This window comes from Flagellimonas sediminis (assembly GCF_010500845.1).
Classification (GTDB): domain Bacteria; phylum Bacteroidota; class Bacteroidia; order Flavobacteriales; family Flavobacteriaceae; genus Flagellimonas; species Flagellimonas sediminis.
On record NZ_JAAAMI010000006.1, the window covers coordinates 1 to 57,671 of the forward strand.

Below are 57,671 nucleotides of genomic sequence, written 5' to 3' on the forward strand. Positions count from 1 at the left end.
GGTCTCAGGGGTGCAAGCACCCCCTACCCCTCGACTTGCATGTGTTAGGCCTGCCGCTAGCGTTCATCCTGAGCCAGGATCAAACTCTTCATTGTATTTCCTTGAATGTCTGTCCGACACCCGGAAATCCCGAGTCCCCGCATCAAAATGGTTCTTGTTCTCTTTACGCTGTCGTTACAATATGTATATGAACTTCTTCTTGTTTTTCCCGAAAAAAAATCGGCCCTATCGACCAATCCCCCTTCCGAAAACGCCCTGCCTCATCAGCTAAGCGGGTGCAAATATAAGAACGTTATTCCGACTCCACAAAATGTTTGAGGATATTTTTTTTGAAAAAAAAACGTCAAATTCTTAACCGCTTGTTTTTCAATATCCATCCTAAAATATTCCTCTAAAAAATTATGAGAAAAAATTCCAAACGAGTCCAAACCTGATCACAAAATCGCGATAAGGATAGTTTGGTGCCGAGTAATAATTAGGTTCAGAAAAGAGAGAATTTAGATGTTCTGCCTTAAAATAAATTCGTGTCTGGCGAATTTTGGCGTTGATGAAAACATCCAGTAATGGATATCCGCCCAATTCTTCATTGTTCTGAATATAGAATTCGCCCAACAATGGATTATAGGCGTTCATATTATAGGAGGTAAAATATTTAAAAGTTACCCCTGTTTGCAAAAACATGGCCTTCTTGAACACATCACTGGAAAAGTAAAATGTATTGCGTGTGACCAATTCCGGTAAATTGAGCACTTGGCTATCCTGTGTAACATCTTGGTACATGACCGTGTTCATCAGGGCCCATTTACGCCATTTCAACTCCTTGGTGTATTTCACCTTTAGATGATTGATGGTTGAAGTCTCCTGAAAGGGTTTTACAAAGGCTGTTTCCTGAGCGTTGTCAATCTGTTCTTGGGTGGCCGTGGAAGCGAAATAGGTATAATTGTCAATGGCACTATATTCTGCCTCGAACAGTCCCAACCATTTGGAATCGAATCCGAATCTGATGTTTTGAATGCTAACATTGTCAAAAACAGCATCATTCTGCCAGTTAAAGTTTCGATAATCACTTTGATAAAGCAAATAATTGAAATCAGGCATGCGGGATGATGCATGAATGGCACCTATGACCGAGTTGTTCTTGTTCAATTGATATTTGGCCATGGCATCAAAATTATTCCCGGTAAGATCCCCTACCACCGTATAATTGATATTTCCACTGAGCGACAATGGTCCTATTTTATTGGAATAGGTACCGCCCACGGATATTTCTTCCCCTTGTAACTTGTTTTGGATGGTACCTTCGTCCGTAATCAGAATGCTATTAAAGTAGTAGTTGTAGTTGAAAAGGCTGATGTTTCCTGCCAGCTTACCCAATGTTCTATTGGAAAACTGAATGGTCCCCTTGTTGAACATGGTCTTCAACCTTGCTTTATCTTCTATAGGCACTAAAAAGGGATTTTCTCCCAAGGCATCGTTTTGCGCGGTTTGTCTAAATTCGTACATCTTGGTTTCGTAGCCGAATTCATGACCAATTGCCAATGAGGTGGGATCAGTATCCGTAGAATCCTTTTTGTGATTGACCAATTTATAGCGTTGTTCCAAAACATATCGCTTGCCCAATATTCGGTTACGTGCATTGGTGTAGAGCAGGTCTATTTTGGCCCTGTCCTGAAAATCACCCTTTTCATCGTCCTCAAACTGAGTTCTATCTTTCAATCCACCACTTTCCTGATCTTCCAATTCCTGGGCGGCAATATGACCCCTTAAATCATAGCGACCATTTTCGGTTACATAATTAAAGGTAACCCTGAACTTACCGTCCTGAGCCTGTTCATATCTATATTTACCCAAGGACCTAAATCCTGTGTAGGCAACGGAAGCATTGAATCTTTTGGACATATTAAAGGTGAGCAGTGCATCCAAGAACTGTCCCTGTTCCATAGTGGTCTTGAACATGAGCTCGGTCATTGGAGTGGGTACGTTATAATATTGAATGTCTTCCTTTTCAGCATAGCCATAATTCTTAGCTGTTGCCCCGATGCGCGGATAATAGGGCACTACGGAAAAATCCTTTCCCAACTCATTGTACTGTTGGCCCATATTGGCAAAGGGCATCAACTCAAAATCATCGGTCCGCAAATAATTGTATTTGTATTCTTTCCTTATGGTAAGCGTGGTATCCAAATAGGTGGTGTCCCTTAGGTAGGAAATAATCTTGTAATCTTTGATCTTAATGGAATCATTTTTCTTCACCCCTCTTAATGAAGAGCCCCTGTTCAATGTATCATTAGCAAATGAATTATCTCTTTCCAGTACTCCGGAATGACCGGTCTTTTTGGATGGCGGGACCGAATCCTGTTGTGCAAAAATGGCCTGGGCCACAAAAAAGAATAGGGCAACAAATAAAAATCTCATTCCTTTATATTGGTCTGACAAAGGTAAAAAGTTTTGTTTCTAAAGAAATGTGAAAACTCCACGAATAAAAAAACCCCTGCTTTGCAGGGGTTTTCTGTTTTGGCTAATTGATAACCTATTCAAATGGAACAACAAAATCAGAGCTTTTGTTTGCCACCAAAATGGTGTTCAAATCAATGGCCGTGGTTGCAACTCCGGATCCAGGCACATAAGTGATGGCGTCCAAATCAGCAACAACGGCAGCAATAAATGGAGGGATTACCGGAACTGTACCCAAATCGCCTTCATTGATATTTTCATTTAGCAATATCTCGTTCTCATCGATAACCAGTTTCACACCCATATCCACAAAACGAAGACCTTCGGCGATGAACACTTCTTGCCTGGTTCTATATAATAAAGCTAAACCGGCATCATCATCAAGCATTGCGTTGATATCGTCTACAGTTAGGGAAGTCCCAGAAACAGAAGGCACATCAACCAAACCAGATTGTCTGTCCAAAACAAGTCCAGATCTGCCATTAACCACAATATCAGCGCTATCAGGTCTAGATCCTTCATCAACTTGGGTCCTTTGCTCAATGGAATCGTCAATGGTTCTCACCTCACGTGTTGAGATCAAATCCAATAATGATGTCAAATTGGTTCTTGCCGCAACGATATTGTTATCCGCAAGATCTGCTTCGGCCAAAATCAACAATGCCTCTTCTGCTTTTAGGTAGTGCACAGGTGCATCTTGAGAAGTACTTAAGAATGAATACTTTGGATCTAGAAAATCCAAGGTTGGCAATGGTTGCAAATCATCAAAAGTTGCTCTTTGGTACAATGCATTATCAAAGGTGTTGGAAGGGCCATTAGCCTCATCGAACAAAACTATCCTATCAAAATCCCCACTTAGAGACAATGCCTGTGTGGCAGCAGAAACTGCCTCAGTTTTATTACCCAAATAGTAATTTGCCCTTGCTTTAGCCAAATAGTATTCTGGCTTGGCATTAATACCAATGGCCGCATCAAAGGCAGCAATAGCATTTTGATAATGTTGTTCCGAAGTCACAGGAACACCAACTGGTTCTTGTGGCAATGCAGAAAAGTACATTGCAGAGAACAAATAGGACAATCCTTCAAAAAAGTTAAACTCCGCCTCAGTTTCAGCGTCATAATTAGGATCGCCAGGACCAACTTCATTCAGTCCAAATACTGCCAATTCACGTAGACGTTGAATTTGACGTTGTGTGTCCCTCATATCAGGGTCGGTAATCTGAATTTCCAAACCGTCCATGAACTGGTTGAAGAAGGTCTGTGTATTCACATAATTATCAGAACCCAATTCGGCCAATACCAAGGTCTCATTAAAGACCAATGCCAATTGTCTTTCCAAACCGGTCAACCAAATGGATGCCGAGTTGGGTTGACCAACAACCGAATCTTCAGAAAGATTAGGGTTCTCCACATCTTTAAAGTCTACCACGTCACCAAAGTCACCGGTACAACCCAATGCTAGGAGGGTCAAAGTATATACTATAATTTTTTTCATCACTATTTTTTTTTAAAATTCAAACCTTAATGAGGCTACGTAAGTTCTTGGTGCTGATTCTGTACCATAAGCAAAACCACCACTTGCAAATCCGTTTTGTGCGGAAATACCAGAACCAGTGGTCTCAGGATCAAAGTTACCAGCAGTCCAGTTGAATGGGTTCGTTACTGTTACGCCCAATCTGATGTTACTAAACAATGGTTTGGCAATATCACCAAAGTTGTAGGACGCTCCAATGTTTCTAACTTTTAGGAAATCGTTGTCAAAAACAAAGAAGTTCACATAGTTGAAAGGAGATGTAGTCCCGATCAGTTCTTCAGGAATTCCTGTATCATCGGTTCCTCTAAGGTGACGCAACAAGAAGCTAAGATCTGTGATCTTTCCTCCAAACTGATAGTCTGCTGTTGCGAAAAAGTTGAAATCGCCCCAAGTATAGTTCAATCCCATAGAACCAAAATTAGGCGCAAAGGTATCTCCCAAGGCCGTATTTGGCTCAAAGGAATAGGTACCATCTGGTTGCAGAATGGCTGCAGTTCCTCTCAAATAACCCAAGCTTTGGCCTTCCTCAACAACAGAGCCCAATACGGTAAATCCACCAACTACAAAGGCAGGAGCTCCACCGGCATCAGTAACCAAGTTATCATTGGTGTTATAGGAAAGGTTTACACTCAAACTATGTTTTTCTGTTTGGATCGGAGTAGCCCTCAATTCAAATTCAAAACCTTTGTTCTCCACTTCTCCAATGTTCTGGATTTGGTTCAATTGACCTGATGAAGGTGCAGATTGTGGTGTGAACAATGCATCTTTGGTAACACCAACATATCGAGTTCCACTTAAGAACAATCTGTTACGGAAGAATCCTAGTTCCAAACCAAATTCAGTGGTTTTCACTCTTTCAGAAACCAATTCATCGTTACCTGGGTTGTTAAAGGTAAACGAAGGACCTCCCAAGAATGGGTTTTGTGCAAAAGTCCTGTCTTGAGAAAAAGGCTGGGCAAAGTTAGTTGCCTCACCATAGTTGGCCCTTACCCTAATAGTGGATAGGATATTGCTGATTGCAGCATCCCTATAAAAATCATGGTCACTAATGTTATAAGTAATACCGATTTTAGGAAGCAACAATGGATCGGTATTGGAACCTGAAGCCGTGTTTCTGTCCAATCTACCACCAAATTCCAAGAACGCTACGTTATAAATACCAATGTTTTCCAAGAAGTAAAGACCATAGTTGGCGTTTTCCAAAACAAAATCTGAAAATGCCTGTTCCGAGAAATTGTTCAAGGAACGAGTTCCATCAACACCTCCAGAACCATCAAGCCTATTCTGTCTGTCAGAAGTTCTAAAGAACTGTCCACCTAAAATACTAACGAAAGAAAAATTCTCTGTATTGGCCCTGTGAGTAATGTTTACATCAGTGGTCAATGTAAATGCGGACCTCAATACTCTACTAAGATTTCCTTGATCTGTAGTTCCAGGGGCAATTGATCCCAATTCCACCAACAAGGCATTGCTTTGCAACTCTTCCTGAACCGTATTCCTGTTATCGATACCAATGGTTGCATTCACCTGAAGGTTATCCATGATGTCATAGATAAACTTATTGGACGCTGTAATACGATTGGTTGTGCTGGTAATGTCAACCAATTGGCCTATTCTTCTGTAACGAGCAAGTTCATCCTGCCATTCAGCGTCAGTAAATCCATCCGTATCTCCCCTAGCTGAACCTTCAATGTTAGAGAACCTGGAATAACTGGTATTTGCGTTATAATCCAAGTTAGACTCAAAATTCACGAAAGAGAAAGATCCTTGGTACTGCAACTTTTCTGTTACCTTGGCAGTTAAACCAAATGTGAATGATCTTTTAATTTGCTTATTGATGTCATTGTAACTATCATCAGTATACAGACTACCTCCAAAGTTGTAGGAGAATTTATCAGAACCACCGTTAAGACCAACTTTGTACTCTTGTGACAATCCTGGCTCAAATAGCGCCTCGGCAGTACGATCGTATTTCAAATAATCCTTGGTGGCCTTGATTACACCCAGACTACTTTCAAAGTAAGCAGAACTTTTTCCGTCCTTACCTTTTTTGGTGATGATCTGAATAACACCATTAGCAGCATCGGCTCCGTACAAAGTAGTTGCTGCACCACCCTTAATGTATTCAATCTTTTCAATGGATTCCACTGGAATATCAGCCAGAGCAGAAACGTTTGCACCACCTGTACCAATACCTAATTGAGGGTTGGAGTTTAGGTTGTCCACACGAATACCATCCACAATGATAACCGGAGTTGCAGATGACGCTGCAGATATTGGGCCCCTTGTTCTAATGATAGCTGCTGTACCAGGTTGACCAGAGCTCAATCTAACTTGTGCACTTGGCGTAGTTGATTGCAACAATTGGTCAATTTGATTGGCCGGAAGCTTATCAATATCCTCGGCATCCAAAACATCTACCGTAGTAGAAAGTTTTCTTCTGGCAATACCAGAACCTTGACCAGTTACAATAACTTCCTCCAAAGCTTGGGCATCTTCCTCCATCTGGATATTAATGGTATTGGACGCTCCAATAGTTCTCTCGACCGTTTTTTGGCCAATATAACTGAAACGTAATACCGCTCCAGTGGAAGCAGTGATGGAATAGTTTCCATCAAAATCGGTTTGTGTTCCACTTGTGGTTCCCACAACCACTACTGAAACACCAGGCAATGGCAGTCCGGTCGCATCGGTTACATTACCTGAAATGGTTTTCTCTTGTCCAAAAGAGAAGGACATACACAATACCAAAAATGGCATGAGCATGTACAGAAATCTAGTTCTCATGTACTATATTTTTTGAATTAGCAAGGCTAAAAATCTTCATAAAAAGTTGAGAAACAAAAAAATTAACAGGCGATGAACCCACCTCGTTAACACCTCAATATGATAAGTTTTGTTAACTTTAACACTTACGCAAAATACAATCTTCTGATTTCATGTATTGTAGGAAAATAATTCACATTTATTTAACTTAAAATACGGTTTTTAAAGCCCCTATGTTAAATTTTTCGCCCCCATGTTAAAGTCTTGTTATAAGGATATTTTTGAAGCCGGAACGGACGAAGCGGGCCGTGGGTGTCTTGCCGGACCGGTCACCGCCGCAGCCATTATACTACCAAAAGGCTTTAAAAATCCTATCTTGAACGACTCCAAGCAGTTATCCGAAATCAAACGGGAATTTTTAAGGCCCATCCTTGAAAAGGCATCCGTAACCTTTGGCGTATGCCATGTTTTTGAGGATGAAATTGACGAGATAAACATCTTGAACGCCTCCATATTGGCCATGCACAGGGCCCTGAAAATGATGACACAACCTCCATCCTTCATACTTGTAGACGGTAATCGGTTCAAGCCTTATGAAAACATAGGCCATGAATGCATTGTGAAGGGTGATTCCAAGTTCATGAGCATTGCCGCAGCATCCGTTTTGGCCAAAACCCACCGAGACGCGTACATGGAAAAGATCCATGAGGAATTTCCCATGTACAATTGGAAACAGAACAAAGGTTATCCCACAAAGGAGCACAGGGAGGCCATCAAATTGCATGGCTTGACCAAGTACCACCGAAAAAGCTTTAGACAACTCCCTGAACAATTGACACTGGATATTTAAAAATCCTAACTTTGTTTTAAACTTCAACCATGAGACAAAAGCTGCTGTTCTGTTTGCTCACTCTTTTTATACTCGTATCGTGCACCTATGAGGTTAAGACCAAAGCCACATTACTGGACCAACTGCCTCCTAATCCATCGATCATCCTGAAAATTAACAACCTTACCAATTTTAAAAGCGAGTTGAAGAACAATGCTTTTTTGGAAAAATTGAAAGGTTTGGCCAACCTAAAGGACATCCTTGACAAGTTAAAAGGAATGGAATCCCTGTCCAGCGAGTCTACCTGCCTTTTGGCCCTTTATGAGATTGGCAAGGACACCTACGATTATATTTTGATCACCAATACATCGTCAGAACTCTTTCATATTGAGGATGTGGCCAACAAAAAAGTGGAAACCCTTTCTTACCAAGGCTCCCAAATGACCAAGTATAGTCTGGATGACTTGGAGGTTTACAGTCTATCCCGCGATAAGCAAATGGTTTTCAGTTCTTCCAATCTGCTTGTTGAAAATATGATCCGTACCAAAGAGGCTAATCCAATTGACCCTACTTTGAGGAAAATATACGAGGCAGTACCAACCAACAAATCGGCTACCTTGTTCCTGAATTTGACTACTTCTCCATCCATTTTATCTTTTGCCAAATCTGTGGATGAAAAAGCAAGTCCTTTGGCGGAATGGGTTTCCCTTGATTTTACGGCCAACTCCGATCAGGTCAATCTTACCGGTATTGCCATGGCACCCGATTCCACCAAAAATTTCATCAACCTGTTCAGGGGCACAAATCCCTTGACCAACAAGACCCCTCAATTTGCCCCGCTCAACGCCCAAGCCATTGTATCCTTCACTTTTGACGACTACCAGATTTTCGCCAAAAACCAGAATACGTATTTGGATAGGACCAAACCGGTGGACACCTTGTTCAACACCATAGAAGAGATAGGGGTTATCTACCTAAACAACCAAAAAGCGGTTCTTTTGAATTCATATGGTACCGAAAGCCTGTACAATTATATGGACACGCATAAAACCGGTTCCGAAACCTATCAAGGCAGCGAAATTATGGAACTGCCGGATAAAAAGTTCATTGTTACGAGATTCAACCCCTTGGTAAAAGATTTTGAATCTAATTATTGCACCATCCTGGAGAACAGCTTTATCTACTCACAGGATAAGGAAACACTACAGATCATTATCAGCAATTACAAAAGCACTTCTTCTTTTATCAATTCGCCCATTTACATGACCGCGAAGAGGCCTTTAGCCAATGAATCCAGTGTGCTTTTTATTTCTGATGGTTCGGGAATCCAATATTTCGCGGAAAAAGATCTAGAGCCGGAAGTGTTCCGATCCATCCAAAAAAATGATTTGGATGAGCAGGCCTTCGCCTCACAATTGGTTGCGGACAATGACTTTGCCCACTTCAACATTTTAGTTTCCAAGATTGGAAAAGCCCAAGAAAATAATTCGGTTTCCCCTTTGTTCACCATGGAATTGGACACCGACTTGGCCATTGACCCCCAATTTGTGACCAATCACAGGACCAAGGAACAAGAGATCGTGGTACAGGACCAAAACAATATGCTCTACCTTATCTCCTCCGATGGGAAGATTTTATGGACCAAACAATTGGAAGGTAGGATACAACCGCCCATACAGCAGGTGGACATTTACAAAAATGGAAGGCTACAACTCGCTTTTTGCACTAATGACCAGTTTCTGATCGTGGACCGCAATGGGGACGATGTGTCGCCTTTCAAAATCGATTTTGATGGAGGGAACCTAAATCCACTGGCTGTTTTTGACTATGAAGGCAAAAAGGATTACCGTTTTGTGATCACCCAAGGACGCAAAGTGTTCATGTACAACAACCAAGCAAAGATCGTGAGTGGCTTTAAATTTACCGAAGCACCTAGCAACATTGTAGGGACACCCCAACATTTTAGGGTAAGCAACAAGGATTATCTGGTCTTCAAACTGGAGGACAACACCCTTAAAATTTTACACAGGACCGGTAGTGACCGAATTAAAGTGACCGAAAAAATAGATTTTTCGAACAATGATGTGTTCCTATATAAAAACAAATTTTCCTTGACAAACAAAACAGGGGTACTCCATCAAATCGATACCAACGGAAAATTAACCGCAACCAATTTCAATATGAACAAAGACCACGGTATGTTCGCCACCAGTAATACCTTGGTTTTCATGGACGATAACGTGTTGACCATAAAAGGAAGAAAGGTGGAACTAGATCTTGGCGTGTACACCAAACCTAAGATTTTCTACATCAATGATAAGATCTATGTGAGTGTCACCGACATCCAGAACCAGCAGATCTACTTATACGACAGTCAGGCAAAGCCCATTCCAAATTTTCCGGTATTCGGTAGTTCGTTAATAGACCTGACGGATATGGACAACGACAAAAATCTGGAATTGGTGGCCAAGGACCAAGACAACTCCATAATCGTTTACAAACTGAACCAACCCTAGGTTACGACCTATACAATTCTAGATACAGGACATACATTTTCACCTAGTGCCAGTACATGGTTTTGTTAGTTTCGATTGCATTGCTTTTTCGAAACGAACCAAAAAACACACTAAAATGAAAATCTCCAACAGACTACTCTATTGTTTAACTCTTTTACTGCTCTTTAGCTCGGTTACCCAGGCCCAATTCCTGAAAAAACTGGCCAAAAAAGCCGAAGATGCAGCACAACGGACGGTGGAGCGTAGGGTAGAAAATGAAACCTCCAAAAAAACGGACCAAGCCCTAGACAGCATCTTGGAACCGGGAACCGGCGAGAAAAAAACACCCACAACTTCAGGCAGCGGAGGCCCAAAGGACAATCCGGAAAACCCTGCGGAAACAAATAAAACACCCGTCACCTCTGGCTCCAAATCCATAACAGTGTACAGCAAATTCGATTATGTCCCTGGGGATAAAACCATTTTCTATGATGACTATGCCCATGATTTTATTGGCGACTTCCCCTCTAAATGGAACACCAACGGATCGGGCGAAGTGGTCACGGTCAACGATTCCCCACAACGATGGTTGGAATTGATCCCCGGCTATGGCATCTATTTTATCCCCAATGTACCAGACCTACCGGAAGAGTACACCATAGAGTTTGACATGCTGACCTACGGCCTGGACTATAATACCTCTTCCACGGCCATCTTGAAAATCATGTTGAGTGAAGACAAAAATTTTAATGAGGGAGACCATTATGTTGAGGCCAACATCCCCGTTGGGCAATATGCCCCGTTCGGCATAAGAATGCGCAATTACCTCCGTGCCGAAGGATCCCCCATCAACAGTGACGTACATGCCGACATAAGACAAGCGGTACTCAACCAACCCCATATCTCCATTGCAGTGAACAAATCGCGGTTTAGGTTATGGGTCAACGAGGAGAAATATGTGGACATCCCAAAAATGGTTCCCGAAAACAAGATCACTACCCTTAAGTTCAACGTGTACGGCCTACAAGATGGAAAGGAGAAAATCTTTATTTCCAATCTCAAAGTGGCTGAAGGAGGCGTGGACCTCAGGAGAAAATTGCTGGCCGAGGGAAAAGTGTCCACCAATGGCATTCTTTTCACCTCAGGATCGGCCAACATCCAACCCCAATCCATGGGAATCATCCGTCAGATTTCACAAGTGCTTCAGCAAGATGCCTCCATCAAACTAAAAATTGTGGGCCATACGGATTCCGATGGGTCAGAGGCGAACAACCTGAGACTTTCCAAGGATCGGGCCGAAGCCGTAAAAAACAGTTTGGTTACCGTTTACGGAGTGGCCGCGGACCGATTGGTTTCCGAAGGAAAAGGGGAAAGCGAGCCTGTGGGTGCCAACGATACCGCTGAGGGAAAATCACAAAACCGCCGCGTGGAATTCATAAAACTATAAACCAAGACACTATATCATGAAATCGAAATTTTTAATTACCCTGACCGCCTTTTTTGCCCTTAACCTATCCTTTGGTCAAACCTCCTGCAGCCAATACTACCCTATGGTAGAAGGCGCCACTTTTGAATATACCAGTTATGACAAAAAAGGCGGCGAGGAAGGGAGGATCAATTACAAGGTTACCAACGTAACGGGTTCCGGGGACAATATCTCGGCGACCATGGTGATGGACATAGCCGACAAAAAGGGCAATACCTATTCCTCGGAATACAATATTACCTGTGATGGCGATGTAGTAAAAGTTGATTTTAAATCGTTGATGAACGAGCAGATGTTGAGCCAGTTCGGTGAAATGGAGATGGACATTACCGGAACGGACATTGAATGGCCCAATAGTTTGAATGTGGGGCAATCGCTCCCCGATGGCAACTTGAACGTAAAAATGAAAATGAGCGGGGCCATCAACATGAACATGAACGTGGAGACCATTAACCGCAAGGTGGAAAAAAAGGAAAGCGTAACCACACCTGCCGGCACGTTTGACTGCTACGTGGTCTACAGCGAAACCAAAACCAAAATGATGGTGGGCAACCAAGTTTCACCATCCCGCGTTTGGTTGGCCGAAGGGGTAGGTATGGTAAAACAGGAATCCTACAATAAAAGTGGCAAACTGATGGCCAGCTCCCTATTGACGCAGTTTAGTAAATAGTCTTACTATTCTTTAAAACATAAAACCCCGAGGCTTTGCCTCGGGGTTTTATGTTTGGTTTGGAAGAATTAAGAAGCTTTTTCAACTTGCACTTATTGGTTTTATATATGAAAAGTAGCGGATTATTGGCACAATCCCTGTAACAAAGCCTGATGCTTGATTCAATACAATAACGGTCCCGATAAAAACCTAAACCGTTACTTTTTATATACTTTGTTATCAGCAGTTTTTTGTAGTGGTTTACACAGTGGGCAAAGCTCCACCGTCAATAGCATAATTAGTACCAGTGATGTATTTTGCCTCTGCGGAAACAAGAAATGCAACAAGATTGGCAATCTCTTCAGGTTCAGCCATTCTTCCCATTGGCACGTCAACTTTGTCCATTACCACTTTAAATGCTTCTTCTATTGTACTATTTGAAGACTTTGATATGTTTTCAATAAATTCCAACATCAACGTAGTCTTTACCACGCCAGGTGAAACTACGTTTACACGCACTCCCTTTGAGCCAACTTCACTGGCCAATGCTTTGCTGTAAACATTCAGTGCTGCTTTTGCCGATGAATAAGACATTGTCATTTCCCAAATAGGTTGTCTGGCGGCACCCGAAGAAATATTGATGATTATACCGCTTTCTTGTTTGATCATAGAAGGTAATAACGCTTTGTTGATACGAACTACTGACATGAAATTCATTTGCCAATCGGCATTCCAATGTTCGTCAGAAATTGTGCTGAATCCACCCCCAGGACTTAAATTGGCACCTGCGTTATTTACGATAATATCTATTCGTCCGTATTTTTCCAGAATTTCCGTGGCAATGGTTTCTGCGCTTTCAGGTTTTGCATGGTCTGCTGCTATGAAATAATGTCCGTTTGCATTATCTGTTGGTGCAGTTCGAGCAGTTACCACCACTTTAACACCTGCATTGCTTAATTTATCGGCAATGGCTTTTCCAATACCTTTTGTTCCGCCTGTTACCAATGCAACTTGATCTTTCAATGAATTTTGCATACTATATTTTTTATATGAGTTGCAAAGTAAACAACAATACTTTACTTTTGAAAGTAGTAACACCTTTGTATAGTAATAACAAAAAGTAAAGTATTGAGTATAATCAACAGCTATGGGGGATAAAAAAAATAAAAAAAGTGGTGAACGGTGTGCGCTTCAAGAAATTTTAGGTGTAATAGGGGGTAAATGGTCTATGTCAATCATTTATGCCTTGTTTGATGGGAAAAAGCGTTTTAGCGAGCTGGAAAGACTTGTGCCAAACATTAATACTCGAATGTTGGTCAAGGAATTGAAGAACATGGAAGCTAATGGGATAGTTGTTAGAAAAGTTTTTGCAACCGTTCCGCCTACGGTAGAATACACCTTAACCACAAAAGGTAAGAAGTTAGAGCCCATTATTAATGAACTATATAAATGGGGTGTTGAATACGTTGGGTGATTTTAAATTAAAGTCTCTTCAATGGATAGGCGTTCGCTTGAATGGCTGGCAACGCTAAAGATATGATCAGTTTTAAGAAATTACATCGATTGATACTGAATCAAGTTCAGCACAAATAAGCAAAGTTAACTTTTTAAAGGAATTCAGGCCTCCGCTTTCTCCTGTACCAATTCGGCCTCAAACAAAGTAGCAAAATGTTTTAGCAGTTTGGTCTTTACTTCCTCCACATCCACTTCCTTTTTACCAAGTTCCACATGTAAAGAAGTTACTGCCTTGCCTTTGATACCACAGGGGATCATCATATCAAAATAGCCCAGATCGGCATTTACGTTCAGGGCAAAACCGTGCATGGTCACCCAACGGCTGGCCCGTATGCCCATGGCGCAAATCTTTCGGGCAAAGGGAGTGCCCACATCCAACCAAACGCCGGTCTCACCTTCGGACCGTTCCGCCTTAATGCCGTATTCGGCCAGGGTCAGGATGACCATTTCCTCTAAAAAACGAAGGTATTTGTGGATGTCCGTAAAGAAATTGTCCAGATCCAAGATAGGATAGCCCACAATCTGTCCGGGGCCGTGATAGGTAATGTCCCCGCCGCGATTGATTTTGTAAAAAGTAGCACCTTTAGCTGCTAGCACCTTTTCATCTACCAATAAATTGTCGATATCGCCACTTTTGCCCAAGGTATACACATGGGGGTGTTCCACATACAAAAAATGGTTGGGGGTTTCTACATGCGTACCTTCCCTTCGGTTCTTCACCTTGACGTCCACAACATCATTAAAAAGAGCCTCTTGGTAATCCCACGTCTCCTTATAATCCTTGTGGCCCAAATCCTGTACGGCAACTATCTTGTTCATGACACAAAGGTACAAAGACTAGGATTGAGAACCTATTTTTCCAGCTCCACTTCAAGGTCCAGCAATGCCGGATTTTTCATGAGGTCCAAAAAGTCCACTTGGTAGATCATGGTCTTGCCATCTGCACTAAAAGTGGCACCTTCGGCTGTGGTGGATTTTACTTTTTTGGGAAAGTGGTACTTCAGGGTATATGAAGATCCCGAAAGGAACATTTCAGCGCCTTGCATACTGTCCAATTGCTTTTGAAAAAGTGCTTCATCCACAATTTTGGCTGTTCGGGTAAACTTGTTTTTGGCGAAGGAATAATAAACTTCCGTGGCCTGCTCCGAAGCCGGCATGGGTGCGGGCGCCTGTTGACTGCTAGGTCCCAACAAACTGGCCTCTTGAAAGGTATTGAAAGCGTTGTTCACCTCACTGATATCCTTAAAATCGCTAAACAGGTCGAACAACATCTCCTTCTTTTCCGGATCCATGACCATCCGAAGGTTAAAGGGTTCCAATCTTTTCAATTTAGCCTGATCCTCCGGGGGCAATTGGGCAATACTATCCTTATGCTCTTCCAAAAATTCCTTAAAGGAAACAATACTGTCCACGGCCTTCTCATTTGTTTTGGCCAGTTCCTCACCTCCCATCTCCATCATATCGGAGCCATCAAACTTTATGGAAAGCTTTCCGGAACCGTCTTCCTGCAAATGGATTTCTTCGGTAAAATTGCACGAACTAACTAGGACAATGGCCAAAAGACCAACAAACATCTGGATTTTTCTGATCATGGTTTTGTGTTTAATGGCCTATCCATTCTTTGGACACACCAACTTTTGGGCTAAAAATAGCACAATAGCCTTTCTTCCACAATAATGGAACCCAAGTTATGGTGCAGAACGGTACCTTTTCGACAAATTACATAAAGGATGCTTAGTTGGGGTTGTTCAAAATAATCAACGCCGCGATAACTCCGGGCACCCAGCCACAAAACGTTAACAATAGCACGATAAGGAACGACCCACAGCCTTTACCGATCACTGAAAGGGGAGGGAAAAGTATGGCCAACAAAACTCTCCAGAAACTCATATTTTTGATTTTGATTGATGATACTTATAGGTAACCAAATACCTCGTTTTGTTACATAAAACTACTATTTTTAACAACCATCCCACGTAGTATGAGGTTTTGTGTTCTTGTATTCCTTTTCCAAATATCGTTCCTGTCGGCGCAGTATCGCTTTTCGGGGGAAGTTTCGCGTGAAAATGTGGGTAATGCCATCTATTTGTCTTTGGTGGAGGACTACCGAAAATCTTCGCGAGTCTACTTGGACCAAATCGTGAACAAAGTAGCTGTGGATTCTTTGGGAAGGTTTCTTTTTGAAGGGGACAACCTGAATTCCGAAAATCGCATGTACCGCATCCATTTGGATGGTTGTTCGGACGAATCCTCCGGGGTCCACTTTTTAGGGCAGTGCAATAACAGCAAGAGTGTACTTTTCATTGCGAACAATAAAGATACGGTGCAGTTCCCAACTTCATTTGAGGAGCAATCGCTCTGCACCATAAACTCCACCAATCTGAAATCTTCCCTATTGTTGGAATGGGAAATTTTGAAGGAGCAGATGGCCTACGATTTTGTGGACTATCCCAGTGAGGCCAGCAAAAAACTGAACATGAAAAAATGGTTCTCCGACCTGCAGCGTTTTGGAGAAAAAGCCAACGAACCCTTGGTAGAACTCCTGATCTACGATTTTTTATCGGACAAAAGGAACGAAACTTATTCGCATTATCTGCAGGATGTAGGTTCTAATCCGTATTATGAAGAACTGTCCAACCGCTTAGAACAAACCTATCCCGATGCCGGTTTTACCCAAGAATATGAGGCCGAAATTAGCACGGACAAGGATTTGGCCAGTTTCAACAAACCCAAAATAGCCACTTGGGTATGGGTGGCACTTTTGGTATTGGTCCTTTCCCTTTTGGGAAACCTGTACTTTTTGATCAACCGAAAGAAAAGGCTCAAATCCCACAGTGATGACCTGTTGCAGAAACTAACGCCCCAAGAGCAAAAAATTGTACACTACATCCTCTTGGACAAGAGCAACAAAGAGATTGCCAGTGCCCTTTTTGTAAGCCTGAGCACCGTGAAGACCCACATCAACAACCTCTACAAAAAACTCGATATTTCATCCAGGGAAGAAATCGTACTGCTCTTCCAAAAATAAAAATCGACCCAGGGTCTAGTCCCCATTTCCATCTGCCAAAATGGGCATAACCTCTTCATTTTGATGAATTTTCCAGTCAAATCATAAATCTGGAACATCATGAAACACACATGCACCCTTTTGTTGATGCTAACTTCGTTGTTTAGTTTTTCACAGGAATTCAACAAAGAAATCAAAATGGAAAACGGCCAAACCTTTATGGTCGGCAAAATCAATTTGGATGGCCTATCCACCGCGCCTTATGCCCAATGGTTCCAAAAAGGTATGGAAGACTACGCCGTGGACCAATCCTTGGTCGATCTTTTCAAAAAGGACCTCAAAGCGTATCACATCCAACTTTTTTTGGGCACTTGGTGTGGTGACAGTCGGAGAGAGACTCCACGGATCATCAAAATTCTGGAAGCGGCCGAATTTCCCATGGATCAATTGGAAATCGTGGCATTGGATCGCAGAAAGGAGCAATACAAGAAAAGTCCGACTGACGAAGAGAAAGGTCTCAACATCATCAAGGTGCCAACCCTAATCTTCTTCAGGGACGGAAAAGAAGTCAACCGAATCGTAGAAAGCCCGTTGGAATCGCTCGAGGAAGACATGGCCCAAATCATCCTAAACAAACCTTACACGCCCCATTATGCATATTAAAGGATGCCGAGGCAAGGAATTAAAGCGCAAAAGTGTAATTTTGCGCTTTAATTTTTTATAGACTATGCAACTATCGGAACAAGAAATCGTTCGAAGGGAAAAATTGACCAAACTCAGGGAAATGGGCATCAACCCATACCCCGCAGCATTGTATCCTGTTGATGCCACTTCCAAGAGCATCAAGAATGATTTTGAGGAAGGCAAGAAGGTGGTGATTTCTGGTAGGTTGATGTCTCGCAGGATCCAGGGTAAGGCATCCTTTGCGGAACTTCAGGATAGCGAAGGCCGCATTCAGGTATATTTTAACCGTGATGAAATTTGTCCAAGTGACAACAAGGACCTGTACAACGAAGTGTATAAAAAACTGTTGGACATTGGTGATATCATCGGTGTGGAAGGCGAACTGTTCACTACCCAAGTGGGTGAAAAAACGGTGATGGTGAAAAATTTCACCCTGCTCAGCAAATCCTTGCGCCCCCTTCCCCTACCAAAGGTAGATGATGAAGGTAAAGTGTACGATGCCTTTAACGATGCCGAGTTGCGTTACCGTCAACGTTATGTGGATTTGATCGTGAATCCCCACGTGAAGGACACCTTCATTAAAAGGACCAAAATCACCAATAGTATACGGGAATTCTACAACCAAAAAGGATATTTGGAGGTGGAGACGCCTATTTTGCAACCCATTCCCGGTGGTGCTGCGGCACGGCCGTTCTTAACGCACCACAACGCGTTGAACATTCCTTTGTACCTACGGATTGCCAATGAACTCTATCTGAAAAGATTGATCGTTGGTGGCTTTGATGGCGTGTATGAGTTTGCCAAGGATTTCCGTAACGAAGGGATGGACCGTACCCACAATCCGGAGTTTACCGTAATGGAACTTTATGTAGCTTATAAGGACTACAACTGGATGATGGATACTACCGAAAAACTGTTGGAAAAAGTCGCCATTGATGCCACAGGCAGTACCAAAGTAACGGTTGGTGAGCACGAAATTGAGTTTAAGGCGCCGTATCCAAGGGTTCCTATTTTAGAGGCCATCAAAATCCACACAGGTTATGATGTGGCCGACATGGATGAGGACCAACTTCGTGAAGTGGCCCAAAAATTGGGCATCGAAGTGAACGAAACCATGGGTGTCGGCAAATTGATCGACGAGATTTTTGGTGAAAAATGTGAGCACCATTACGTTCAGCCCACCTTCATCATCGATTATCCAAAAGAGATGAGCCCGTTGACCAAGGAACATAGGGAAAATCCAAGGTTGACCGAACGTTTTGAATTGATGGTGAACGGGAAGGAATTGGCCAATGCCTATTCCGAGCTCAACGACCCCATTGATCAAAGGGAACGTTTTGAGGACCAGTTGAAACTTTCCGAAAAAGGGGACGATGAGGCCATGTTCATTGACCAGGATTTCCTTAGGGCCTTGGAATACGGAATGCCCCCAACCTCCGGAATCGGTATTGGTATAGACCGTTTGGTGATGCTGATGACCAACAATTCATCCATTCAGGAAGTGTTGTTCTTCCCCCAAATGCGACCTGAAAAGAAAAAGGTTGAACTCTCCGAAGAGGAAAAAATCATCATGGACCTATTGAAACCTGTTGGCCAAATGCCATTAGGTGATTTGAAGGACAAAAGTGGTTTGAGCGGCAAAAAATGGGACAAGAGCACCAAGAATTTGGCAAAGCTTGGCATTTTTGAGGTTTCCAAAACGGAAGATGGGCTTTTTGCAATCGCCAAATAACCTTTCACTCTTATTTTCAAAATTTAACAAAAAAGCATAGCTTAGAATCCCATATGGAACTAAGCAAGAAAATAGGGCTGATTCTTGGGCCCATCGCCTTTTTTATTTTAACCAATTTGCCCTTTGAGTTGGTCTCCGCCAAAGGGGATCCTGTAATTGCCGTTGCTACTTGGATGTTGATCTGGTGGATCACCGAAGCGGTTTCCATATCGGTAACGGCCCTATTGCCACTCTTGCTACTGCCCATTTTAAAGATTTTGCCCATTGCAGAGGTAGGCGCCAATTATGGCAGCCCCATCGTGTTCCTGTTCTTCGGCGGCTTTGTGATGGCATTGGCCTTGGAAAAGGTGAACCTGCACAGACGCATTGCCCTCAATATTATTCGACTCACAGGGACCACGCCTAACAAAGTGGTGCTAGGTTTTATGATTGCCACAGGATCTTTGAGTATGTGGATCAGCAACACGGCCAGTACGGTGGTGATGCTGCCCATCGCCCTTTCCGTGATCAATCTTTTGGTGGATGATGCCGATGGTTTTACCAAGAATGACCAAAATTTTGCCCTCAGCGTGATGCTCGGCATTGCATTTTCGGCCAATTCAGGAGGAATCGCTACAGTCATCGGCACACCTCCCAATTCCGTTCTCATCGGACTTTTGGAGAATGAATACAATACCGAAATCTCCTTTCTAAAATGGATGACGATCGGCTTTCCCTTTGCCGTGATCATGATTGGCATTTGTTATTTGGTATTGGTAAAATGGATGTTCCCCAACAGGGATCTCAAGTTCAATGCTTCCAAGGATGTGATCCATGCCGAGCTAGAAAAATTAGGCCCTACCTCGGGCAAGGAAAAAATGGTTTTGGTCATTTTTGGGATAACAGTCTTCCTCTGGATCTTTAGAACCTTGATCAATACCATTTTCCCAAAATTGGGATTGACGGATACCATGATCAGTATTTTTGCCGCAATTGCACTTTTTGGCATTCCCTACAATATTAAAAAAGGGGATTTCATCATCGAATGGAAAGATACCTCCCGCCTGGCCTGGGGTATCTTGATCCTATTTGGTGGTGGATTGGCCCTAGCGGAAGGAATGTCCTCTAGTGGAATTGTGGATATGGTGGCCAACGCCATTGCCGAGAGTCAGATCAGTGTGTTACTGACTGCAGGGTTACTTATTTTCTTGATGCTTTTTATGACGGAACTGATGAGCAATGTGGCGTTGGTGGCCGTTCTGGCTCCTGTTGTTGCCGGGATTGCTATTGGTCTGGACATTCCAATTTTGTATTTATTGATTCCGGTGACCATAGCCAGTAGCTGCGCCTTTATGTTACCGATGGCCACACCACCCAATGCCATTGTATTTGCCAGTGGGTATGTGAAAATCCCTCAAATGGCACGGGTGGGTTTTATATTGAATCTGATTGCAGTGGTATTGCTGATATTGGTCTTCAAGTTTGTGATTCCGCTATTGTTTTAAATAATAAATGGCCCTTCCGGGCGGAAGGGCCATTCACAAACTAACTAACTCAAAAAAATGTAAGAAACTAACTCAACCTTACTCTACTCAATTTTATATCAAGTGGGCATCTGCCCTTGAATTCATTGATACAAATGTATGACTGAATAAAGTGAAGATTTTTACAATTAGCCTTTTGTTAACGATTGATACTTAACACCATAAAAAATATTTTTCAGTGTTTTGGGGTTTATTCTGAAAAACTTGCAGCCACTTCTACAAAAGATTGATTTTTTTATCGGGAACTCGTTCTTTTAATGCTTTTACGTACAATATCCTCAGTGGTGTTATTTTTTTGTTAACCCATGTTTATAGGGATTTCATTAACATAGCCACCAAACAAAAAGCCCTCTTGTGAGGGCTTTTCATAGCTAACTAACTCAAAAATTTTGTAAAATGAAAACTAAAACATCTTACCAGATTGCCCCGGCATAGGGGTCAAAACTTTCTGGGAGATACACTGAGGTATCAAAACCCAAATCAATTTTTTCATCCTCTTCCATGTAGTTGATGGATCCGATCGCCACTACGTTGGTGTAGGGATCAAAGTTGGCAGGTAGCATATATTCGCTATCGATACCCAATTCCAATTCCACTTCATCATCCTCTATATAGGTAAAGGATTCAAGATCTACATAAACCTCGTAAGGAGAGAAACCTTCAGGCAGATAATCCCTTGTATTGAATCCAAGATCCATATCCTCATCCTCAATATAGTTGATCGAGCTCACGCTCACTACATCGGTATAGGCGTCAAAATCCGCAGGTAAATACTTTTGGGTGTCAAAACCTAGGCTGGGTTCTACTTCGTTTTCAAGGTATATGATAGAATTCAGATCAAAATAGTTTTTATAGGGGTTGAAACCTTCCGGTAAATAATCAGAGGTATCAAAACCAAGATCGACTTCCATATCGTCCTCTATATATACTATTTCATTCAAATCCAACTCATACGACCAATCTGATATGTTACTCAGATCTAAAGTTGATCCACTACCCTCTGCATTGATGTTCAATGCAGTATAACTGTTTTCCAATGTGCCCTGACTATCAGTTTTGGACTGATGCGTAACGGCGTTCTGCTGTTCGTTTGCTATGGCGGCACTACTTATAAGAACACATCCATAGACCATTAATAACTTGTTCATTTTTTGATTGAATTTTTTGATTGATGTTATGCTTATAAGACTATACGGATTTTAAATTGTTACACCAATTATGATTTTTTTACGAAAATCCGATGTCGCTTAAGCCCAGTAATACAGGGCGTTTCAGCCGAAACTATCAGTAAAACGCAGGACTCCGAAAGATTCGTATATCAGGTGAAAAAAATGTGCGTTAATATTTATTTAACAGTAACTTTTAATGATTTTTAGGTTCTTTGGTAGCTTTAGTTATCCAAACTGACTTATAATGATCAAAAAAAATCTACCTAAACTAATCGTATTGTTCCTATTATTGGGTTTCTACCAACCAGCGGAGGCCCAACTTTTCAAAAAGAAGAAAAAAGCAACCGAGGAAAAAAAGGAGTCGAAGCCCAAACCTGGTGAGGTCCAACCTTATGATAAGGTCATCACCAAGGACGCCAAAACCGATGCCGGACTTTTTAGCGTGCACACGGTTGACGACAAGTATTACTATGAAATTCCTGATTCCCTTTTCAACAGGGAAATGTTGATGGTAAGCCGAATCTCCAAAACCGCTACGGGTATTGGTTTTGGTGGTGGCAAGATCAACACCCAAGTGCTCCGCTGGGAGAAAAAACCTAAACAGGTATTGCTTCGGGTAGCCTCCTATGAAAATGTGGCCGCCGATTCGCTTCCCATCCATGAGGCAGTGGTCAACTCCAACTTTGAACCCGTGCTGTATGCTTTCGAAATCAAGGCCTTCAACAAAAAGGACAGTCTTAACCCTGCTACCGTAATCGAGGTGGACCCCATGTTCACCAAAGATGTGAATGCCCTTGGCCTGCCCGAAGACATTCGCAAAAGATATAAGGTTACCCGCTTGGACGGCGACCGTAGTTATATCGAATCCGTAAAAAGTTATCCGCTCAACATTGAGGCGCGTCACGTAAAGACCTATATCTCCAACGATCCTCCCAGCAATGAAAGTTTGGGTTCCATTTCATTGGAAATCAACAATTCCATGATCTTGCTGCCCAAAGAACCTATGAAGCGCCGTTATTTTGACGAACGCGTAGGATGGTTTGCCAGAGGTCAAGTAGATTATGGTCTGGATGCCCAAGAAAGTAAAACAGTAACGTATTTGGACCGATGGAGATTGGAAGTAAAGGACGAGGACATTGAAAAATTCAAGGCCGGCGAACTGGTGGAACCTAAAAAACCCATCATATATTATGTAGACCGTGCCACTCCAAAAGAGTGGGTACCTTTTATTAAACAAGGTATTGAAGATTGGCAAGTTGCCTTTGAGGCAGCTGGTTTTAAAAATGCCATTTTGGCAAAAGACCCTCCATCCCCTGAAGAAGACCCAGAATGGTCTCCTGAAGATGTGCGTTATTCCGTAGTACGTTATTTGGCTTCTCCCATTCCAAATGCCAACGGCCCTCACGTGAGCGATCCGCGTAGTGGTGAAATTTTGGAATCAGACATCAACTGGTACCACAACGTAATGAGCTTGCTACGTGGATGGTATTTTGTACAGACTGCAGCCATTAATCCCGAAGCCCAAAAAACCCAGTTCAAAGAAGAAATCATGGGTCGTTTGATTCGTTTTGTGTCTTCCCACGAAGTGGGCCACACTTTGGGTTTGCCCCACAACATGGGAAGTAGCCCGGCCTATCCAGTGGATTCGTTGCGTTCCGCAAGTTTCACTCAAAAATATGGTACAGCGCCTTCCATCATGGATTATGCCCGTTTCAACTATGTGGCCCAACCAGTGGACGAGGGTGTTGCCTTGATGCCGAACATCGGTGTGTATGACAAGTATGCCATCAATTGGGGATACCGTCCTATTTTGGATAAGACCGCCAAAGAAGAAAAGCCCATTTTGAACAGTTGGATCACAGAACATGCCGATGACCCTATGTACCGATTCGGACACCAACAAGTGGGCGACATCCACGATCCAAGCTCGCAAACCGAAGATTTAGGGGATGACGCAGTAAAAGCAAGTTTATATGGTATTGCAAACCTAAAACGTATTGTTCCCAAATTAATGGATTGGACCACCGAACCTGGTCAAAACTATGACGATTTGGAAACCATGTACGGACATGTTGTTTCCCAATTTGCAAGATACATGGGCCACGTGGCCAACAACATAGGCGGTGTTTACGAATACCATAAAACTGCAGATCAAGAAGGTGCCGTGTACACCCATGTCAGCAAGGAACACCAAAAAGACTGTATGGACTTCTTGCAGGAACAGTTATTTTCCACTCCCGAATGGTTGATTGACCAGAACATCTTCAACAAAATTCAATACTCTGGTTCTGTAGAACGCATTCGTGCGTTGCAAGAGCGTTACCTGAACACCATGTTACAAATGGGCAAATTGGCCAGGGTCATTGAAAACGAAACCATCAATGGCAACCAAGCTTATGGTTTGTTGGAAATGATGCGAGACCTTCGTAGAGGAATTTGGTCCGAAACCCGCAGTGGCAAATCCATCGACACCTACAGAAGAAATCTTCAAAAAGCACATATTGACCGTTTGGGTTATTTGATGACCGCCGAAGATGAAGCAAAACTTTCGGATTTTGGTGGATACCGCAAGTCCACCCCTGTAAATGGCAGCCAGTCCGATATCCGCTCGGTGGCAAGGGCGGAACTCAATAATTTGAAAGGGGATATCCGATCTGGACTGTCCCGAATTTCCGATCCGATGAGCCGTTACCACCTTCAGGATGCACTGGAGCGCATCGACCTAATCTTGGATCCCAAATAGGAATATTTTTATAGGAATTTATACCTGCAAGGTGTAGCCAAAGTATCATAGGCTACACCTTGTTTTTTTGCCCTTTCACATCTTAATAGGGTCATTTCGCAACATATCATGGCGATTGAAATATGGTTTGATTATCTTAGTTATCCCAAATCTCAACATCATGACCTACAAAATCAAGAGTCTACTCTATTTCTCCTGTTTTATGCTGGCATCCTTGGCCTATTATTTGGTAGACCAGCACGATGAATTCCAAGAACAAATGGCAAACAAATCCTATGTGGAAGCCGACTTTCACGATGCCGATACCCTGGATGAACCCAAAGAGGACCAAGAGGAACTACAACCGTAAACCCTCCCAAAAACCTTTACTGTTAAAAGCTTCACAATTGTAGCTTGAATGATTAAACCAATGGGCAAAGCCTATGTCAAAGGTTCATATCATTTAAAATTTAAGCATATGAAACGATTGGCAGTAGTATTGGTTATGCTCACCACTCTTGGTGTTATGGCCCAAAAAAATGATGGTCTAAGAATGCCGAAAGACCTCAGAATGGATATGACGGCCGAAGAAATGGCCACATTGAAGACCAAACACATGGCATTAGCCCTTGATTTGACCAAAGCGCAGCAAGACAAGGTAATGAGGTTGAATTTGGAGGAAGCCAAACTTAGAAAGGCCAAGTGGGATGAAATGCAGGCATTGAGAGAAAGTGGTGAATGGAAAAAACCCACACCAGAGGAAAAATTTGAAAGGGAAAATGACAGATTGGACCAACAAATTGCTTTCCAAGCCAAAATGAAGGAAGTATTGAACGAAGATCAATACCAATCTTGGAAAGACATGAGAAAACACAAAGCCAGGCATGGCGGCAAAAAAATGCAGGAGAGAGGGAGAAGAGGATAGTGTTTTTTGTTGATTTTAAGGAGCCGCGCCTGCCATGGACGCGGCTTCTTTAATTTTATCGTATTTGCTATTTGTAGTTCTTCACCCGATCATCATTGATTACACCTCCCCAGTTGAGTCCAAACGCAAAATCGTAGGCATTGCTCTCAGCGTCGATATAAGGTTCCATATCCCGTGGTACATCTTCAAACTGAAGTTCAACGGTTTTCATATCCGCAGGCATTTGAAATGGCAACAAAGCCGAAGGTTCAACCTTGCCAGATACCAAATCCATCAACGCTTGGTCCTGAACGCCCATTTGCACCAAAATAGCAGAAGCATAAGGTTCGATTTCGGCAAAAACCATAGGTTTGGAAACCCTGACCAAAACCACAACGGGTTTATCGCCCATTATCTTTTTGGTATCCTTTACCAAATCCAGATCGGTGGTATTGGAGGCTAAAAAAGATTTTTCTTTATAGGTTCGGTTGGTAAAATCTTCCATTGGACTACCACCGGCCAAACTGCTGTCCCTGGCATAGGTTGCAGTGTACGGACCATATTGTAAACTAATGGGAACATAGCCATTTCCTCCTTTTTCATTATCGGAAACTTCATAACCAACTCCCCCATTCGGGTTTTCAATTCCAACTAGGGCAAAATCCGCTGCGGAAGGATCCTCCACAACATCATAATATTTGATGATCACATCCATATTGAAAGGAACTTCATTACGCTCCGGAGTCGCTATCCCGAACCAATTTTTACTGGAGGCAACAAAGCGTTGTGGCACGTAAACCTTTTTCTTTTCTTTCATAGGCAATACATTGCCTTGGTTTTTCAACATGACCACGGAACGCAATTGTGCTTGGTATCCCGCAGCCATAAATTCAGGTTTGCCAACGGTTGCTTCGGTGGCCGCTACATCCAAATACGGATTTTCAAAAAGGTTGGTCCTGAAGATATTTTTAAGCAATCGCACTGCGGACACTTCAAAGCGTTTGCGCATATATTCCTCACCATGTTCCTTCACTCCCATTTGGTAGGCCTCGATCACAGGATCCATATCATTGTTTCCTCCAAATTGGTCGCATCCAGCTTCAATAATCTTGTAATGTCTTTCAGCGACACTTAAATGCTCCACACCCCATGGTTTTCCTTCAAATACATAAACGGAGCTTACATCTCGGGTAATGCCCCAATCGGTGCACACCACTCCATCATACCCATACTTGTCACGTAATAAATTGGTGATCAAATATTTGTTATAAGAATTTCCAACATTTTCACCATTAACAGTATCCCTGTTGGTTGAAATGGTATAATACGGCATCACCGCGGAAGCCATTCCCGTAGCACCTTTCAGTTTAAAGGCACCTTCAGTGAAGGGTTTAAGATGGTCCTTCAAATTATTTCCCGGATAAACGGCGTAGGCTCCATAGCCAAAATGGGCATCTCGTCCACCTTCCTCAGGACCGCCCCCTGGCCAGTGCTTTACCATGGCATTCACACTTTGATAGCCCCAACCTCCATCATCGGAAGATTGAAATCCATCCACATAGGCCCTTGCCATATCGGTGGCCAATTTGGGGTCTTCGCCCATAGTGCCATCAAAACGGGACCAACGGGGTTCCGTGGCCAGATCAATTTGGGGTGAAAGTGCCGTGGCAATACCCAGAGCACGATATTCTTTGGATGCTATCTCCCCAAACTGTTGCATAAGGGCTGGATCAAAACTAGCAGCTATACCCAAACTGCTTGGCCACATGGAAATACGCCCTCCCGCTCCAGCATTGAATTCGGCATAAGAATCGCTGCCATGCCTAGGGTCGGAACTGGTATTCACGGGTATTCCCATCCCGATACCTTCCACAAAAGCTTGGGCATTGTTGTTCCATTGGGCGGCAACACCTGGGGTCTGTACACTGGTAATCAGCACATGTCTAAGGTTGTCATCCTTTAAAAATATCTTTTGGGCATCGGAAAGGTCACTGGCTTTGGCCCCGCTTTCTTCAAAAGGTTTACCGTTATAGGTCACTGGACCAAAAAAACGGTTACCACCACCAGGAATGGATTGGTGGGCACTGTACAGCATAAGTCCTGCAATCTGCTCCACGCTCATTTTGGAAGCTAGGTCGGCTGCCCTTTCCTCTACGGAAAGCCTCCAATCCTCATAGGGATCCAAAGTGCCATTTTTGTTTAGGTCCTTAAAGGCCAATCGGTCCACGGTCAAAATTTGGATTCCCGATTCAGGGGCATAACCAAGAGTTGCGCCATCTGTATTTTCAACCAATTTATAGCCCTCTTTTTCGGCTTCCTTCCATTTAGGCCCACAGGCTACCACTAAAAATGGCAAGACAGTGACCAAGAGGTGCTTTTTTACATTTTTCATGCTAAAGTTTGTTAGTTATTCGTAGTTGAGAATTTAATCCATTGAATTTACGGAATGATGGCCGAGTATGGAAATCCTTTTTACCAATTTGTGGCGTATATAACATAACCATCCTGAGAACTGCCTTTATCATAATCCTTTAAATCCAAATAAGATGAAAGCACGTTTCTTGATTACCGTTATAGCCACCATTTTTGTACTGACCACTAATTTCGCACAGGAAAAAATGCATTGCCCGCCATCGAAATGTGAATTTCAACCAGGCGATCAGGTGTATGCCTTTGGACATAAGATCAAACTGAGGAGCGAACCCAATACCACCTCACCAGCCTTGGAGGAACTAAAAATTGGGGAATGGGTCAAAATCCTTGAAAAAACACCGTTCTCATGGCCTTATAAAGGTTTCGACTCCCCGTTTTACAAAGTAAAATACAATGGCATGACGGGCTATATCCTTGGAGGATTGCTCTCCGTGGAGCGAAAGACTGTGGCTGGACAAAATTATTTTTTTACTTATTCACGTGAAGGAGAGTCCACTTTTTTGAACATCAGGACCGTGGTACATGGTTCGTATATGGAAAAGAAAGTACCTCTCCGAAACCCTCATTTTTCCATCAACACTTTGGGAAATAAGGGTGTTCCCAATCTGGATGGTATCCTATATGTGGATTACCATGCAAATGCATCCAACCTTGATGATGGGGGCATCTATTTGTTCCTCAACCATTTCAATCTATGTGATGCCGTTGCCATTTCCCAGATTGTGGACCAAGGTTCGTCCAACTATCTTTCAGAGCGATTGATCTTTCCCGATGATGCGGACGGAATCCCCAATAAAGTGCTGTACAAAATGGAAAAAGGCCAAAACCTGGACTTGGTTACCGAATGGCGGCAAACCTCCATGGAATCGCGTATCCTGACCTGGGTAGATGGAACCCTTTCCCCAAATATTAGGGAAAAAGGATGGCAACCATAGGATTTGGTCAATAATTCCTTTATTTTATCGTTTATATATCCGATATTTTTATTTATCGCTTTTTTTAACGATATTTGAACTATTCGTCTAATTAAACGATATTAATATGAAAGCCATCCTCACGGGAGACATCATACATTCCAAGGATCATAAAGCCGGCAAATGGTTGCCCGTTCTAAAAAAGGCTTTGGGCCGTTATGGCTCGGAGCCTCTTGAGTGGGAGATTTATCGAGGCGATAGTTTTCAATTGGAGACCACTCCTGAACAAGCACTGGAAGCGGCCATTTACATCAAGGCTTGCCTAAAACAGATACGACATTTGGATGCTCGAATCGCCATTGGGCTGGGCGAAAAAGACCATGCGGCCGAAAAGATCACCGAATCCAACGGAACAGCATTTTATCATTCCGGTGAGTGTTTTGAAAACCTCAAAAAACAGACCCTGGCAATCAATTCAGGTGATGAGACCTTTGATACCACTATAAACGTCATGCTACAATTGGCTTCCTTAACCATGGACAACTGGCTTCCGGCCGCCGCAAAAATAGTTTGCACTGTTTTGGAACACCCAGAGGCCAATCAAAAGGAAATTGCCGCCCTTCTGGAAAAATCGCAAAGTACCATCAGTGAGGCATTGATCAGGGCAGGATTTGACGAAGTGCAAAAAATGATCCATTTTTACAAAACCCAACTCGCCCGACTATGACACTATTAGCGTTACAACTGTTACTGGCCCATTTTGTGGGCGACTTTGTGCTACAACCCGCCAAATGGGTGGAAGACAAGCTCCAGAAAAAGGCAAGATCCAAATACCTGTATTTTCATATTGGAGTGCATCTATTGCTTCTTTTGCTCCTGTTGCAGTTTCAACATTTGGGGGCTATAGCCCTTATTGTGGTGTTGCACTATTTGATCGATCTTGGAAAACTCACCTTCACCAACTCCAAAAACTATCGCTGGCTTTTTGTTGTGGACCAAGTACTGCATCTTTTGGTGCTGGCTACCATTCTGTATTGGATCGAGCCCTATCAGATTCCCTTCTCAGATTTGTTGCAGGAAAAAAACTTGCTGCTAATCACCTTTTTAGTATTTGTCACCTATGTTTCCGGCATCATCATGCGGATGCTGTTGGCCCCTTATATAGATGAGGTCGCCAAGGACGATGAGCCAGGCGAAGGGGGTTCCTTAAAAAATGCCGGCACTTATATCGGTATGCTGGAGCGGCTCTTTGTATTCGGGTTCATTTTGATGCAACAATGGGCGGCCATAGGGTTGTTGATCGCCGCGAAGTCCGTGTTCCGGTTCGGGGACCTTAACAAGGGCAAAAACCGAAAACTCACCGAATATGTGCTGATAGGCACCCTGCTCAGTTTTGGACTTGCCATCCTTTCCGGGATGTTTTATATGTATCTGGCCAACTAGGGTACAAAAAAACCGTCCCATGGGGACGGCTCTCTCAATGAACAAATTAAAATAATGGGCACTACTTAATCATAAGATGTGCTGATCATTCAGCACCTTCATACTTTCCAATATGTTGCTCACGGCCAAGGTCATGGACTTTGCCGAAATGGTGGCACCGGAAATACCATCAATGTCCTCTCCGTAAACAAGGGTTTCCCCTGATTTTTTCCCAATGAACTGCTTCAACCAACGTTGGCTTCCCACCTGTCGCCCATGATCTTCACGATAGATCAGGATCTTTGATTTTTTAACGGCCAGTTCTGGGGTGAACAATACCACATAGTCAAAAACATTTTTCAAACTAGGGGCCTCGCCCAAGTACACATAACCCACAGTCGATTCCCCTGTTTTGATCCTGAAGAGATTTTCGCCCCCCAATTCTGAAGGCGTTTTTTGGTTCAGCGGAGCGTCTACAACAATCAGTTCCAAGGAAAAATCCTCCAACCCAAAAGTTGTCTGCACGGCATTATCCACTTTTTCCTGAAGCTTGGGGGAAATCTTGGGCATTTGGAAAGCTACAAGAAAAAAGGCCGTGCATAACACGGCCCCGCCAAGGGCCTTAAACCTATTTTCCCTCAGCATTTTTAGCTTGTTTTTTATCCGTGATAAACTTGTTGATGGTTTCCAGAACCTGAGCCTTATTGGCACCTTGTTCTTCCAACTGGTAAAAGTGCATAAAAAGAGGTTGGCCATCCACTTGTTTCAGAAGTGTTAGGTCACCTTCACGGTTGTAGACCCCATCCCATGCATCGCGTGCTACGGCCCAAAAATCTTTATGGGTGGCCCACCAATCTGCAGCTACCTTACAATCTGAATCTGCTACTTTTTTGTAGATATTATAACCTTTTTCTTGGGCCAACAACACATCGGTTTCACCATCTTTTCGGACAATCTTGTCATTATCCTGCTCGTGTACCCACCCGGTCGAAGTAATCTCTTGTCGATTACCGCGGCTCATGACATTATAATCACTACGCTTGGAGTATTCCCTTCGGGGAAGTGGCGAATCGCTACGGTTCTCCCAATAATGTTTGCCATCAAAATGTACCCAGGTAGAAGACCCAGAATATCGAGGACTATCATCCACCTGATATACCTTTTGGGTCCACTGTCCCTTCACCTCACTAGCAGGTAATTGGGCAAAGGTCCAGCTATTGTCTTTGTTGTAATGGTATACTTTCTGGTTTTCGAACAACCAATCCTGTCGCCAGTGTTTGATCACGGTGCTATCATTGATCACCAATAAATGTTGAAGGGAAATTTTGTCGTCTTCATCAATAATGGGCAAAGCCAATTCCAAGGCTTTGGAGGTATAATCCAGTTTTTTTTCGTAGTCAATTTCTGGAGCAAAGGTCTCCGTGTACTTAAAGGTCACTTCGTAGCATCCGCACATATCCAGAATGGCTTGGCGGTCCAAATCTTTCTTTTTTTGAGAGAAGCCAATGGTTGTACCTAGCACCATGAGCATCAGGAAGATGATTGATTTTTTCATAATGGTATCAGTTAGATCTTATCAAATTGTTCTGGACAAAAATATTAAACTTATTTAGATTGAATAAAAATAAAATATATATTTGTCGCAAAATAAATTAGAATGAATCTAAATAAGTGTCGATTAAGCCTGTTTTTGTCCCTTATAGCCTGTTTGCATGTCATAGGCCAGGAAAACAGTCCTTCCCAAAAAGATTCCATTCTGACCGAAAATCTGGATGAAGTAGTGGTCACGGCCACTCGAACCATCAGACAATTGTCTTCCTTGCCCCTGCCCGTTACCCTGATTGCAAAAAAGCAGTTGCAACAAACCGGATTTACCCGCCTGAACGAGATCCTGAACGAACAAACCGGCATCATCATGACCCCGGATGCCACCATTGGCGGTGGAGAGGGAGTCCAAATTCAAGGGATTGCCTCGGACTACGTTCTGGTACTCATTGATGGGGTTCCCGTTGTAGGTCGCAGTTCGGGTAATCTGGATCTTAGCCGCTTTGCCATTGGCAGTATCAAACAAGTGGAAGTGGTGAAAGGGCCTGCTTCCAGCCTTTTTGGTTCCGAAGCCTTGGGCGGCGTCATCAATATCATCACGGAAAAACCATCCTCAGAAAAAATCAGTGGGCAGGTTTCACACCGAATGGCCAGTTTCAACAACCAGAACACCAACCTCACCATCAACCAGAAAGGAAAAAAACTGGGATATTCCCTATTTGCCGATCGCTTGAGTACCGACGGCTACGACCTTGCCCCTACCCAAGAGGGCCAAACCATCAATCCCTTTTACAATTACACCCTTAACGGACGCTTGTATGTGGACGCTTCCCAAAAATGGGACGTATTTGCCTCGGGCAGGTATTTTTATCAAGAATTTGATGTGGCCCCCAGTACCAGTGAAGAGCAAGATTTGAACCTTCACCTTAAGGTGAACCATAAACCTTCCATAAAAAGCCAGTTGCACTATGAACTGTACTACACCAATTATATTACGGATGAAAAGAGCATTGACCCCATTGACAACGAACTGTTGGTCGCCAATGATTTTGACCAAAGGCTGTTCCGACCGGAAATCCGTTTCAACCATACCTTTTCAACCCAAAATATCCTGACCATTGGTGCCGGTTACAACTTTGAACATTTGGAGCGATCGCTTTTTGCCGGTGATGTAACCTTTGAATCCCAATACCTCTATTCGCAATTCGATTTTAAGCCACTTGACGACCTTAACATCATTGTTGGTGCACGCTTCGATAACCACAGCGAGTACCATTCGCAATTAAGTCCTAAAATTTCCGGTCGCTACGATTTGTCTCCAAACTTTGCCATTAAAGGTTCCGTGGGCAGTGGTTTCAAGTCCCCGGATTTTAGACAATTGTATCTGGACTTTACCAACGCTGCCGGTGGTGGATACTCCGTTTTTGGAAAGGAAGTGGAACAGGCCGGGATCGAGCGCCTTCAAGAAAACGATGAAATTGCCACCCTTCAAGTGGATCCGTCCGAATTGGGTGACCCCTTGGATGCGGAAAGTTCCATCGGGTACAATCTAGGTTTCGTAATAAAAAAAGGGAAACTATCCACAGAGCTCAACTTTTTCAGAAACGACTTTAAAAACCTTATCGATACCCGAATCTTGGCGTCCAAGACCAATGGGCAGAATGTTTTTGGGTATATCAACCGTGACCGTGGCTATACCCAAGGCCTCGAAATGGACGTTCAATACAAACCTTGGAAAAACCTCAACCTCTCTGCTGGGTATCAATTGCTCTATGCCTATGACAAGGACAAAAGGGAAGCCGTGAAAAATGGGGAGGTCTTTGCCCGAGACCCGGAAACCCTACAAACCGTCCGGCTGTCCACTTCCGACTATTTTGGATTGGAAAACCGCTCACGACACACCTTGAACGCTAAAATCTTTTACGAAATCCCCGAATGGGATGCCAACGCCAATATCCGGGTCACCTATCGCAGTCAATTTGGGTTGACCGACCAGAACGGAAACGACCTTTTGGATGTGTATGATGGCACCTTTTCCAAGGGGTACGCCTTGGTAAACCTAACGTTTGGCAAGACCTTTTTTAAACATTATCAGCTTCAATTGGGAGCCAACAATCTGTTGGATTTCAAGGGGAACAATCCCTTGGCTACCCAAGACAACGAAGTGCTCTTAAACCCAGGAATTCAATTATTTACCAAAATCAATATTCAATTTTAAAAAGTAATACTATGATCAAAAAAACAGCAAACTTTTTCACCTACCTATTTATATTCACGGCATTTGTTGCCTGTAGCGACGATGACGACAATGGTCCAGACCCAATTGCCGTGGAGAGTAGTACCGCCACCAATATTCCCGCCCCACAGACCGGAGGCCAAGGTGAGCCCGTGGGCGGACCTTTTACCAAATTCAGCTTTGCAACAGGTGCCGTAACCACCAGTGAAACGGATTGGGACATTGCCTTTAGAGGTACCAGTATAGCCGTAAACGGGGGAGCCGTTACCGGAACCGACGACGAACCCGAGAGAAACGGGGATGCCGGGGTTTCCATTGAGAGTGGCACTTTTGCCGATATTACCACCGTAGAGGGACTTACTTTTGCACAGGATGCGGATGGAGCCTTTGCCATTGCCAGTGGAAGTGATAATGGCTGGTACAACTACAATCCGGCTACTTTCACTATTACTCCCATTCCCGGAAAAATATTGGTGTTCCGTACCCATGACGGAAAATATGCCAAAGTGGAAATCCTAAGCTATTACAAGGATGCCCCGGCAGAAATTGATGCCATGTCGGATGAGGCACGATACTACACCTTCAATTATGTGTACAATCCCAATGAAGGGGAAACCTCTTTGACCATCAACTGATCAAAATAGGATAAGAATCATTTATTCAGGAAGCTCAAGGAATAACCGCACCATTCCCTTTGTTATCAAATCCATTCTCGCGGTTATGTTGAGTTAGTTTGTGTGAGAAGCGGGGCCTTGGTCCCGCTTTTTTCTGCTTTTACGATACGAAAAAAACGGATAGCGTTAAATGTACTTTCCAAAAATGGGGAACTTGCTACAAAAGCATTTTAAATGGAGAACGATATGGGAGTCATCGCAACGAACAACCGGGAATTGAATTTGTACTATAATGCCGACAGCAGTATCGGTATGCAAACCTTGGCCTTTGTACAGGCCTCCAAGAAAAAGGTATTGGCCGTGGATTTGTCCAAGACCAAGGTCACGGGGACCCAGTGGGCCGAACTGGCCAATCTTTTGGGCATCCAAATCAAAGACCTGATCAATACGGAACACCCCGATTTCATCAAACTATATGGCAAGGACAACGATCTGGAAGGTGATGACGATTGGATCAAAGTGCTGCAAAAAAACCCAAGTGTGGTTACCCAACCCATACTGGTCAATGGCAGCAAGGCCATGCAAGTGAACACCCCATCCGATGTCATGGTTTTTCTGGACAAAGAAAGCTGAACCCCAAACCTGTCTCGTAGATACACTACGGATCAACACCGAAAAATATGTCGCAACCCAAAAAAGTAAAAATAGCGCTATGGATGCTAGTGGCCTTATTAGCCATTGGGGTCACGGCCCAGCTCTGGTTTACCCAAAGGGTAAAGGCCCTATTGTCCGAAGAACTGCCTTCCCACATCCATCTTTCTTATGAAGGATTGTCTACCAATGTACTTTTGGGGAAAATCGGCCTACAAAAAGTTGCGTTTCAGGATAACACCACATCTTTGGACCTAAAAGCAGAAGCGGTTACGCTCTCCGGGTTGGAATATCTTCCCCTGCTTCAAAAAGGAGAAATAGCCATTTCGGACCTGACCGTGGAAGCACCCCAAGTCACTTATCAAAAGAAAAACCTGGAAAACGATTCTATTGCCACTAAGAGGAATCAAGGGGAACCAAAAAATATCAGCATCCAAAACTTTCGCATCCACAACGGACAATTGAAAGTGCTTCAGCACGATTCCGATAGCACCTTGGTACAACTTGGAGGAGTGGATGTACGGGTCACCGACATCACCCACAACAAAGAAACCGCTTCCCTACCCTTGCCCTTCACCTTTGGTGCATATCAAATCCAAACACAAAAAGGGTACTACGATTTGGGCCCTTTGGAAGACTTGCAATGGCAATCCGCAAAACTTGACACTTCGGAAGGAAGCATTCAAAAATTGGAATTGCGTACCAAGTACAGTCGGGAGGAAATCTCCAAAAAACTTACCGTGGAGTACGATCATTACGATTTGGTCATCGACTCCGTCCTGTTAAAAAAACCCGATTTTGGCTTGACGGACCACCTGCCCAAATTCCATCTGGAAGCTCTGGAACTCCACCACCCCATTTTTGAGGTGTATCGGGACAAGTTGCTGCCCGATGATACCACCCATAAAAAATTGTACAACCAAGCGTTGCGCGACCTCGATTTCGATTTGCTCGTGAACACTATCCACATTTCCGAAGGAATGGTCGCCTACGAAGAACGGTTGGAGGCCGACGTAGAACCTGAAAGTCTTCGGTTTACGGATATTTCGGCCACCATCCGCAATCTGCATAGCGAAGGCAGTGGCATGGTATCAGTGGCCGCCCAATCCCAATTGATGGGTGACGGACAACTGACCTTGGATTGGTCCTTCGACCCGCAGAGCCAGAGCAACGATTTTTTGGCCTCTGGTTCTTTGAAACAGTTCCAAACGGAAAATATCAGTCCCTTTTTACGGACCAACCTCAATGCCGAAGTCAAGGGTACCATCAACCAAATGTATTTTACCATCAGCGGCAACGAAGTGGAATCGCAGGGCGATATGAAAATGGCCTATGTCCAATTTGAGTTCGTGGTGCTGAAAAAGGACAAATTGGGCGTGAACAAACTGCTCACCGCCATCGTGAACATCTTTGCCAAGGAAAGTTCCAAGGCCGATGGCGACGGGTTCCGGCATGGGGACTTCAAAGTAAAACGCCAACCCGACAAATCGTTCTTCAACTACCTCTGGCTGAACGTAAAGAACGGGTTAGTGGATACCATGACAGGCAAGGGCAAAAAACGTAAAAAATAACCATGGCGAAGCAAAGAAAAAAAATATACAAGCGCAAACGGTATGTACTGCCCACGATCCTGATCGTGTTGCTCCTCGCGTTCCGCTTGGTACTGCCCTACATCGTAAAAAACTACGTGAACAAGGTTTTGGCTGACATTCCCGGCTATTATGGCCATGTGGAGGACATTGATTTGTCGCTCATCACTGGGTCGTACACCATAGACCGTCTGTACCTGAACAAGGTGAACGCTGGTTCCCAATTCCCTTTCTCGATTTTGAAAAAACGGACATTTCCGTGGAGTGGAGTTCCCTGTTGAAGGGCAAGGTGGTGAGCGAGATCAACATGACCCGACCCACAGTGATCTATGTGTTCGAGGACCAACAAAAGGAAGGCGAAGAAGATGCCGATATAGACGATTGGACCAAGGCGTTGACCGATCTGGTGCCCATCGACATCAACAAATTGGAGATACATGGCGGCAAAATGGCCTTTGTGCAGCTTTCGGCCGACCCCAATATTGACCTACATCTCGAAAAAATTGAACTGTATGCCACCAACCTCCGCAATGTGGTGCGCAAAGAGGCCCGTCTGCCCAGCAACCTATCTGCCGATGCAATCAGTATTGGTGGGGGCAACCTGCATTTGGAAGGCCAGATGGACCTCGTAAAGCAAATTCCCGATATGGACCTTGCCCTGTCCTTGGAAAATGCGAACGCCACTGCCCTCAACGACTTTACCGACCACTATGCGGGACTCGATTTTGACAAGGGCTCCTTTAACCTATACAGCGAACTCGCCATTGCCGATGGCTACCTGAAAGGCTACCTAAAACCCATTTTAAAGGACACCAAGCTCATTGGCAAGGAAGATGCCTTTTTGGAAACGCTCTGGGAAGGGTTTGTGGGCTTTTTTAAGTTTGTGTTGAAGAACCATAAGGAAAACACCCTCGCTACCAAAGTGCCTATTGAGGGCAATCTGAACGATGTGAAGACCAAGACCTGGCCCACGGTGACCAACATCTTTAAAAATGCCTGGATCAAGGCGTTCAAAGGGATTGTGGACAACGACATCGAGTATGAAAAGGTGCAGGAAACCGCTAAGAAAAAAAGCTCAGAGGACAAAAAGGGTTAAGGTTTCTGACTTCTGACTTCTGATATCCGACCTCGGACTTCCGACATCTGACTTCTGACTTCTGATATCTGACTTCCGACTTCTGCTTATTGTTTATTGGTCATTGTAAATTGATTATTGTAGAAAATCCCTAGTTTTTTTACGGTTTTCCGTAAGGCCAAATGTTTGGGAATTAGTATTTTGGCTACTCCCCTTAGAACTTACTGGAACAGGATTATACTTTGGAAATAAGTAATCAAAAAACATTGATAACACACCTTTTTGGGTGTATCTAGATATTTCTTTAATTATGTCTATGCAAGTTACTTTCAATAGTAAGAAAAAAACTAGCAACATTCAGGTTATATTTTATTGAAGTCGAGCTGCAATTGAATGATTATATATAAAATGAAAATTACATTATGGATTATAAATACCAATTGATATTGCTAGGCTCTGAAGTTGAGGCTAAACCCAAAATACTTTCTATATTATTCCAAAAAATTAATGATTTGGGATTGCCAGAAAACATTCTAAAAATTATTGAGGCTGACAAAATTAATTCAGATTACCTAGGAAATCAGCCAGCTTTTGGCCTTTACTTTGGGGATGTTGAGGGCAAGCATAAGCATATAGATATCACCGATATGTTATTGAAGGATGGAACAATGATTCTTCCTGTCTACTTTGGAAATCCTGATGGGGCATTCTCAAAAGAAATTCCAAATAATCTAACCAATCAAAACGGAATTCGATTTTCTGAAAATGAGCTAGATAGAATTGCTAATATTATCCTAGAGTCATTCGAGCTACTTAGAAGCACAAGAAAAATATTTATAAGTTACAAAAGGAACGAATCAACTTCTGTAGCTATTCAATTATATGAAGCGCTTGAATCCTACAACTATGACGTATTTTTAGATACCCACACAATTGGAAAAGCTGAACCATTTCAAGATGAATTATGGCACAGAATGACCGATTGTGATGTAATAGTCTTGCTTAACACACCTAAATTTTTAGAAAGCCACTGGTGTAAAGAGGAATTTGCAGAAGCAGGAACAAAAAAAATTGGATTAGTTCAACTTGTATGGCCACATCATGACATCAAAAAAATAGATTCTGGATCTCACTTGAGCTATCCATTAATCTTAAAAGAATCAGATTTTGTTGCTAGTATTTATGACGATAAAGACAAATCGAAACTGGTTGATATTATGGTTAAGGAGATAATTCAAAAGGTTGAATCAGTTAGGGCTAGAAATCTAGCTTCACGACAGGATAATTTAATAACGGAGTTTAGAAATATAGCTGTCGAATGTGGTAGAACTGTGAACGTTCAGCCCGAAAAATTTCTTACTGAAAATCTTCCTTCTGGCAAAAGAATTATATATATTCCTACAATTGGTATTCCTCAATCTACTAGTTGTCAATCCGCAGAAATCAGGCATGAAATAGAAATAAACAAAGACACTTCCGTAAGGCTGATTTATGATGATCTAAGGATAAGAGACAAGTGGATAAAGCATCTTGATTGGTTAAATGATAACTTCAAAAAAGATATTCTAACATTAAAAAAGCAAGAATTTAAATCATGGCTACAGACGACAAAATAAAAACTATTTTTCTTTCAGCCAGTATTCCTCTTCCAGAACGAGACACCCGATATATTGAAACAGCTGATATAATTGCAATTAGAGACGCTGTTGTTGCATTCGCTACAACTGTACTTCCACATCATCGTATTGTTTGGGGGGGTCATCCCTCCATAACTCCACTAATATATTATGTTTTGGAAAAATTGAATTTAAATATTCATAATCATGTCATCCTTTATCAATCCAAATTATTTGCAAAGAATTTTCCTGAAGATAATAATAAGTTCAGTAATGTGATATTAACTGATATTGTTGAGAACGACCGTGACAAATCCTTGTTACATATGCGAGAAAGAATGCTATCAGAATTTGAATTTTCTGCTGCGGTGTTTATTGGAGGTATGGAGGGAATTGAAATTGAATATAAAATGTTCAAGGAAAAATACCCTCAGGCCTTGCTACTTCCGATTGCTAGTAGCGGTGCGGCTACTAGAATTATATACGAAAACTTTCTGCCAGAAGAAATGAAAAATGAAAGATTTCTTAAGGATTATGGATACATGTCATTATTTCAAAAATATTTAATGGATAAAATTTAAAAAATGGGAAGGAAAGTTTTTGTAACCTATAAATATGGCGATACACATGTCCAAGACTTAAACGTCTACGAAGAATCATGGTTCGGAATACAAAAAGTACCAACCAAAGCTCGCCATTACGTCAATGAGTTAACAAGTATTTTAGATAAGGGAGATAATATTTACAAAGGGGAGAATGATGGTGAAAGTCTAGCTAACTTTTCTGATGAGTATATTGCATCAACTCTAAGAGATAAAATTTACGATAGTAGTATCACCATTGTGCTTGTTTCAAAAGGGATGAAAGACATTTTTATAAATGAAAAAGATCAATGGATGCCATGGGAAATCTCATATTCTTTAAAAGAATCCACAAGAAACGGACGTACCAGTTTGTCGAATGGAGTTGTGGTGGTAGTTCTCCCAGATGAATATGGTAGTTACGGTTATTATTTAAATTTTGATGGCATTTGTAATTGCATTAATTACAACACGGATTTCCTATTTCAAATTTTGAGAGACAATATGTTTAATATTAAAATTCCGGATACTTATTTATGTTCAAATGGTTCAACTATATTCAGAGGTGACTTTTCTTATATTCCTTCAATAAAATGGGAGGATTTTAAGATTAACCCAAATATGTATTTAGACAAAGCCATCAAATTAAGAGATCAAAAAGAACAGTACAATATTACCAAAACTGTAAAATAGCATGAGTTTTATTACTGAATCACAACTAGCAAGCTACAGGTCTAGAACGAAAATGTTTTCAAAAAGTGATATTGTAGTCTTAAATGAGAGCTCGTCCCACGACAAAACTAAACCGATGGTTTTTCTCTCCCATAAACACGGTGAAATAGAAATCTTGCAAGATGTCATAGCATTTTTGAATGAAGAAGGTGTTGAAATTTATGTTGATTGGATGGATGAAGAAATGCCAGCTTACACAAATGCAAAAACAGCGCTGAGATTAAAGGAAAAAATAAAGATATCAAACAAGTTTATACTCCTTGCAACTCCTAATGCGATAAGTTCCAAATGGTGCAATTGGGAATTGGGTATTGGTGATGTAGAAAAATATATTGAAAACATAGCCTTATTTCCAATAAATAGAACTTACCAATCTTTTAGCGGTGCTGAATATTTAAAAATCTATCCTTACATAGATTACGAAAATGGCAATGGAAGATACATAAACAACACCTATATTTCTAAGGGTTATTATGTAAAAATACCTCTAGAAAACGGAAACACAAGGCTAATAACTCTTAAGGAATGGTTCAGAAGATAAACGATAAGATTCACTGAAGATAAAATTGAGCTTTACTTACCACTATTTTGGGGCAAATAATCAATCTTGAATATATTAAATTGAAGCCGTAGCAAAGATTACCCCCACTATTACGGCCGTTAATACTTTAGCTTTGGAATAAAATTAATGCTATCTATCGCAAATCTGAAAACTATCAAAACACCCTCCCCACTGCCTCAATCGTCCTGTCCATCCGCGATGTCATTTCGAACCGACCGAGGGGAGCGTGAGAAATCTCAAAACCAATAAGATTTCTCAATCGTCACTGCGTTCCTTATTTCGAAATGACAGGGAACCGACTTGTCATTTCGACCGAAGGGAGAAATCTAAACCTCTTGATTGTTCAAAAATTCCCAATCAGGATTAAAGGAAAAAATCAAGCTATCCTTCTTTTCCCGTCGCCACTTTTTCAGTTCCTTTTCTCTAGCAATTGCCAGTTCAATGGAATCAAATCGCTCATAATAAACCAAATAAAAACAATTGTATCTTCCAGCGAATGATTTCTTTGCGTGTTGACTATCAAACTGATGCTGGGAAAGTCTGTCCTGGATATTGTTGGTTACTCCAATGTACAATACGGTCCTTTTTTCATTAGTAGTGATGTAAATGAAATAAGGTGATAGCATATTTAAATTTATATAGATTTCTCAGTCGTTTCACTTCTTCGAAATGACAAACCTAACGTCATTTCGACCGAACGGGAGAAATCTCAACCTTAAAATAGATTTCTCAATCGTCACTACGTTCCTCATTTCGAAATGACATGTAGTGATTAAAATACTTTTTTTACCGCCTCAATAGTCCTGTCCAAATCCGCATAGCTGAGGGCATCGTTTAAAAAGTAGCTTTCAAAGGCAGAGGGCGGTAAGTACACCCCGTTGTCCAGCATCCCGTGGAAGTATGTTTTAAAGGTGTCGTTGTTGCCCTTGGCCGCACTGGCAAAATCCACCACCGGTTCGTCCGTAAAGTGTACGGAGATCATACTGCCAAAACGGTTGATCTGATGGGCTACCCCTTTTTCGGTCAAGGTTTCGGCAATGCCCTTGTGCAGATAGGCTGTTTTGTCCGCCAAACTGGTAAACACTTCGGGGTGGTTGTTCAGTTCGGTGAGCATGGCGAGTCCGGCACTCATGGCCAAGGGGTTCCCGCTCAAGGTCCCTGCTTGGTACACGGGTCCGTCAGGTGCCAAGTGCGACATGATCTCGGCACGGGCCGCAAACGCCCCTACGGGCAGTCCGCCCCCGATCACCTTTCCGAACATCACGATATCGGCATCAATGCCCAAGGCTTCCTGTGCCCCTCCTTTTCCCAATCGAAAACCGGTCATCACCTCATCAAACAACAACAAAATGCCTTCTTGGGTGCATAGCGCCCTTAAGTTGGCCATAAACCCTTCTTGGGGAATAATGCACCCCATATTGCCCGGAACGGGTTCCAAAATGATGGCCGCAATCTCACCCTTATTGGCTTCCACCAAAGCCTTTACACTCTCCAGATCATTAAAATTGGCCAGCAAAGTGTCCTTGGCCGTGCCCTGCGTTACCCCAGGGCTGTTGGGACTACCAAAGGTAACGGCCCCACTTCCCGCTTGAATCAAAAACGAGTCGGAGTGACCGTGATAGCACCCTGCAAATTTGATGATCTTGTCCTTGCCCGTGTACCCGCGCGCGAGGCGTACGGCACTCATACAGGCCTCGGTACCACTGTTCACAAAACGGATCTTGTCAATGTTCGGCACCATGGAAACGGCTAGTTGGGCCAGCTCGGTCTCAATTTCGGTGGGCATGCCAAAAGAAGTGCCTTTTTTGGCCTTTTCGATGACCGCATTGATCACAGGCTCGTATGCATGACCCAAGATCAGTGGACCCCACGAGGCAATGTAGTCGATGAGTTGGTTGCCGTCCACATCATAGAGGTAGGCCCCTTTGGCCTCCTTTACAAAAATGGGGTCGCCCCCTACCGCTTTAAACGCCCGAACGGGTGAATTAACGCCTCCTGGAATGTATTTTTTGGCCTCTGCGAACAAGGCACTGCTTCGTTGGTAGATCATATCGTATTCTGTCATTCCTGTGAAAACAGGAATCTATTTTAATGCATTTTCAATGTGTCATTCCTGCGAAAGCAGGAATCCATTTTCAAGGTTTGGATTCCGCATCTAGTGCGGAATGACAAATCGAAGACAAAGGTACATATCCTGTCTATTTCATGGAAACGGATTTTGACTACAATGTATCGTCATGTTGAACTCGGTTCAGCATTCCATCATAAACTGTAAAAAGATGCTAGTGAGAACCTGAAACCAGTTCAGGTTGACGTTGTAAATGTAAGTCAGGTGTTTCCTGAGTGGAGCCGAAGGAGCATGGAGAATGCTACCTGTCAATCCTGCCAACGCAGGAATCCATATCTTACCTGTGGATTCCGCATCGTGCTTCGACTTCGCTCAGCATCCGTGCGGAATGACAATAGCAATGCAAAGTGAATGCGAATCATGCTTCGACTTCACACAGTTTCCCATAGTTTCACATAGAACCACAGTGAGATCCTTCGCTCCGCTCAGGATGACAATTTTGAGATTACTGAGCCCTTCGGATGTTGAGCACCTGCCCGATGGAGATGATGTTATCGTTCAGGTTATTGAGACGTTTGATCTCGTCCACCGAAATGTCATACTTTCTGGAAATGCCATACAGGGTTTCCCCTTTTTCCACCGTATGGGTCACCACTTCTTGAACCTGGGGAACTTCATCCGTTGAAGGTTGACGCACGGTTTCCATGGGGGTTTCCACCACCGCCTCGTCATATTGGTGCAAATTGTACCGTTCGATCAAGGCGATCAACTTTTGGGGATATTGCTTATCCGTGGCATAGCCCGCCTGTCGGAGTCCATGGGCCCATTTTTTATAATCGTCCCGTCGGTAATCGAACAAAAATGCATAACGGGAACGTGAGGTCAAGAAAAGACTGTGATCCCGGAACGAAAACATGGGGTGGTTGTATTTTCTAAAACATTCCCCCTTGGCATCATCATCATGAAAATCGAACTCCCCTTCCCAACCCGTATGGCATTTGATCCCAAAGTGGTTGTTGGTTTTCAAGGTGAGTTCCCCACGACCGGAACCGCTTTCCAAAATCCCTTGCGCCAAAGTAATACTGGCAGGAATGCCAAAGGCACGCATTTCGTATTGGGCGATTTCGGCAAAGGTCTTGATGTATTCTTCAGTACTGGAAATCGGGAATTTTTCAAACCTACCTGGGTCCTCGGGCATGGGATACAATTCCGAACCTTCGGCACTACCATTTGAGATCGCCGTGGGTTGTTTGGTCTCCGTCCTGCTCACTACGGGAGCGCCATTTCGGTGGGTAGACCTTCTTTTTTTGGCCCCGCAACTTGAGAGCAGCAATACTACCAAAAGTGCATATCCGATTCGCTTTATCATACGTCCAATAAGGGTAAATTCTTCTTTTTCAATACCAGGTTCATGCCCTGTATGCCTTGTAATCCACCGGTATGAATGGCCAAGATTTGGGTATTTCGGGGGAAAACTTCCTGGTTTACAAGGTCAAAAATACCAAAAAGCATCTTTCCTGTGTAAATTGGATCTAAAGGAATTCCAGTTTTGTGTTTAAAGTCGTTGATGAAATGGATAAGTTCCTCGGTCACTTTTGCATAGCCCCCAAAATGGTAATCTGTCACCAATTGCCAACCATCATTGCATGCGAAGCGGCTAACGGACTCGTTCAAAAAATCTCCTTTCAAGGCAGGAAAACCCAGTACCTTCTGATGTTTTTGGCTTGCGTTGATGAGTCCGGCCACAGTGCCACCCGTTCCCACAGCGCAGCAGACCACATCAAAAGTTGCATCGGATTCCGTTAAGATTTCGGTACAGCCCTTCACGGCCAAATCGTTGGTTCCACCTTCGGGCAGAAGGTAAAAATCCCCGAATTTATTTTTTAAATATTGGAGGAAAGTTTGTTCTTCCTTTTGACGATGCTGCTCTCTCGACACAAAATGAAACTGCATGCCTTGTTCATGGGCCAGGGCCAAGGTGGGATTATGCTGCCATTGATCTTGTAATTCTTCCCCCCGTATGACCCCGATGGCTTGAAAACCGTGTTCCATGCCTGCACAGGCCACGGCTGCAATGTGGTTGGAAAAGGCCCCACCAAAGGTGAGCAAGGTAGCATGTCCCTGATTTTTGGCTTCAACCAGATTGTATTTGAGTTTGCGGTATTTGTTCCCGGAAATCAAGGGATGGATAGTATCTTCCCGTTTGATGTACAGGGTCACGCCCTTTTCTTTTAAAAGGGGATGGTCTATATGCTGGTTGGGGATGTTCAATCCAAAGAATTAACGCGTCAAGTACTGCAAAAAACCAAAGGTTTTCCGTTTGGAAAGATACTGCATATCCTTTTCATGGGCATAGGCCTCACGCTCAAAGCTAATGTTCTGATACGCTCGGTAACTGTCCAGATACAGCAACGTACGCAGTAACCATTCTGTAATATAAAGAATGTAAAAAGGTAAGATCAACAGTTCGCGCTGTTGACGCAGATGGATACGCTCGTGATTGATGAGCACCTCATCCGTCTTCAGGGAATCCTCCTTCAAGATGATGAACGGCCAAAGGGAAAGGCCCACATAATTTTTATAGAAGACATGTTTAAAAACGAGTATCACCTGAAATGTATCAAAGCTTTCCTACAAATATAACGGCATAGCATGCAGAAAATAAGGCCATCCCGATAATAATAGTAACAATTTCGGTGAATAACCCTGTTTTCGAAATCTTAAAACCTTGGTTGCTTTGATCGGAAAGCCGTAACTTTAAGTAATGATAGGGTAATTTCATACATGAAAGAACACATTCCCTTGGAAGAGGGCGATTTTTACTTTTCGGAAAAGGGATATAGGGTTTTTACGGAGCAGTACCTTTTAAAACGGGGCTATTGTTGCGAAAGCGGTTGCAGGCACTGCCCGTATGGGTATAATCCTAAAACCAATTCGAGGTCGTAAATGCCTCATTCGGCATAATATTTGTGCATGTTTTACCAATCTCAAGAATTTAAAAAAAGTACTATGAAAAGTTTAAAACGTATTGCACTGGTCGCCTTCACCCTGGGTCTGTTCGTTTCCTGTAGCACCGTTCAGGTAGTTTCCGATTACGACAAACAGGCCGATTTTAACACGTATCGAAGCTATGCTTTCTACAAAACAGGTATTGACAAGGCCCAAATTTCCGATCTGGACAAAAAACGCATCTTGCGTGCCATTGAAACCGAACTGGCTTCTCGCGGATTTGTAAAATCGGACAATCCTGATGTTTTGATCAGCATCTTCACCAAAGAACGTGAGCGTGTTGATGTCTACAACAACTACGGTTGGGGTTGGGGCGGATTCTACAATCCCTATGTTTGGGGTCCCGGTTGGGGCTGGGGTTGGGGCAACAATGTGAGCACCCGCACCGAAGGGTCATTGTACATTGATGTGATCGACGCCAATAAAAAAGAATTGGTATGGCAAGGACGTGGAGTGGGCACCTTGAGCAATACCAAGAGCATTGAAAAGAAAGAGGAGCGTATCCGTGAATTTGTTTCCCAGATTCTGAAGGAATATCCTCCCCAAACGGCAGTAGCCGTTAACTAAAAAATACGAACCGCCCAAAGGGCGGTTTTTTATTGCTCTTCATTTAGATTTTCGAGATTCCGACATCGATTTCGTATCTTTAAGTCCAATAAAAATGCACAAATGAGTTACGAATCCAATCCCATACTGGACAAACTTCCCAAGCACCTCAAACAGTTCATCAAACCGCAGAACTATGAAGATTACACAGCCATTGACCAAGCCGTTTGGCGTTATGTGATGCGAAAAAATGTGGATTATTTGAGCCAAGTGGCGCACAGTTCGTATGTGGATGGATTGAAGAAAACCGGCATTTCCATCGACCAGATCCCGAACATGTACGGTATGAACCGTATCCTGAAGGAAATCGGTTGGGCGGCCGTGGCAGTGGACGGATTTATTCCCCCTTCGGCCTTTATGGAATTTCAGGCGTACAATGTGTTGGTGATCGCTTCGGATATCCGTCAACTCGAAAACATTGAATACACCCCCGCACCGGATATCATCCACGAAGGGGCCGGACATGCACCCATTATTGCCAATCCGGAATATGCCGAATATTTAAGGCGCTTTGGGGAGATTGGCTGCAAGGCGATTTCCAGTGCCAAGGATTATGAACTGTACGATGCGGTGCGCCATCTTTCTATCATCAAAGAGGCCCACGGCACACCCCAAGAAGAGATTGAAAAAGCTGAAAAACATATCGAATACCTGCAAGAGAACATGGGGGAACCCAGTGAGATGGCCCTCATCCGTAACCTGCACTGGTGGACCGTGGAATACGGCTTGATAGGCACTGTGGAACATCCCAAGATCTATGGGGCGGGACTGCTTTCCTCCATTGGGGAAAGTGCTTGGTGCATGACGGACCAAGTGAAAAAGATTCCCTACTCCATTGAAGCGGCACGAACCGAGTTTGACATTACCAAACCACAACCCCAGTTGTTCGTTACCCCGGATTTCGCTTTTTTGAGCCAGGTGCTGGAAGATTTTGCCAATACCATGGCCGTACGTAAAGGTGGGCTTTTGGGTATCAAAAAATTGATCACTTCCCAAGCGTTGGGTACCATTGAGCTGAGCACGGGACTCCAAATTTCAGGGGAATTCCATAATGTGATTGAGCATGATGGCAAACCTATCTATATCCAGACCAAAGGCCCGACAGCCTTGGCGTATCGGGAAAAAGAACTCGTGGGACATAGCACCGCCTATCACGAGGAAGGTTTTGGGTCGCCCATTGGGAAATTGAAGGGTATCAACATCGCCATTGAAGATATGGGACCGCGAGATTTGAAGGCTTATAAAATTTACGAAGGGGAGCAAATTTCCTTGGAATTTGAAGGAGGCATCAAGGTTGAAGGAACCATCATAACCGGTACTCGAAACCTGATGGGCAAGATCATCCTCATCACCTTTAAGGATTGTACTGTGACCCATGAAGGCAAGATACTGTTTCAACCGGAATGGGGGTTGTACGACATGGCCGTTGGCCAAAGTGTGGTTTCCGCCTACAACGGTCCGGCCGACCTCAATAGTTTTGACCTCATCACCCATCAGTTGACCGAGACCACTATCAAGCCAAAGAAAAGTGCCAAAAGGTTGCAATTGGAGCAATATTACCAGCAAGTGCGGGACTTTAGGGAAGGTACAAACACCACCATTTCCCGAAACAAGGTTTTCCAGGTCATCAAAAGTGAATTCCCTGAGGATTGGCTATTGCCCGTGGAATTGTATGAATTGGCCAAACAGGGCGACGACCACCATTTTCAAAAAGAAATATTGGACCATTTGGAAAACATCAAACGCAACAATCCGAAAGTGGGCCATTTGATCGACGACGGTATCAAATTGGCAGATGCTAGCTTGGTAAGTTAAAAGCCAAGTTTTTCGATATTGGATTCGGTTTCCTTCAGTTGGGGCACCATGGCCTTTTTGATGGGATAGAAAGCAAATTTAAAGGTCTTACCATCTCGCTTTACCCCGAGTTCCACTTCGTGGTCAATACTACCTTGCCAAATGCTGCGGGAAAATACCTCATCCCCTTCACGTAACCCTGCATTCCAGGCTGCACTGCCTTCCACTACACTTTGGATTCCTTTTCGGTCTTCGGTAAATTCAAAACCCAACTCGTAGATATCGTTCATGGGATCATATTCCAATCCCAGTTCGTCGAACAATCCATAAAGGTCCACCTTGGCCCCTTCCTCAATATGTTGTTGAAAAAAGGCCTCAAAATCATCACCTAAAAATTCCTTCATCACTTTAATGAAATAGGCATGGGTCAATTTTTGGTCTTTGGCCTTGACATCCTTATAAATTTGATGCATCACATTATCCAAACTTTGTTTTCCTTTGGATGTTTCACGGATTTTTTGGTCCAAATAGAAGGCAAACACAGCCCCTCTCCAATACGGCAGTTTGGAATAATCCCGATTGCCCCAAAAGTTATCGTAGTTGATATCGGTATTGGGAGCTTCCACCACTGGGGACGCATACAAATCACGGATGGTGCGGTTCATCTCGCGGATATAAAAGGCTCCAGTTAGACCATTGATCTTGTTGGCTGCAATATTTTTGAAGGTATAATATTCGGTAAAGCCCTCACTGAACCAATATTGTTCCTCCTCGTTGGAATTTTTGATGGTATGCCCGATCCAGTTGTGCATCAACTCATGATTGAACAGGTACACCAACTGTTCAATATCCGTAAAATCGTTGTTGGAAATGGAGGTGGCAAAAGAATTGGTGAGCCCCGTCCCTTGAAAACTGCTTCCGGTTTCCTGCGGAAAAGGCTGCATGGTCACTGTGAAGTATTCTTGTGAATGGTCGTTCCAGAAATTGCGCTGACAGGTCAAAGTCCGTTCCAGCACTTGGAACACCTTCTCCTCTTGGAACGGAATCCATTCCCCTCGGGTGGCCAAACTGATCTGGTTGCCTTGGATCTCCCCGGAAAGCACCCTAAAGTCCCCTCCCACAAAAATGGCATTTCCAAAAAGTGCCATATCCATATCCTTCAACTCTTGCAACTTTTTTTGGCTTCCAAAACTGTTGTGGATGGTATAATCCTCTGGAAACGCAGACCAATCCAATACAATGTCCTGATTGCTCTCTGCCTGTTCGGGCACCATGAACATATTGTGGGAAAACGCATGGAAATAAGCATCGCTGATGATAGGTCGATAGATTCTGCCTGTAGACAAGTCACCATCAAAGTCCTGCTTGAGGAAATACTCAAACTCCAATTGTTCGGTATCCTTGGGATGCATCAACACGATGCGACTGCTATCCATATCCTTTTCCACCACCCCTTCCACATTCAGCAAACGCATCTCACCCAAGGTGTTGAACAGTTTTTCCTGACCCCACGCCTCATTGGGAAACGACAGGGTGGTCACCCCACTGGTATCCGCGGGAATACTCATGCGGATTTTCAGTTGTGTCACGCTATCCACCTTAACCGGGGTTATGGTGTAGCAGATGTCGGCTTTGGGTTTTTGATTGCAGGCAAAGAAAAAAGTGGCTAAAAGGCCGGTTAGTAGAGCTCTTTTAAACATGGATTACATTGATTGATGAACTATAAAGACGCAAAAAAACGGGAAATGTGACAGATTAATCCAGAATTTTATCCAATTCCTCCATATTCTGTACCGGGACATCCTCAAAAACCAAGGTCCAACCCATGGAATGGGTGAGCACTAAAATACGGGAAAGTTCACTGACCAAGCGGTTTTCGGCATTGGATCGTAATGTGGAAGCATCGATTTTTTTCATCAATGAAGCGTTTACATTGCGTTTGATCAAATTGTAATCTTCCGCCTTGAAAGGATTAAGGTAATCAGCGGTGACATCGTAGTATTCAAAATCGGGATTGATCTTGATTTCCGGATCCGGAATGTTCGTAATCTTAACGGTCTTGTTCTCCTCATCCAAATCATAGGTAACTTGGGAAAGGTCATACACCACCATCACCTCGGCATTTACGACTACCAACGCTTTTTTCTGGGCGGTGACCAAGGGGCCAAAAAGTTCCCGCGAATCTTTATAATTGTATACTTCCGCAAAATGCCCTTCCGTCACGATCAATTTGGAAACGTTTTTAAGTTCCTGCTGGATCAGCATGGAATTCTCTTCCAAGATGGTCTTTTTTTCCCTATCGTCGGTACAAGACCTGTAGATCAAAACCGAAGCCAGGGCAATCACGGCGCCAATGAGTATTTTCTTCATTTATTCGAATTTCATGAAAGGATACCTTTCTTGAAGATACGTAATTTTTGCCCGGAGCGATGTCCTAAACTTCTCGTGCGCCTCTGATCCTGGGTTAAAAGGACGGTGTTGCAGCCCCTTTCGAACGCTTTCCACTTCGTCCATAATGGGGTAGGCTTCGGAAGAAATCCAGACGGTTTTGAATTTTTCCCAAATGTAATCCACGGCCAACGCATTGGGATGCACCATATCCTCGGCATAAAAACGATAATCACGCAGTTCATCCATCATGATCTCGTAAGCTGGAAAGTAGGACACACTGCGTCCATTTATTATATGATGTAGTGCTGTAATTAGATGCGACTTGCCCTGTTGGTTTTCCATAAAACCATCTTTCAGGTGCCGAACCGGCGAAATCGTAAATATGAGTTTTGCCTTGGGATTTGCGCTGCCAATCAAACTCACCAGATTTTCCAAACTGGATTGGATGGTATCAACAGAAAGTAGATTTTTAGTGAATTCCCTTTGGGGAACTTTATGGCAATTGGCCACTATTTTTTGGGAAGCTATATGTTCGTACACCCAAGCCGTTCCCAAAGTTATGATGATGTGGGAAGCACTTTCCACCCATTGCCTTGTGAGTCGCAACCTTTGGTTGAACAGTTCCACCAAGGTTTTTTGGTCATCGGAACGCACCTCGGAATGCGCATCAAAACAACGCCAAATACCCTCTTGGCAGAATACCTCATCTTGTTGGTAAAAAGAACTTTCCAGTGCGCGCTTGACCAAGTTTTCCAAAGCCAGGGGCTGGAACAACACCCCGAAGGGATTTTGGTATTGGGGAAATTGAAAGTAATTCAGCTTGTACCCCATGTTTTCCACAAAACAAGAACCCAACAACAGCACTTTTCCCTGATAATCGATGGGATGATCTGCGGGCTGTAAGGGTACTTTGGTCTGTAGCTCCATCAAGAAAGATATGCCTTCACTTTATCTAAAGCTTCTGGGATTCCAGCAGGGTTTTTACCCCCTGCGGTTGCAAAGAAAGGTTGGCCTCCACCACCGCCTTGAATGTATTTGCCCAATTCACGGACAATGGTTCCTGCATTCAGGTTCTTTGCAGCTACCAATTCCTTAGAAATATAACAACTCAACAAGGCCTTCCCTTCACTCTCGGAGGCAAGTAATAAGAAGAGGTTGTCCTCTTGTCCGCCAATTTCAAAAGCCAAATCCTTGATGCCCGCAGCATCCAAATCCACTTTTTTGGAGAGGAATTGGATTCCGTTGATTTCTTTCAACTCGGCGATCAGGTCATTTTTTAAACCTTTGGCCTTGTCCTTCAACAATTGCTCCACTTGCTTTTTGAGCGCGGTATTTTCATCCTGCAAACTTGCCACGGCCTTTACGGGGTCTGGGGTATTGTGCAAAAGATCTTTGATCTCGAACAACATGCGGTTGTTCGTAAAGTAAAATTCTTTCACTGCATCGGAAGTGATGGCCTCGATCCTTCGGATACCTGCTGCCACGGCACCTTCTGACACAATCTTGAAATGCCAGATATCCCCTGTGTTCTTCACATGGGTACCGCCACAAAGTTCAATGGATTGTCCAAAACGGATGGTGCGAACGGTATCTCCATATTTTTCGCCAAAAAGGGCCATGGCCCCATCTTCCATGGCTTGTTTGATGGGTACATTACGATGTTCCTCCAAAGCCAAATGTCCATCGATACGAGCATTGACGAAGTTTTCCACTTTTCGCAATTCCTCAACGGATAGTTTGGCAAAGTGCGAAAAGTCGAAACGCAGGTATTTGGAGTGTACCGCAGAGCCTTTTTGCTCCACATGGGTTCCCAGAACTTCACGAAGTGCTTGGTGCAACAAATGCGTAGCGGTATGGTTGCAAGCTGTCCTCCAACGTTGCTTATGGTCCACTACTGCCTTGAAAGTCTCGTTTACGTTATCGGGCAACGATTCTGCAAAATGTACGATCTCGTTGTTTTCCCTTTTGGTGTCCACAATATAGGTGACATCGCCGTTCGGTGATTCCAGATAACCTTTGTCCCCCACTTGGCCTCCGCCTTCGGCATAAAAGGGAGTTAGGTTGAACACCAATTGGTATTGGTCCCCCTCCTTTTTACTACTGATCTTTCGGTACTTCACCAACTTCACATTAGCTTCAAGACTATCATAACCGATGAATTCCTGTTCTGAATCTGTCATCAAAACGGTCCAGTCATCTTTGGAAACCTCGGAGGCAGCACGGGAACGGTCTTTTTGGGCTTTTAGTGCCTTGTTGAAGCCTTCAACATCGAGTTGATATCCTTTTTCCTCCAAAATCAAGGAAGTCAAATCGATAGGAAAACCGAAAGTATCATATAATTCGAAAGCTTTTTCGCCATCAATGGTCTTTTCCTTGGCCGATTTGATGACCGAATCCAAAAGTACAAGACCTTGCTCTAAAGTGCTCAAAAAAGAACTCTCTTCTTCCTTGATCACATTCTCTATCAGTTGTTTTTGTTCCTTCAACTCTGGGAAAGCGGTTCCCATTTGTTCGCCCAGCACCTTCACCAATCGATGGATAAAAGGTTGGTTGGTATCCAAAAAGGTAAAACCATATCGGATCGCACGTCGCAAAATCCTTCGGATGACGTAACCCGCTCCTGTGTTGCTCGGCAATTGCCCATCGGCAATGGAAAAGGAAACCGCACGCACGTGATCGGCAATCACCCGAATGGCAATATCCGTTTTCTCATCCTTGCCATATTTGTGTCCCGTGATGACCTCAATTTCACGGATCAATGGGGTGAACACATCGGTATCGTAATTGGATTGAACGCCTTGCAATACCATGCAAAGTCGTTCAAAGCCCATTCCGGTGTCAATATGCTTTTCTGGCAGGGGCTCCAAACTTCCGTTGGCCTTGCGGTTGAACTGCATAAATACCAAGTTCCAGATTTCCACCACCTGCGGATGGTCTTGGTTCACCAAGGATGCCCCCGGAATTTTTGTTTTTTCAGCCTTGGAACGAATGTCCACGTGGATTTCGGAACAGGGCCCGCAAGGTCCCTGATCGCCCATTTCCCAAAAATTGTCTTTTTTGTTTCCTTTGATGATGCGGTCTTCGGGCACAATGGCCTTCCAAAGATTGTAGGCTTCTTGGTCCAATGGCAGGCCATCGTCCTCGCTGCCCTCAAAAACAGAAACATATAGGCTGTCCTTATCTATTTTGTATACTTCGGTGAGCAATTCCCATGCCCACTGAATGGCTTCTTTTTTAAAATAGTCCCCAATACTCCAGTTGCCCAACATCTCGAACATGGTGTGGTGGTAGGTATCCTTCCCCACTTCTTCCAAATCGTTGTGCTTTCCGCTTACACGCAGACACTTTTGGGTATCGGCCAAACGCTTGTGCTTGGCTACGGAATTCCCCAAGAAATATTCCTTGAACTGGTTCATACCTGCATTGGTGAACATCAAGGTGGGATCGTCTTTCATGACCATTGGGGCCGATGGAACGATCTTGTGGCTCTTCTCTTTGAAAAAGTTTAAAAACTGGGCTCTAACTTCTTGGGATGTCATTGAATTCCTAGGGTTTTCTTAAATTTAACACTTAAAGCAAAACAATTTTTATATTTGTCTGTTTTGATAAAAGAGTGAGCAAAAATAGGATAAAATCCATACATGTCTAAAGTTAAGTACTATTACGACCCGGACACCCTTTCCTATCGAAAGATCGAACCGAAGAAATCCAAAAGATACAGGAATGTCCTGTTATTTGTATTGGGTTCCGCCTTGTTCGGACTTCTCGGTCTTGTCATCCTTTTGAACACCCGTTGGGTGAACACACCAAAGGAACTTTCTTTGGAACGCGAGGTTAGGAACTACGAGTTACAGTTCGATATTTTGAGCAAGAAGATGCAACAGATGGAGCAAGTTTTGGCCAATATCGAAGATCGCGACAACAATATTTACCGATTGTATTTTGAAGCCAATCCCATTCCCGAAGAACAACGCAAGGCCGGATTCGGGGGAATCAACCGTTACAAATCGTTGGAGGGTTTTAACAATTCAGAAATTATCATCGATGCCACCAAGCGGTTGGACATCATACAAAAGCAGATGGTGATCCAATCCAAATCATTGGACGAAATCGCCAAATTGGCCGAGGAGAAGGAAAAATTATTGGCTGCCATTCCTGCCATTCAACCCATCAATAATGAAGAACTTACTAGGATGGCCTCTGGTTACGGTTGGCGTTCCGACCCCTTTACCAAAGCACGTAAGATGCACTGGGGCATGGACTTTACCGCGCCAAGGGGAACCCCTATTTATGCCTCTGGAGATGGGAAAATCACCCGTGCCGACAACAAATCTTCGGGGTATGGCAAACACATCCGAATAGACCATGGTTACGGTTATATTTCCTTGTACGGTCATTTGAGCAAATACAATGTTACCGTGGGCCAAAAGGTAAAACGTGGTGACCTCATCGGGTTTGTGGGCAGCACCGGCCGTTCCGAAGCACCGCATTTACACTACGAGATCTTTAAGGACGGGGAACGCATCAACCCCATTAACTTCTACTACGGAAGTTTGACAGCAGAAGAGTTTGAGAACATGCTCAAACATGCCAATCAAGAGAACCAATCCTTGGATTAATGCACATAGAGCTTCCTGAAAAAAGATATTATGGCATTGGTGAAGTAGCCAACGCCTTTGGGGTAAACACCTCCCTGATCCGTTTTTGGGAAAAGGAGTTTGATGTGCTACAACCCAAAAAAAACGCGAAGGGTAACCGAAAATTTACACCTGAGGACATCAAGAACCTTCAAATGATCTACCATCTGGTGAAGGAACGGGGGTTTACCCTGGAAGGTGCCAAGACCCATCTGAAGGAAGAAAAGCAAAAGGCACTTTCAACTTTTGAAGTCATCCAAAAACTGGAAAAAGTAAAGGCCGAACTCCTGAAAATCAAGGAACAACTATAAAACACTAAAACCATACGAAAATGAAAAAAGGCATCATCGCCATCATAGTACTGATTGTTTTGGCAGTACTCATTGGCAGTTGGTACGTAAGCACCAACAACAAACTTGTGGACATGAAAGGCCAGGCGACCAAGCAATGGGCCAATGTGGAAAGTTCTTATCAGCGTAGAAGCGATTTGATCGGGAATTTGGTAAAAACTGTACAAGGTGCCGCCGATTTTGAGCGTACAACCTTGTCGGAAGTCATCGAGGCTCGGGCCAAGGCCACTTCTACCACCATTGATGCGAACAACATCACTCCAGAGCAAATGGCACAGTTTCAGGAAGCACAGGCGGGCCTTTCCTCTGCATTGTCCAGATTATTGGTCACGGTGGAACGCTATCCTGACCTCAAGGCCAACCAAAACTTTTTGGAGCTACAATCCCAATTGGAAGGCACTGAGAACCGCATCAACGTGGAGCGTAATCGTTTCAATGATCTGGCCGGGGAGTACAACATCAAAATTCAACAGATACCCACCAACATTGTGGCAAGTTTGGCCAATTTTGACCCCATGGCGCTTTTCACTTCCAAACCAGGAGCTGAAAACGCCCCAGATGTGAACTTCGAATTCAATTAAGCATGTCGAACATGTCGCACGTAGAGGAATTTTTAAGTGCCGAGGAAGAGCAGGACATCATCAATGCCATTGTTGAAGCCGAGAAAAACACCTCTGGTGAAATCAGGGTACACATTGAGGCCACTGCCAAAATAGATCATTTTAGTAGGGCCCAGCAAATTTTTCACTTTCTGAAAATGGGCAACACCAAGGAAAACAACGGGGTGTTGATCTACGTGGCCGTGGACGACAAAAAATTCGTGATCTATGGTGACAGTGGCATTGACCGTGCCGTTCCCAAAGGCTTTTGGGACACCACCAAGGATGTGATGGCATCACATTTTAAAAAAGGAGATTTTAAACAAGGAATCGTTGAAGGGGTTTTAATGGCAGGGAAGGAACTACAGTCCCACTTTCCATGGAACCAGAACGATACCAATGAACTGAGCGATGCCATATCCAAAGGGTAGTTTCATACTGGCTTTTTTATGCGTCTCACTAGTTTGGGGGCAGTTCACCATACCTGAAAAACCCAAGGTTCAGACAAGCGTTTACGACTATGTGAGCCTTTTATCCACTTCCCAAAAAAGGGAGTTGGAACAGAAACTCATCCGATATTCCGATAGTACTTCCACCCAAATTGTAGTGGCCATCATCGGTTCCACCGAAGGTGAGGACATCACCTATCTTGGAGCTCAATGGGGCCATAAATGGGGCATTGGACAAGCCGATAAGGACAACGGCGTTCTGGTTCTTTTGGCCAAGGACGACCGAAGGATCGCCATCAATACCGGTTATGGAGTGGAAGGCTCCCTTA

The 57,671-nt window shown here is 43.4% G+C and carries 53 protein-coding genes and 1 rRNA gene (1 of these 54 running past the window's edge); 33 read left to right on the forward strand and 21 right to left on the reverse strand.

The genetic code is table 11. The features are described from left to right. The 4 genes from GTK07_RS12430 to GTK07_RS12445 form a co-directional block, all read right to left on the reverse strand. Positions 1–95, reverse strand: a 16S ribosomal RNA gene (locus tag GTK07_RS12430); the annotation flags it as partial. 304 nt (positions 96–399) lie between these two features. Further along, positions 400–2,415, reverse strand: coding sequence for a putative porin (locus GTK07_RS12435; protein ID WP_203583791.1), 2,016 nt, complete (start codon positions 2,413–2,415; stop codon positions 400–402). A gap of 115 nt (positions 2,416–2,530) precedes the next feature. Beyond that, the gene (locus tag GTK07_RS12440; protein ID WP_163635581.1) at positions 2,531–3,949 is read right to left on the reverse strand and encodes a hypothetical protein; all 1,419 of its coding nucleotides are present in this window, start codon (positions 3,947–3,949) and stop codon (positions 2,531–2,533) included. A 12-nt stretch (positions 3,950–3,961) separates the two neighbouring features. Then, entirely contained in the window at positions 3,962–6,775 is a 2,814-nt protein-coding gene (locus GTK07_RS12445) for a TonB-dependent receptor domain-containing protein (RefSeq protein ID WP_163635582.1), read from the reverse strand. 232 nt (positions 6,776–7,007) lie between these two features. Here GTK07_RS12445 and GTK07_RS12450 point away from each other — a divergent pair, with 232 nt between their 5' ends. From GTK07_RS12450 to GTK07_RS12465, 4 genes are all read left to right on the forward strand, one after another. Then, complete coding sequence (locus GTK07_RS12450; RefSeq protein ID WP_163635583.1) at positions 7,008–7,604, forward strand: ribonuclease HII; 597 nt, start codon at positions 7,008–7,010, stop codon at positions 7,602–7,604. A gap of 29 nt (positions 7,605–7,633) precedes the next feature. Beyond that, entirely contained in the window at positions 7,634–10,099 is a 2,466-nt protein-coding gene (locus tag GTK07_RS12455; RefSeq protein WP_163635584.1) for a ribonuclease HII, read from the forward strand. 115 nt (positions 10,100–10,214) lie between these two features. After that, positions 10,215–11,525, forward strand: coding sequence for an OmpA family protein (locus GTK07_RS12460; protein ID WP_163635585.1), 1,311 nt, complete (start codon positions 10,215–10,217; stop codon positions 11,523–11,525). A 16-nt stretch (positions 11,526–11,541) separates the two neighbouring features. Then, the gene (locus tag GTK07_RS12465) at positions 11,542–12,234 is read left to right on the forward strand and encodes a TapB family protein (protein WP_163635586.1); all 693 of its coding nucleotides are present in this window, start codon (positions 11,542–11,544) and stop codon (positions 12,232–12,234) included. A 240-nt stretch (positions 12,235–12,474) separates the two neighbouring features. On the opposite strand, the gene GTK07_RS12470 is transcribed toward GTK07_RS12465, so the two are convergent. Next, positions 12,475–13,248 (reverse strand): SDR family oxidoreductase, encoded by a 774-nt coding sequence (locus GTK07_RS12470; RefSeq protein ID WP_163635587.1) that lies wholly within the window; start codon positions 13,246–13,248, stop codon positions 12,475–12,477. Between the two features lie 112 nt (positions 13,249–13,360). On the opposite strand from GTK07_RS12470, the gene GTK07_RS12475 reads away from it, so the two are divergent. After that, positions 13,361–13,687 carry a winged helix-turn-helix transcriptional regulator gene (locus GTK07_RS12475; RefSeq protein ID WP_163635588.1) on the forward strand — a complete coding sequence of 109 codons (327 nt, stop codon included), beginning with the start codon at positions 13,361–13,363 and terminating at the stop codon, positions 13,685–13,687. A 143-nt stretch (positions 13,688–13,830) separates the two neighbouring features. Here the strand turns inward: GTK07_RS12475 and lipB are convergent, their stop codons facing one another. The 3 genes from lipB to GTK07_RS12490 all read right to left on the reverse strand — a co-directional run bounded on the left by lipB (position 13,831) and on the right by GTK07_RS12490 (position 15,618). Then, positions 13,831–14,547 carry a lipoyl(octanoyl) transferase LipB gene (gene lipB, locus GTK07_RS12480; RefSeq protein ID WP_163635589.1) on the reverse strand — a complete coding sequence of 239 codons (717 nt, stop codon included), beginning with the start codon at positions 14,545–14,547 and terminating at the stop codon, positions 13,831–13,833. Between the two features lie 32 nt (positions 14,548–14,579). Then, entirely contained in the window at positions 14,580–15,320 is a 741-nt protein-coding gene (locus GTK07_RS12485) for a hypothetical protein (protein ID WP_203583792.1), read from the reverse strand. Between the two features lie 142 nt (positions 15,321–15,462). Beyond that, on the reverse strand, positions 15,463–15,618 hold the full coding sequence (locus tag GTK07_RS12490; RefSeq protein ID WP_163635590.1) for a YqaE/Pmp3 family membrane protein: 156 nt from the start codon (positions 15,616–15,618) through the stop codon (positions 15,463–15,465). Between the two features lie 91 nt (positions 15,619–15,709). Here GTK07_RS12490 and GTK07_RS12495 point away from each other — a divergent pair, with 91 nt between their 5' ends. The 4 genes from GTK07_RS12495 (at position 15,710) to GTK07_RS12510 (ending at position 20,635) form a co-directional block, all read left to right on the forward strand. After that, a complete protein-coding gene (locus GTK07_RS12495) occupies positions 15,710–16,756 on the forward strand; it encodes a response regulator transcription factor (protein ID WP_163635591.1) in 1,047 nt (348 codons plus the stop codon). A 99-nt stretch (positions 16,757–16,855) separates the two neighbouring features. Continuing rightward, positions 16,856–17,398 carry a thioredoxin family protein gene (locus GTK07_RS12500; RefSeq protein ID WP_163635592.1) on the forward strand — a complete coding sequence of 181 codons (543 nt, stop codon included), beginning with the start codon at positions 16,856–16,858 and terminating at the stop codon, positions 17,396–17,398. Positions 17,399–17,462: 64 nt separating this feature from the next. After that, the gene (lysS, locus tag GTK07_RS12505) at positions 17,463–19,151 is read left to right on the forward strand and encodes a lysine--tRNA ligase (RefSeq protein ID WP_163635593.1); all 1,689 of its coding nucleotides are present in this window, start codon (positions 17,463–17,465) and stop codon (positions 19,149–19,151) included. A gap of 53 nt (positions 19,152–19,204) precedes the next feature. Beyond that, entirely contained in the window at positions 19,205–20,635 is a 1,431-nt protein-coding gene (locus GTK07_RS12510; RefSeq protein ID WP_163635594.1) for an SLC13 family permease, read from the forward strand. Between the two features lie 452 nt (positions 20,636–21,087). Here GTK07_RS12510 and GTK07_RS12515 read toward each other — a convergent pair whose 3' ends face one another. Continuing rightward, positions 21,088–21,822 carry a hypothetical protein gene (locus GTK07_RS12515; RefSeq protein WP_163635595.1) on the reverse strand — a complete coding sequence of 245 codons (735 nt, stop codon included), beginning with the start codon at positions 21,820–21,822 and terminating at the stop codon, positions 21,088–21,090. Between the two features lie 265 nt (positions 21,823–22,087). Here GTK07_RS12515 and GTK07_RS12520 point away from each other — a divergent pair, with 265 nt between their 5' ends. The 3 genes from GTK07_RS12520 to GTK07_RS12530 all read left to right on the forward strand — a co-directional run bounded on the left by GTK07_RS12520 (position 22,088) and on the right by GTK07_RS12530 (position 25,490). After that, a complete protein-coding gene (locus tag GTK07_RS12520) occupies positions 22,088–24,586 on the forward strand; it encodes a zinc-dependent metalloprotease (protein WP_163635596.1) in 2,499 nt (832 codons plus the stop codon). 160 nt (positions 24,587–24,746) lie between these two features. After that, entirely contained in the window at positions 24,747–24,935 is a 189-nt protein-coding gene (locus GTK07_RS12525) for a hypothetical protein (protein WP_163635597.1), read from the forward strand. Between the two features lie 108 nt (positions 24,936–25,043). After that, entirely contained in the window at positions 25,044–25,490 is a 447-nt protein-coding gene (locus tag GTK07_RS12530; protein ID WP_163635598.1) for a hypothetical protein, read from the forward strand. 67 nt (positions 25,491–25,557) lie between these two features. On the opposite strand, the gene GTK07_RS12535 is transcribed toward GTK07_RS12530, so the two are convergent. Then, a complete protein-coding gene (locus GTK07_RS12535) occupies positions 25,558–27,861 on the reverse strand; it encodes a glycoside hydrolase family 3 protein (RefSeq protein ID WP_163635599.1) in 2,304 nt (767 codons plus the stop codon). 154 nt (positions 27,862–28,015) lie between these two features. On the opposite strand from GTK07_RS12535, the gene GTK07_RS12540 reads away from it, so the two are divergent. From GTK07_RS12540 to GTK07_RS12550, 3 genes are all read left to right on the forward strand, one after another. Beyond that, positions 28,016–28,837: an SH3 domain-containing protein gene (locus GTK07_RS12540; protein ID WP_163635600.1), complete on the forward strand. Its 822-nt coding sequence runs from the start codon at positions 28,016–28,018 to the stop codon at positions 28,835–28,837. A gap of 106 nt (positions 28,838–28,943) precedes the next feature. After that, on the forward strand, positions 28,944–29,543 hold the full coding sequence (locus tag GTK07_RS12545; protein WP_163635601.1) for a transcriptional regulator: 600 nt from the start codon (positions 28,944–28,946) through the stop codon (positions 29,541–29,543). Then, positions 29,540–30,259 carry a DUF3307 domain-containing protein gene (locus GTK07_RS12550; RefSeq protein ID WP_163635602.1) on the forward strand — a complete coding sequence of 240 codons (720 nt, stop codon included), beginning with the start codon at positions 29,540–29,542 and terminating at the stop codon, positions 30,257–30,259. Before GTK07_RS12545 ends, GTK07_RS12550 begins: the two co-directional genes overlap by 4 nt. Before the next feature lie 69 nt (positions 30,260–30,328). On the opposite strand, the gene GTK07_RS12555 is transcribed toward GTK07_RS12550, so the two are convergent. Next, positions 30,329–30,883, reverse strand: a complete 555-nt coding sequence (locus GTK07_RS12555; RefSeq protein ID WP_163635603.1) for an FMN-binding protein — start codon at positions 30,881–30,883, stop codon at positions 30,329–30,331. Beyond that, positions 30,867–31,793, reverse strand: a complete 927-nt coding sequence (locus tag GTK07_RS12560) for a DUF6607 family protein (RefSeq protein ID WP_163635604.1) — start codon at positions 31,791–31,793, stop codon at positions 30,867–30,869. Before GTK07_RS12560 ends, GTK07_RS12555 begins: the two co-directional genes overlap by 17 nt. 102 nt (positions 31,794–31,895) lie before the next feature. Between GTK07_RS12560 and GTK07_RS12565 the strand changes: the two genes are divergently transcribed. The 10 genes from GTK07_RS12565 (at position 31,896) to GTK07_RS12605 (ending at position 41,418) form a co-directional block, all read left to right on the forward strand. Next, positions 31,896–34,001, forward strand: coding sequence for a TonB-dependent receptor plug domain-containing protein (locus GTK07_RS12565; RefSeq protein WP_163635605.1), 2,106 nt, complete (start codon positions 31,896–31,898; stop codon positions 33,999–34,001). 11 nt (positions 34,002–34,012) lie between these two features. Next, entirely contained in the window at positions 34,013–34,654 is a 642-nt protein-coding gene (locus tag GTK07_RS12570; protein ID WP_163635606.1) for an HmuY family protein, read from the forward strand. A gap of 213 nt (positions 34,655–34,867) precedes the next feature. Beyond that, complete coding sequence (locus GTK07_RS12575; RefSeq protein WP_235932863.1) at positions 34,868–35,266, forward strand: arsenate reductase family protein; 399 nt, start codon at positions 34,868–34,870, stop codon at positions 35,264–35,266. 47 nt (positions 35,267–35,313) lie between these two features. Further along, entirely contained in the window at positions 35,314–36,855 is a 1,542-nt protein-coding gene (locus tag GTK07_RS12580) for an AsmA family protein (RefSeq protein WP_163635607.1), read from the forward strand. Positions 36,856–36,857: 2 nt separating this feature from the next. Beyond that, a complete protein-coding gene (locus tag GTK07_RS19415) occupies positions 36,858–37,154 on the forward strand; it encodes a hypothetical protein (protein ID WP_313790809.1) in 297 nt (98 codons plus the stop codon). Further along, the gene (locus tag GTK07_RS12585; protein WP_313790810.1) at positions 37,133–37,969 is read left to right on the forward strand and encodes a DUF748 domain-containing protein; all 837 of its coding nucleotides are present in this window, start codon (positions 37,133–37,135) and stop codon (positions 37,967–37,969) included. The genes GTK07_RS19415 and GTK07_RS12585 overlap by 22 nt, the downstream gene beginning before the upstream one ends. A gap of 401 nt (positions 37,970–38,370) precedes the next feature. Further along, positions 38,371–39,564, forward strand: a complete 1,194-nt coding sequence (locus tag GTK07_RS12590; RefSeq protein ID WP_163635608.1) for a toll/interleukin-1 receptor domain-containing protein — start codon at positions 38,371–38,373, stop codon at positions 39,562–39,564. Next, positions 39,543–40,145, forward strand: a complete 603-nt coding sequence (locus GTK07_RS12595) for an SLOG domain-containing protein (protein ID WP_163635609.1) — start codon at positions 39,543–39,545, stop codon at positions 40,143–40,145. The genes GTK07_RS12590 and GTK07_RS12595 overlap by 22 nt, the downstream gene beginning before the upstream one ends. 3 nt (positions 40,146–40,148) lie before the next feature. Next, the gene (locus GTK07_RS12600; RefSeq protein WP_163635610.1) at positions 40,149–40,838 is read left to right on the forward strand and encodes a TIR domain-containing protein; all 690 of its coding nucleotides are present in this window, start codon (positions 40,149–40,151) and stop codon (positions 40,836–40,838) included. A 1-nt stretch (position 40,839) separates the two neighbouring features. Then, positions 40,840–41,418 (forward strand): toll/interleukin-1 receptor domain-containing protein, encoded by a 579-nt coding sequence (locus GTK07_RS12605; RefSeq protein WP_163635611.1) that lies wholly within the window; start codon positions 40,840–40,842, stop codon positions 41,416–41,418. A gap of 347 nt (positions 41,419–41,765) precedes the next feature. Here GTK07_RS12605 and GTK07_RS12610 read toward each other — a convergent pair whose 3' ends face one another. The 5 genes from GTK07_RS12610 to GTK07_RS12630 all read right to left on the reverse strand — a co-directional run bounded on the left by GTK07_RS12610 (position 41,766) and on the right by GTK07_RS12630 (position 46,117). Further along, on the reverse strand, positions 41,766–42,065 hold the full coding sequence (locus GTK07_RS12610; RefSeq protein WP_163635612.1) for a GIY-YIG nuclease family protein: 300 nt from the start codon (positions 42,063–42,065) through the stop codon (positions 41,766–41,768). A 146-nt stretch (positions 42,066–42,211) separates the two neighbouring features. Next, the gene (gene hemL, locus GTK07_RS12615) at positions 42,212–43,489 is read right to left on the reverse strand and encodes a glutamate-1-semialdehyde 2,1-aminomutase (RefSeq protein WP_163635749.1); all 1,278 of its coding nucleotides are present in this window, start codon (positions 43,487–43,489) and stop codon (positions 42,212–42,214) included. Positions 43,490–44,012: 523 nt separating this feature from the next. Beyond that, positions 44,013–44,876 carry a glucosaminidase domain-containing protein gene (locus GTK07_RS12620; RefSeq protein ID WP_163635613.1) on the reverse strand — a complete coding sequence of 288 codons (864 nt, stop codon included), beginning with the start codon at positions 44,874–44,876 and terminating at the stop codon, positions 44,013–44,015. Next, positions 44,873–45,778 (reverse strand): 1-aminocyclopropane-1-carboxylate deaminase/D-cysteine desulfhydrase, encoded by a 906-nt coding sequence (locus GTK07_RS12625; protein ID WP_163635614.1) that lies wholly within the window; start codon positions 45,776–45,778, stop codon positions 44,873–44,875. Before GTK07_RS12625 ends, GTK07_RS12620 begins: the two co-directional genes overlap by 4 nt. A gap of 9 nt (positions 45,779–45,787) precedes the next feature. Further along, entirely contained in the window at positions 45,788–46,117 is a 330-nt protein-coding gene (locus GTK07_RS12630; RefSeq protein ID WP_163635615.1) for a hypothetical protein, read from the reverse strand. 174 nt (positions 46,118–46,291) lie between these two features. Here GTK07_RS12630 and GTK07_RS12635 point away from each other — a divergent pair, with 174 nt between their 5' ends. The 3 genes from GTK07_RS12635 to GTK07_RS12645 all read left to right on the forward strand — a co-directional run bounded on the left by GTK07_RS12635 (position 46,292) and on the right by GTK07_RS12645 (position 48,937). Continuing rightward, positions 46,292–46,453, forward strand: a complete 162-nt coding sequence (locus tag GTK07_RS12635; protein WP_163635616.1) for a DUF5522 domain-containing protein — start codon at positions 46,292–46,294, stop codon at positions 46,451–46,453. A 63-nt stretch (positions 46,454–46,516) separates the two neighbouring features. Further along, positions 46,517–47,083: a DUF4136 domain-containing protein gene (locus GTK07_RS12640; RefSeq protein ID WP_163635617.1), complete on the forward strand. Its 567-nt coding sequence runs from the start codon at positions 46,517–46,519 to the stop codon at positions 47,081–47,083. A gap of 102 nt (positions 47,084–47,185) precedes the next feature. Further along, entirely contained in the window at positions 47,186–48,937 is a 1,752-nt protein-coding gene (locus tag GTK07_RS12645) for an aromatic amino acid hydroxylase (RefSeq protein ID WP_163635618.1), read from the forward strand. Here the strand turns inward: GTK07_RS12645 and GTK07_RS12650 are convergent. From GTK07_RS12650 to alaS, 4 genes are read right to left on the reverse strand one after another with little or no spacing between them, the layout of a single operon-like run. After that, positions 48,934–50,616, reverse strand: coding sequence for a M1 family aminopeptidase (locus tag GTK07_RS12650; RefSeq protein WP_163635619.1), 1,683 nt, complete (start codon positions 50,614–50,616; stop codon positions 48,934–48,936). The two genes, GTK07_RS12645 and GTK07_RS12650, sit on opposite strands and share 4 nt — an antisense overlap. Positions 50,617–50,671: 55 nt before the next feature. Further along, entirely contained in the window at positions 50,672–51,286 is a 615-nt protein-coding gene (locus GTK07_RS12655; RefSeq protein ID WP_163635620.1) for a DUF4230 domain-containing protein, read from the reverse strand. Further along, positions 51,287–52,234 carry a GSCFA domain-containing protein gene (locus GTK07_RS12660; protein ID WP_163635621.1) on the reverse strand — a complete coding sequence of 316 codons (948 nt, stop codon included), beginning with the start codon at positions 52,232–52,234 and terminating at the stop codon, positions 51,287–51,289. Beyond that, on the reverse strand, positions 52,234–54,846 hold the full coding sequence (alaS, locus tag GTK07_RS12665; RefSeq protein WP_163635622.1) for an alanine--tRNA ligase: 2,613 nt from the start codon (positions 54,844–54,846) through the stop codon (positions 52,234–52,236). The genes GTK07_RS12660 and alaS overlap by 1 nt, the downstream gene beginning before the upstream one ends. 102 nt (positions 54,847–54,948) lie before the next feature. Here alaS and GTK07_RS12670 point away from each other — a divergent pair, with 102 nt between their 5' ends. The 5 genes in view from GTK07_RS12670 to GTK07_RS12690 are tightly spaced (at most 20 nt apart) and all read left to right on the forward strand, a layout consistent with a single transcriptional unit that may run on beyond the window. Beyond that, positions 54,949–55,926: a M23 family metallopeptidase gene (locus GTK07_RS12670; protein ID WP_163635623.1), complete on the forward strand. Its 978-nt coding sequence runs from the start codon at positions 54,949–54,951 to the stop codon at positions 55,924–55,926. Continuing rightward, positions 55,926–56,255, forward strand: coding sequence for a MerR family transcriptional regulator (locus tag GTK07_RS12675; protein WP_119640027.1), 330 nt, complete (start codon positions 55,926–55,928; stop codon positions 56,253–56,255). Before GTK07_RS12670 ends, GTK07_RS12675 begins: the two co-directional genes overlap by 1 nt. A 20-nt stretch (positions 56,256–56,275) precedes the next feature. Then, on the forward strand, positions 56,276–56,875 hold the full coding sequence (locus GTK07_RS12680; RefSeq protein WP_163635624.1) for a LemA family protein: 600 nt from the start codon (positions 56,276–56,278) through the stop codon (positions 56,873–56,875). 11 nt (positions 56,876–56,886) lie between these two features. Then, positions 56,887–57,324 (forward strand): TPM domain-containing protein, encoded by a 438-nt coding sequence (locus GTK07_RS12685; RefSeq protein ID WP_163635625.1) that lies wholly within the window; start codon positions 56,887–56,889, stop codon positions 57,322–57,324. Next, a protein-coding gene (locus tag GTK07_RS12690; protein ID WP_163635626.1) for a TPM domain-containing protein crosses the window boundary here: on the forward strand, positions 57,305–57,671 show its start. Its footprint extends 422 nt past the window's final position; the window shows 367 of its 789 coding nt (coding positions 1–367); it begins with the start codon at positions 57,305–57,307; its stop codon lies beyond the right edge, outside the window. The genes GTK07_RS12685 and GTK07_RS12690 overlap by 20 nt, the downstream gene beginning before the upstream one ends.

Coding starts and splice junctions, on each gene's coding strand:
- GTK07_RS12435 (WP_203583791.1), bottom strand. CDS start 2,415: ATGAGATTTTTATTTGTTGCCCTATTCTTTTTTGTGGCCCAGGCCATT.
- GTK07_RS12440 (WP_163635581.1), bottom strand. CDS start 3,949: ATGAAAAAAATTATAGTATATACTTTGACCCTCCTAGCATTGGGTTGT.
- GTK07_RS12445 (WP_163635582.1), bottom strand. CDS start 6,775: ATGAGAACTAGATTTCTGTACATGCTCATGCCATTTTTGGTATTGTGT.
- GTK07_RS12450 (WP_163635583.1), top strand. CDS start 7,008: ATGTTAAAGTCTTGTTATAAGGATATTTTTGAAGCCGGAACGGACGAA.
- GTK07_RS12455 (WP_163635584.1), top strand. CDS start 7,634: ATGAGACAAAAGCTGCTGTTCTGTTTGCTCACTCTTTTTATACTCGTA.
- GTK07_RS12460 (WP_163635585.1), top strand. CDS start 10,215: ATGAAAATCTCCAACAGACTACTCTATTGTTTAACTCTTTTACTGCTC.
- GTK07_RS12465 (WP_163635586.1), top strand. CDS start 11,542: ATGAAATCGAAATTTTTAATTACCCTGACCGCCTTTTTTGCCCTTAAC.
- GTK07_RS12470 (WP_163635587.1), bottom strand. CDS start 13,248: ATGCAAAATTCATTGAAAGATCAAGTTGCATTGGTAACAGGCGGAACA.
- GTK07_RS12475 (WP_163635588.1), top strand. CDS start 13,361: ATGGGGGATAAAAAAAATAAAAAAAGTGGTGAACGGTGTGCGCTTCAA.
- lipB (WP_163635589.1), bottom strand. CDS start 14,547: ATGAACAAGATAGTTGCCGTACAGGATTTGGGCCACAAGGATTATAAG.
- GTK07_RS12485 (WP_203583792.1), bottom strand. CDS start 15,320: ATGATCAGAAAAATCCAGATGTTTGTTGGTCTTTTGGCCATTGTCCTA.
- GTK07_RS12490 (WP_163635590.1), bottom strand. CDS start 15,618: ATGAGTTTCTGGAGAGTTTTGTTGGCCATACTTTTCCCTCCCCTTTCA.
- GTK07_RS12495 (WP_163635591.1), top strand. CDS start 15,710: ATGAGGTTTTGTGTTCTTGTATTCCTTTTCCAAATATCGTTCCTGTCG.
- GTK07_RS12500 (WP_163635592.1), top strand. CDS start 16,856: ATGAAACACACATGCACCCTTTTGTTGATGCTAACTTCGTTGTTTAGT.
- lysS (WP_163635593.1), top strand. CDS start 17,463: ATGCAACTATCGGAACAAGAAATCGTTCGAAGGGAAAAATTGACCAAA.
- GTK07_RS12510 (WP_163635594.1), top strand. CDS start 19,205: ATGGAACTAAGCAAGAAAATAGGGCTGATTCTTGGGCCCATCGCCTTT.
- GTK07_RS12515 (WP_163635595.1), bottom strand. CDS start 21,822: ATGAACAAGTTATTAATGGTCTATGGATGTGTTCTTATAAGTAGTGCC.
- GTK07_RS12520 (WP_163635596.1), top strand. CDS start 22,088: ATGATCAAAAAAAATCTACCTAAACTAATCGTATTGTTCCTATTATTG.
- GTK07_RS12525 (WP_163635597.1), top strand. CDS start 24,747: ATGACCTACAAAATCAAGAGTCTACTCTATTTCTCCTGTTTTATGCTG.
- GTK07_RS12530 (WP_163635598.1), top strand. CDS start 25,044: ATGAAACGATTGGCAGTAGTATTGGTTATGCTCACCACTCTTGGTGTT.
- GTK07_RS12535 (WP_163635599.1), bottom strand. CDS start 27,861: ATGAAAAATGTAAAAAAGCACCTCTTGGTCACTGTCTTGCCATTTTTA.
- GTK07_RS12540 (WP_163635600.1), top strand. CDS start 28,016: ATGAAAGCACGTTTCTTGATTACCGTTATAGCCACCATTTTTGTACTG.
- GTK07_RS12545 (WP_163635601.1), top strand. CDS start 28,944: ATGAAAGCCATCCTCACGGGAGACATCATACATTCCAAGGATCATAAA.
- GTK07_RS12550 (WP_163635602.1), top strand. CDS start 29,540: ATGACACTATTAGCGTTACAACTGTTACTGGCCCATTTTGTGGGCGAC.
- GTK07_RS12555 (WP_163635603.1), bottom strand. CDS start 30,883: ATGCTGAGGGAAAATAGGTTTAAGGCCCTTGGCGGGGCCGTGTTATGC.
- GTK07_RS12560 (WP_163635604.1), bottom strand. CDS start 31,793: ATGAAAAAATCAATCATCTTCCTGATGCTCATGGTGCTAGGTACAACC.
- GTK07_RS12565 (WP_163635605.1), top strand. CDS start 31,896: ATGAATCTAAATAAGTGTCGATTAAGCCTGTTTTTGTCCCTTATAGCC.
- GTK07_RS12570 (WP_163635606.1), top strand. CDS start 34,013: ATGATCAAAAAAACAGCAAACTTTTTCACCTACCTATTTATATTCACG.
- GTK07_RS12575 (WP_235932863.1), top strand. CDS start 34,868: ATGGAGAACGATATGGGAGTCATCGCAACGAACAACCGGGAATTGAAT.
- GTK07_RS12580 (WP_163635607.1), top strand. CDS start 35,314: ATGTCGCAACCCAAAAAAGTAAAAATAGCGCTATGGATGCTAGTGGCC.
- GTK07_RS19415 (WP_313790809.1), top strand. CDS start 36,858: ATGGCGAAGCAAAGAAAAAAAATATACAAGCGCAAACGGTATGTACTG.
- GTK07_RS12590 (WP_163635608.1), top strand. CDS start 38,371: ATGGATTATAAATACCAATTGATATTGCTAGGCTCTGAAGTTGAGGCT.
- GTK07_RS12595 (WP_163635609.1), top strand. CDS start 39,543: ATGGCTACAGACGACAAAATAAAAACTATTTTTCTTTCAGCCAGTATT.
- GTK07_RS12600 (WP_163635610.1), top strand. CDS start 40,149: ATGGGAAGGAAAGTTTTTGTAACCTATAAATATGGCGATACACATGTC.
- GTK07_RS12605 (WP_163635611.1), top strand. CDS start 40,840: ATGAGTTTTATTACTGAATCACAACTAGCAAGCTACAGGTCTAGAACG.
- GTK07_RS12610 (WP_163635612.1), bottom strand. CDS start 42,065: ATGCTATCACCTTATTTCATTTACATCACTACTAATGAAAAAAGGACC.
- hemL (WP_163635749.1), bottom strand. CDS start 43,489: ATGATCTACCAACGAAGCAGTGCCTTGTTCGCAGAGGCCAAAAAATAC.
- GTK07_RS12620 (WP_163635613.1), bottom strand. CDS start 44,876: ATGATAAAGCGAATCGGATATGCACTTTTGGTAGTATTGCTGCTCTCA.
- GTK07_RS12635 (WP_163635616.1), top strand. CDS start 46,292: ATGAAAGAACACATTCCCTTGGAAGAGGGCGATTTTTACTTTTCGGAA.
- GTK07_RS12640 (WP_163635617.1), top strand. CDS start 46,517: ATGAAAAGTTTAAAACGTATTGCACTGGTCGCCTTCACCCTGGGTCTG.
- GTK07_RS12645 (WP_163635618.1), top strand. CDS start 47,186: ATGAGTTACGAATCCAATCCCATACTGGACAAACTTCCCAAGCACCTC.
- GTK07_RS12650 (WP_163635619.1), bottom strand. CDS start 50,616: ATGTTTAAAAGAGCTCTACTAACCGGCCTTTTAGCCACTTTTTTCTTT.
- GTK07_RS12655 (WP_163635620.1), bottom strand. CDS start 51,286: ATGAAGAAAATACTCATTGGCGCCGTGATTGCCCTGGCTTCGGTTTTG.
- GTK07_RS12660 (WP_163635621.1), bottom strand. CDS start 52,234: ATGGAGCTACAGACCAAAGTACCCTTACAGCCCGCAGATCATCCCATC.
- alaS (WP_163635622.1), bottom strand. CDS start 54,846: ATGACATCCCAAGAAGTTAGAGCCCAGTTTTTAAACTTTTTCAAAGAG.
- GTK07_RS12670 (WP_163635623.1), top strand. CDS start 54,949: ATGTCTAAAGTTAAGTACTATTACGACCCGGACACCCTTTCCTATCGA.
- GTK07_RS12675 (WP_119640027.1), top strand. CDS start 55,926: ATGCACATAGAGCTTCCTGAAAAAAGATATTATGGCATTGGTGAAGTA.
- GTK07_RS12680 (WP_163635624.1), top strand. CDS start 56,276: ATGAAAAAAGGCATCATCGCCATCATAGTACTGATTGTTTTGGCAGTA.
- GTK07_RS12685 (WP_163635625.1), top strand. CDS start 56,887: ATGTCGCACGTAGAGGAATTTTTAAGTGCCGAGGAAGAGCAGGACATC.